A 57,671-nucleotide genomic window follows, 5' to 3' on the forward strand; every position below is an offset into this window, starting at 1 on the left:
CGGCTTCCACCTCTGCTTCGACCTGATGCACATCCCAGGCATGCTCGGCATGCCGCGCCGTATCTATACCTACGAAGCCGACCGCGGCTGGTTCCTGCTGAACTTCCTGGTCTCCACCGGTGCCGGCATTCAGACCATCGGAACGCTGATCTTCGTCTTCAACATGGTCTGGTCGTACTTCAAGGGCGAAGTCGCCGGGCCCGATCCATGGGACGCCTGGACGCTCGAATGGGCCACCGCATCGCCGCCACCAGCGTATAACTTCGCCACCACGCCCAGCGTCGCCAGCCGCCGCCCGCTGTGGGACCTGAAGCATCCTGAAGACACCGACGGCCAATACGAATAGAGAGGAGGTACCCCCGCATGAGCCAGAGCGAAGCTGCAGTCATCCCGCAAGCACAAGTCGAAGAGTGGAAGCTGCCCTCCAAAGGCGTCGTTGGCATGGCGTGCCTCATCATCGCCGAGGCGGCCATCTTCATCATCTTCGTGGTCGCGTATCTCTATTACGTGGGCAAGAGCCTCAGCGGACCGACGCCGAAAGAAGTCCTCGAGATCCCGATCCTCACCAGCATCTGCCTGCTTTCGAGCAGTATTACGGTGCATTATGCCGTCTCTTCGCTACATAAGAGCGCACGCGCGGCGACCTCGCTGTGGCTGGCGCTGACCGTACTGCTGGGCGGCATCTTCCTCGCGGGCACGGGCATGGAGTGGTACAAACTGATCGTCCATGATCATCTGACCATCCGCACGAACCTCTTCGGCACGACGTTTTACTCGCTGGTGGGCCTGCACGCGAGCCACGTCGTCATCGGTCTTATCATGCTGACGCTGGCGTTGATCTTCTCGCTCACGGGCAAGCTGAACAGTATGCACACCGAGAAACTCGAGGTCCTGTCGCTCTACTGGCACTTCGTCGATGCTGTGTGGATTATTGTCTTTCTCGTCGTTTATGTATTCGGTCGCTGAGGGCTCTGTCTTCGGCCGCTAGCTTCACCAGAAAGGAGGCGCCTCATGCAGCACGATCCTCACGCACCAGACACGAACGTGATCCAGCTTCCCGCGCCCACGGCCTACCCGATGGTGATGTCGCTCGGCATCACGCTGATCTGCGCCGGTCTTGTGACCAATATCGTCATCGGCATCCTCGGCCTGATCCTCACGGTCTGGAGCGCAGTCGGCTGGTTCCTGCAAGTCTTCCCGCACGAGGCCCACATCCCGGTCGCTGTCGAGATTGAGCCGATCGAGATCTCGACGACCCGCACCCTTGGCAGGCGTGCTCCGGCATCCGAGAAGCCACGACTGGTCATCCCGGTCGAGACCTTCCAGATCACCACCGGCATCAAGGGTGGCATCGCCGGGGGTATCGCGATGACTGTTCCGGCGGGCATCTTCAGCCTCATCAAGTACCACAGCTTCTGGTACGCCACGAATTTGCTGGCCGCCGGCGGCTTCGTGAGCTGGGCGGGCGCGAGCGACGCGTTCCTGAGCGAGTTCCACCTGCGCGGAGCACTCGCCGCTCTGGTCATTCACGGCCTGACGTCGCTGCTGGTGGGGCTGCTCTACGGAGCCATGCTGCCCATGTTCCCGCGCTGGCCCATCCTCACCGCTGGCGTGGCAGCGCCGGTGATGTTCACGGTCATCCTGCACTCCGGCATCAACGTCATCAGTCCCATCCTGAACCAGCGCATCGATTGGTTCTGGTTCTTCATCTCGCTGATCGCCTTCGGCCTCGTCTGTGGATACGTGGTGAACCTGCATACCAAGGTGCGGACGCCGCAGTTCCGCGCGCTTCCCTTCGCGGTGCGCGCCGGTCTGCACACCGACACGTTTCCTGTGATCCACGTCGCCGCACCAGAACACGAAGCCCAAGAGCAGAAAGACAAGGACGCCCAGCAATGACGCAACGCTCCATCCTGTGCCTGTTGCTTGCCGGCTCGCTGGCCGCTCTTGCTACCGGCTGCAACGCTCCCGGCAAGCCACGCCTCGGTGCCGAGGAACAGGTCCGCCCTGAGCAGCAGCTCGAGTTTGCCACTCTCTATAAACAGAACTGCGCCGCCTGCCATGGGGCGAACGGTCAGCTTGCCGCCGCCATCTCGCTGAACAACCCGACGTACCTAGCGATCGCGGGGGAAGCGAACATCACGCACGCAATCTCGGCTGGCATTCCTGGCACGCTAATGCCGGCCTTCGGCAAAGCTGCCGGAGGGATGCTGACCGATCAGCAGGTCGGAGTCATCGCTCACGGCATCGTCTCCGAGTGGGGCAAGCCGCTGCCGGCTGGATCGCCCGCGCCCCCGCCTTACGCCGCCACGCTGACCGGCGATGCAACCAAGGGAGAACAGGCGTTCAACACATTCTGTGCAAGCTGCCACGGAGCAGGCGGCATGGGCAAGGGACACACCGGCCCAATCGTCGATCCAGCCTATCTTGCGCTGGTGAACGACCAGTTCCTGCGCAGCAATATCCTCGCCGGCAAGCCGGAGAGCGGCATGCCTGACTGGAGTCAGCATACGGTCTCCGGAGCGAAGCAGATCATGACTGACGCCGAGGTCACCGACATCGTCGCCTGGATCGCCAGCCATCGCATCGCCACTCCCGGCCAGCCTTACCAGCAACACCAGTAGTCCACGGAGAGCCCCTTGTCTGAACAAAACCGGTTCGATCAAAATTCGTCCGAAAAAGACCCGCTTGAACAAAGCGTCTCAGAGATCCTCCCCCACCCCGGAGAATCTGAAAATAACGACCTGTCGCCCGAGGCAAAGGCCGCCGCGCACTCCCGCCGGACCTTTCTCTTCAAGCTATCCGTGCTGCTGAATGGCGCGGTAGGCGCGGCCCTGGCCGTGCCGATAGTTGGATACCTGCTCGGTCCGGCGAGCAAGAAGGCGGAGGCAGAAGGCGCGTGGGTTGGGCTTGGTCCGGCCGATAACTTCCCCGTCGGCGAGACTCGGCTAGTTGACTTCGAAAGCCCGGTGAAGGGCCTCGGCGATGGCCAGACCGGCAAGGTCGCCTGCTGGGTGCGCCGGATCTCCGCGTCGCAGTTCCAGGTCTTTGCTATCAACTGCGCGCATCTTGGCTGTCCGGTCCGCTGGTTCTCGGAGTCGAAGCTCTTCATGTGCCCCTGCCACGGCGGGGCCTACTACGAGAACGGCGATCGCGCCTCCGGGCCGCCCGAGCGCGGGCTCTTCGAGTACAAGTACAAGCTGACCAGCGATGGCTTGATGATCCACGCAGGCGACATGCCAACGCTTGCGACACAGGCATCGTGCGCCGGCAAAGACAAGCCGCTGATCCAGATTCAAGCCGCAGAGACAACCCAGCGCGAGGAGGTCTAAGCCATGGCAAGCATAAAGGACCGCGCAACCGAAGCCGGCCTCGGCGTCTTCAACTGGGTCGAGAGCCGGCTCGGTCTCTTCAAGACGGCGTGGGGTTTCGCCTCGCATCCCACGCCGGCGAACAACGCAAGCTGGTGGTACGTCTTCGGCAGTGCTGCGACCGTGCTGCTTATTCTGCAAGTGGTAACAGGCATCCTGCTCGCGCTGATCTACAGCCCCACGGCCGGGGATGCGTGGAGCTCGCTGAACGTCCTGAACCACAACATCGCGCTGGGCTGGTACGTGCGCGCGCTGCATGGCTGGGGATCGGACTTCATGATCGCCATCGTGCTCATCCACATGGTGCAGGTCTTCCTCTTCGGCGCGTTCAAGTTTCCACGCGAACTTACGTGGATCGTCGGTGTCCTGCTTCTGCTGCTGACGCTGGGCATGGCGTTCACTGGCCAGGTGATGCGCTTCGACCAGGACGCCTACTGGGGTCTCGGCATCGGTGCTTCGATCTCTTCGCGTGTGCCGTTCATTGGAGCACCGCTGGTGCACCTCGTCCTCGGCGGGCCTACTATCGGAGCGGCTACGCTCTCACGATTCTTCACGCTGCACGTCTTTGTCATCCCTGGCATTCTGCTGGCCTCTGTCGGGGTGCATATCTGGATGACACTCTTCCACGGCGTCAGCGACTGGCCTGTGCCCGGTCGCATCGTTCGCAAAGAGACCTACGTGAAGGAGTACCACGAACTGACGGCGAAGACCGGCATCCCCTTCGTTCCCGATGCCGCATGGAAGGATGCGGTCTTTGCTGCCGCGATCATCTTCGCCGTAATGGCTTGCGCCTTCTTCTTCGGCCCGTTCGGGCCTGGTGGCCCGCCTGATCCAACGATCATCCAGACCGCTCCCAAGCCTGACTACTTCTTCCTCTGGATCTACGCGGTGCTGGCCTTCCTTCCGCCGTCGATCGAGACGCCCGTCATGCTCGTCGCCCCGGTGATTGGCATCGCAGCGATGCTGCTTCTTCCCCTGGTCTCCGGCGAGGGCGAACGCCACTGGGCCAAGCGCCCGGTCGCTGTGCTGATGGTCTCGGTGATCGCGGTCTCGCTCGGCATCTTTACGCACCTTGGAACGTACACGCCTTGGAGTCCCATCATGAACGCGTGGTCGAGCGACCCGGTTCCGGCGAAGTTTCTCGCGCACCGCACGCCACTGGAGCGCCAGGGCGCGATCGTGCTGCAGAACAAGCAGTGCCGCAACTGCCACGCGCTCGATGGTGTTGGCGGGGAGCGTGGTCCGGCGCTCGATGACGTTGCCTCGCGCATGACGGAAGACCAGATCATTCGCCAGGTGTTGCAGGGCGGAGGTAACATGCCGGCCTACGGCAATGCGCTGAATCCATCGGAGACGAAGGCACTGACGCAGTTCCTTGAGAGCCTGCGCGGTAACGACCTCGCACCCGCGATCGACGCTTCGCGCGAACTCACCAAGACCAGCGAGATGAAGGCTCCCGCAGAACCGGCCAGGCACTAGAGGCATGTCCGATGCTGCACTTGCTGTCTTTCGCGCATGGGAGCTTCCGGTCTGGCTGACCGCCTCAATCGTGCTTACGGGCGTGATCTATGTGCGCGGCTGGATCGTCATTCGCAGGTCGCGACCGCAGCAGTTCGGGATTGATCAACTCGGGTTCTTTTTTGCCGGGCTGGTGGTGTTGTGGCTGTCTATCGCTTCGCCTATGGACGGCTTCGCCGACACCATGCTGACGGCACACATGATCGAACACCTGATGCTGATGTCAGTGATACCGCCGCTCCTGCTGCTAGGCCTTCCCGCAGTGCCGCTGCTGCGTGGCCTGCCTCGTACAGTGGTGAAGTTTGTGGCCGCGCCGCTGATCCGCGCCCGTCCTCTACGCCGGTTCAGCCACTGGCTGGTGACGCCGCTCGTCGGCTTCCTGGCGATGAACATCGCGTTCCTCGGCTGGCACGTTCCCGCCGCGTACGACTTCGCGCTGGAGCACGAGTTCTGGCACGATGTCGAACACATCTGCTTCCTGCTCACATCCATTCTCTTCTGGCACTGCATCATTCGACCGTGGCCGACGAAGTCTGGCCGTCGCGACTGGGACGTCATCGTGTACATCTTGATGGCGGAGTCGATCAATACCCTGCTCTGTGCCTTCCTCGCGTTCTGCGGGCGGCCGGTGTACCAGTTCTACTTCACCACGACGAACCCTTTCGGCATGGCTGCGGTCGAAGACCAGACTCTCGGCGCGGTCATCATGTGGGTGCTGGGATCGTTCGCGTTTATGATTCCCGCCATGGGCATCACGATCGAGTTACTGAGCGGCAACAGGCGGCCATTAACTCGTCATCGCTAATCTTCCTCATGCCGTCTTTACTCTTTGATTGAGCCTCTTGCAGAAGGCAAGCCGCCCGCGGCCGGCGGGAAATCCCCTGTCGAAATGGCACTTTCGTTGCATCTCGACTAACTATCGTTGATCGTTCGCCGTGCCATGCTGAAGCTATACTCGCGAAACTGACAGCGCATGCGAGCGCGTTGGTCATCTGCTGCCATGCAAGACTTCGCGGGATCTTCCGCATGAACCATTTGGAGGCGAGAGTGCTGCAACGGAACCTCAAGATTCGATCACTGCAACCTCATCTGATCGCCTGCATGCTCCTGATCGCCGCGCTTTCGCTCAGCGGCTGTGCCACAGGGCTCGCTCCCGGCTTTGCATCGTATATCGCTTCCCCGACGAATACTCTGCGCGTCAACCAGACCGTACAGCTTGCGAACAACGCGGCCTTTACGGGATCGCCCATGGTCTATTCAGTCAATGGCGTTGTCGGCGGTAACGACAAGCTCGGGACGGTGGATAGCAACGGGGTCTATACCGCTCCCGCGATCGTTCCAGTCCCCAGCAATACCGTGGTGATCACGGCGCAGGCGACGAACTATCCGAAGGACACGCCGGGCTCGGTCACGCTGAATGTATGGAATCCGATTCCGATTATCGGCTCGGCCACGCCCGCCAACTTTGCAGAGGGCACTCAGCTCGTCACGGTCACAGGCTCGCAGTTCGTCTACGGCTCGCAGATCTTCTGGAATGGCGTCGCGGTACCCACGACTTATGTTTCATCGACTGAGCTTGCCGCGACGCTGGCCGCGCCGACACCAGGCAACTACGGCATCCACGTCACCAACCCAGATCCCGGCTCCGCTCAATCGTACGACCTCTCGGAGTTGGTAAAGCCGGGCCAGGTAACGCTGGCCGTGCAGACCAACGAGACCACGGTCCGCGTGACCAACAGCCTCTACCTTGGCGTGTCGGTGAACGGAACGAGCAATACCGGGCTTACGTGGAAGATCAACGGCATGGCGCAGGGCAACGCGGTGATCGGCACGATCGCTCCGGGCCAGTCTGGCGGCGTGATGTACACCGCCCCCGCGGTGGTTCCTACGCCCAACAATATCGTCCAGTTGACGGCAACCAGTGTCGACGACCCAACTGTCTCGATCAGCCAGAATATCTCCGTGTTCAATCCGGTCCCGATCCTCAATTCGGCGACGCCGATGGCCTTCGACCCCGGCCCCGCCACGGTGGTGCTGCAAGGCAGCGCATTCATCACCGGAGCGACTGTGCTTGCAAATGGCGTGCCGGTGCCGACGACGTTCAACAGTGGCAACCAACTCACCGCAAGCCTAAACCTCACCGATCCCCGCAACCTCGACCTCCAGGTATTGAACCCCAGCCCCGGCCCGGCGACCTCTACCGACCTGATCGCGCAGATCAATGGCACACCCTCGACGCTCGCCGTCTCGTCTACCGACGCTTCACGCTTCCTCGAGCAGGCCACCTTCGGAGCGACCGATGGCGACATTCATCATCTCTCGAAGGTCGGCTACCTGGAGTGGTTCAGCGAACAGTTTCTGACCCAACCTACGCTGCACATGACCGACGTTGAAGAGAAGTTGATGATCAACAATCCCGCATGCGCGGCCAACGATGTGACGTGCAACGCCGCGCTCTTCACGCAGAACGGGAATGGCCAGAACTACGTCGCGGAATCGTTCTATCAGCAGGCGATGGCCGGTAACGACCAGCTTCGGCAGCGCGTGAAGTACTCGCTTTCGGAGATGTTCGTCATCTCCAGCACCAACGGCGCCGTGGGCAACATGCCGCGCGGCACCGCTGACTACTACGACATGCTGGGCCGGGACGCCTTCGGTAACTTCCGCCAGCTCCTCGAAGACGTGACCCTGCACCCGATGATGGGAGAGTTTCTCTCCATGCAGGGCAACGACAAGGGCGATGCGAATCGCGACCCCGACGAGAACTATGCGCGCGAGGTGATGCAGCTTCTGACGATCGGGCTGTATCAGTTGAATCCGGATGGGACGCAGAAGCTCGACGCAACGGGCAATACCATCCCCACCTACTCGAACGTGGATGTGATGGGGCTGGCCAAGGTATTTACCGGATGGAGTTGGAACGTGCCGGGTGATTCCAGCGACAAAGCCTGGTCCAACTGCTGCTACTACGTGGGTCCGGGCTTCGGTGAAGACATCCTGCCAATGCAGCCGTTCCCCGGCCACCACTCGACGGACTCCAAGAGCTTCCTTGGAGTGAGCATCGCGGCAAGCTCGAACCCCGATCCCGTGGGCGACCTGAAGATCGCGCTGGACACGCTCTTCAACCATCCGAACCTGCCGCCGTTCTTCGCCAAGCAGATGATCCAGCACCTGGTAACCAGCAACCCCAGCCCAGCATATGTGGGACGCGTGGCCGCTGTATTCATCGACAACGGGCAAGGCGTGCGGGGCGATATGAAGGCCGTCATCCAAGCGATCCTGCTGGACGATGAGGCGCGGAATGCCACTACTGCGGCGGACAATGTCGGCTACGGCAAGGTCCGCGAGCCGATGCTGAAGTACATCGAGTGGGCGCGCGCCTTCACGGCGCAGTCGCGCGACGGCGTCTACAACATGGGCGACGTGGAAGATCCCGTCTACGGCATCGGGCAGATGACGCTGCGTTCGCCGAGCGTCTTCAACTGGTTCGCTCCCGGATTCTCGCCTCCTGGCACCAGCATCGTGAATGCGGGGCTAGTAGCTCCGGAGATGGAGATCACGAACGTCTCCACGGTAGTTGGCTACATGAACTTCATGCAGTCGGCGATCAGCGCGGATGCGCACAATGGTGTCGATGTCTATTCGAGCTACTCGACCGAAGTTGGGCTCGCTGCTACACCCGATGCGCTGATGGACCGGCTCAACCTGCTGCTGATGGCCGGGCAGATGGACGGATCGCTGCGCAGCAAGATCATCGGCGCGATCTCGTCGATCGACATACCGAGCGGCGACCAGGAAGCGATCGATGCGGCGCTGCTTAATCGAGTGAAGCTGGCGGTGTATCTGACCATGGCGTCGCCGGCGTTCAATGCGCAGTTTTAGTGAAGCAGCAAGTTAGCTGATATCGAGTTAGCGGATAGCGGAGACAGGATATGAAGATGATGAATAAGCGGCAGCAATCAAGACGGCAGTTCCTCCGCACCGCCTCCATGGCGTCGATGGCCGGCCTCACCGTCAGCCCCTTCCTGCTTGAGCTGAACTCGGTCGCGGCGATGGCGCAGCAGTCGGGCACGCCGGACTATAAGGCACTGGTCTGCATCTTCCTGTCGGGCGGCAATGATGGCCATGGAACTGTCATCGCGACGGACGCTGAATCCTTTGCGTCGTTCACGCAGGCGCGCTCGGGAGCTCCGGGCCTTGCTTATCCGCAGAGCAGTCTTCTGCCGGTCACGTTGAAGACGCCGCAGAGCGGTCGTACCTTCGGACTGAACCCGAACCTTACCGGCGTGCAGAACCTCTTCAACGCTGGGCGCGCCGCCATTATCTCGAACACCGGCACGCTGATCGCTCCGGTCACCAAGGCGCAGATCCAGGCGAACTCCGTGCCTCTGCCCGCGTCGCTCTACTCGCACTTCGATCAATCGGCTGCATGGCAGGCGATCACGGCCACCAGCGGCAGCGCTGTGCATGAGGGCTGGGGCGGCGCTATCGCCGACATTCTCGGCAGCCAGAACGCCAACTCCAATGCTGCCTTCACCTGCATCTCCACCGCCGGCACCGCGCTTTTTCTCTCCGGCGAGAACACCTACCAGCTGAACGTCACCTCGGCAGGCCCGATCCCCATCTATGGTCTTTCGAACCCCATCTTCGGCACCTCGGCGGGAACGTCAGCGCTCTCGTCGATCCTGAGCGCGGACGAGACCAACCTCTTCGCCAAGGAGTACGAAGCGGTCGTGCAGCGGTCGATTGCGGCGCAGGCGACGCTTGCCACTTGCATGCTTCCCGCTGGACCGACGGGCGTGGCGAACCCGCCGCAGTATCTCGATCCCACCACGAACAAGCTCACCGACAATCCCCTTGCCAGCTCGCTCCAGACCGTTGCCCGCATCATTGGCGGACGAGCCGGTCTTGGCGTGACACGGCAGATCTTTTACGTGCAGCTTGGCGGCTTCGACATGCACGACAACCAAGCACCGCAGCATGCACGGTTGCTGACGCAGCTTGGGTCGGCGCTTGAGTACTTCGATTCCATAATGACGACGGCTGGTCTGGGAAACAACGTGACCGCCTTCACCGCATCGGACTTCGGTCGCACCCTGACCGCGAACAGCGACGGCACCGACCACGGCTGGGGCAGCCACCACTTCGTGACCGGCGGCGCGGTGAACGGGCAGGACATGTATGGCCAGTACCCAGTGGTCGGCTCGAACCAGGCGAACGATATGGGTGCGGGACGACTGATCCCGACGGTCTCGATCGAGCAGTACGCGGGAACACTGGCGAAGTGGTTTGGACTCTCCGACGGCCAGATACGATCCGTCTTTCCAAACTTCGGCAACTTCGGCTCGAACCCGTACATGAACTTCATGGCCTAGCGAGCAGGCTCGCACCTGGTGCGTCTGCCATTCGGCGGCAGCGTCGCTCTGCGCGGTTGCGCTCGAAGCAACAAAGCGTTCGCGATTTGAATACGACCTGCGGCCCGCTTTCAGCGGATCAACAAGGAGTGGAATTCAACGGCGAAAAGTGCCGAATTGCGCCCGAAAAGCGCGATTGTAACCACCATTTCACCTCCCGTTCACAACTCCGCAAGTAGACTCCACTCACTACGAAGCAAGCCTTTCTCCTTCAGACACTGGACCGATGGTCCACACGTGTGTCTCGTCTTCCACGATTCCGTGCCAGAGCCGTTCAAGACCCAAAACGACGCCACGCAGATCGAAGCACTTCCGAGAGGTCCATCATGCCAAGTCACATCGCCGCGCGCGCGAAATCAGTTTCCTTCCCCATCTACGCAGCTCTCGTACTCTTTGCCGCCTCGCTCTTCACGAGCGGGGTCTCGGTCGCCCAGTCGACCTTTGGCTCGATCATCGGCACGGTAACAGACTCAAAGGGTGCAGTCATCGTCGGCGCACAGGTAGAGGCGAAGGCGACCACCACCGGCGTCGTCCGCTCCTCGATGACGGACGGGCACGGCGACTTCTCGCTGGTCAACCTCGATGCCGGCGTCTACACGGTGACGGTCACGTCGCCGGGCTTTGAAGCGCGCCGCTTCGACGAAGTCCACCTGTTGGCTCGCGAGACGGTACGGGTCGATCCATCGCTGAAAGTTGGCACAGACACGCAGGCGGTCGAGGTGACCGCGGGCGCTCAGCCGATCGACGTCGACCTCACCCTGTCGGACTCGAAGTCCGGGCAGCAGATCAGCGAGCTGGCGCTGAACTTCCGCGCCTCCAACACACCAAGCCCGATCATCGTGGCGAACCTTGCGCCCCAGGTGCAGCCTGATCAGAGCGGCAACATCTCCATCGCTGGCGGATTGCCCAACGAGACCTCGTTCTCGCTCGATGGCATCTCGACGCAGAACGTCCGCAACGGCGGACCGAACAAGGACCTCTTCCCTTCGGTCGAATCCATCGCGGAGTTCAAGGTCAACTCCGGCAGCAATAATGCCGAGTTCGGCCAGGTCAGCGACCTTACCGTCATCTCCAAGCAGGGATCCAACCAGTACCACGGGGCGGCCTTCTACTTCACTCAGAATGCGGCCTTCAACGCGGCTGATCCCTATGTCCACCAGGTTCTGCCCGTCGTTGCGAACGACTTCGGCGGCGTCCTCGGCGGCCCGGTTTCCATTCCCCACTTCTACAACGGCAAGGACAAGACCTTCTTCTTCGTCGACTACGAAGGTGTTCGCCGTCCCCAGTCAGTCGCAAGCTTCGAGATTCTGCCCTCGCTCGCACAGCGGGCGGGTCACCTGGCCGGTCCGGTCTTGAACCCGTGCACGGGCGCTATCACCAACGACGTGAGCAACTGCATCAATCCCGCCTCGGCGAAAGCGCTTGCCGCTTACTTCCCGCTGCCCAACGCCAACGTTACGGGTAACGACGCTATCAGCCAGTTCACGTTGCCTGGCGACTATAACCAGAACGGCTTCGACGTCCGCGGCGATCAGGTGGTCAACTCCAGACAGAAGGTCTACGCCCGCTACACCTACAAGAAGATCACCAACTCGGGGAACAACGGCGACAGCAACTACAATCCGCAGCTCGGTCTCTTCACCAACACCGAGGATCTGAAGAACCTCGCCGGATCGTGGAACTACATCGTCACTCCGAAGATCGTCAACGAGTTCCGCGCCGGCTTCACCTTCGTCAACACCGCTGCCGTCTATCCCGCCGCCGCGCAGGGCGGAGCCACCGACGTCAGCATTGGCATCGGCAACCTGCCGCCAGTGCCTTCAAGCGGCGGAGCGTCCAACTTCCAGGTCGGCAACTATGTGGACCCCAACGGCGGAGTCGCCGGAAACGCCGGCACCAATGGCGTCGGACGCCCGCGCCACGTGCAGCAGCACATCTATGAGCTCGGCGACAACGTCACGCTGCTCGAAGGGACTCACAGTCTGAAGGCCGGCTTCAGCTACGTGCGCAACTCCTACATCGACCAGATCACCTTCACCAACGGCGACGAGTTCGGCGACTACTACTATGCCGGCCTGCTCGGGGACCCGCTTGCGGACTTTCTGACCGGCGTCGTTACCGAAGCCGACTACGCGCAGAACGGTCCTGACGGACAGCCCTTCGCCTCGCACTACGGCTTCTTCGCGCAGGACGACTGGAAGGCGACCAAGAAGCTCACCATCAGCTACGGATTCCGCTATGAGATCAATCCGCCCTTCAACGACAAGACCAACCAGCTTGGCCAGTTCGATCGCAACTACCCCGGCGGTCGCCTGATTACCCAGGGAGCGAAGGGGCTCGCCCTGGTCTCCCCAAGCTGGCGCGCACAGGTCGGCAATACGCCCTTTGTGACCAATGATGCGGTCGGCCTTCCCATCACGCTGCGCAACACCTACTACGGCAACTATCAGCCACGGCTCGGTCTAGCCTATGACGTCTACGGCGACGGCAAGACGGTAGCCAAGGCCCACGTCGGAAGCTACTCGGTTCCTGTTCTGGGTGCGGTGCTCTACTCTCTGCTCGGGGTGAACACCAGCAACTTTCCGGAGTTCATCACCTCGGCGGCAAATCCGCTGACCTTCCCGAACGTCTTCGGTGCATCCGGCACCTACCCGATCAACTGCAACAGTCCCTCGACGCTTCCCGCTGGAGCTACTGCCGGTTCCGCCAGCTGCCCCGGCTACCGCCGCGCCAACGCCGAGAACCTTAAAGACCCCCGCGTGATTCAGTGGAACGCCTCGGTCGAGCAGGAGTTTTCGCACAGCACTGTGCTTCGCTTGCAGTACACCGGCTCGCACACGACGCAGCTCATCTACAGCCCGGACCTCAACCAGGTCCAGCCCAACACGGCTACCTATACCGAGACCGACGGAACTGTTCTCCATGGCTATGCCGCGCTGACAGCGACACCTGCGCTGCGACAGCAGAACCTGAAGTATCCCAACTTCTCCGAGGTCCTCACCCGCGATAACGGCCCCAGCGCCAAGTACGACGCGCTTACCGTGGAAGCGGAGAGGAAGTTCGGACATGGCCTTACGTTCAACGCCTCCTACAACTGGGCGCACAACGCCTCGAACGCTCTTGGCTCCGCTCCTTCGAGCCTCATCGGAGACGGCGGCCAAGGCGACAACGGCCCCAACACGTTGGACTACTACGACATCCACCGCGACTACGGCAACGTCATCTTCACCCGGCGGAATCGCTTCGTGAACACCTTCAACTACGCGCTTCCCTTCGGTCGCGGCCAGATGTACGCCTCGAACATCAGCCGCACCGCAAACCTTCTTGTCGGCGGCTGGAACATGACCGGCATCACGGTATGGCAGTCGGGCGCATTCCTCACACCGACCTTCACCCCCACCGGCGACGACCCCTCCGGCACCAACCCCGGACAGCGCAGCGCCGGCAGCTATCAGCGTCCCGACTACGTCCAGGGCGTCAACCCGAATCCGAAGCCTGGCTTCAACCAGTTCTTCAACCCAGCCGCATTCTCCATACCGGGCCCGGACATCGGCCGCTTCGGCGACGCCTGGGTCGGTATGCTGCGCGGCCCTGGGCTAGCGGTCTTCTCCTCTTCGCTGGGCAAGAACTTCGACTTTACGGAGCGGTTCAAGCTCCGCTATGAGGCCGACTTCTCGAACCTGCTGAATGTGAAGAACCTCGCCAATCCCAACACCAAGATCAACAGTGGCAGCTTCGGTGTCGTCTCCGCCGTAGTAAGCCAGGAACAGGCTGGGCCGCGCACCATCCAGATGTCGCTTCGCCTCGCGTTCTAACCCCTATGAAGATAGCTGCGGAGAAGGCCAATCCCTTCTCCGCAGCTTTGTTTTAAGCGCACCGCAATGAAGCCGCTCTACACTCAGGCGATATGACCCACACAGACATAGCGATCGTCGGCGCAGGCATCCTCGGTCTGGCCCATGCGTACGCAGCGGCCAAGGCGGGCAAGTCCATTACCGTCTTCGAAAAGTCGCCAAAGTCCGCCGGTGCATCCATTCGCAACTTCGGGATGGTGTGGCCCATCGGCCAACCGCATGGCGAGATGCTCGGCCTCTCGCTGCGCAGCCGTGAACTATGGATCGAACTGCTAACCGCCGCTAAGCTGCCGTTCAGGAACACCGGCTCGCTGCACCTTGCCTATGCGGAGGATGAGGCAGCCGTGTGCGAAGAGTTTGCGGCCGTCGCGCCGGGCATGGGCTATAGCTGCTCGTGGCTCGATGCGGCACAGGTGCTCGCGAAGTCGGACGCAGTCGTCGAAGAGGGCTCGCTGGGTAGGCTGCGTGGTGGGCTTTGGAGCGACACAGAATTCACTGTCGACCCACGCCAGATCCTCGCCGATTTGCCCGCATTTCTCGCGGAGCGATATGGTGTGAAGTTCCACTTCTCCACGCAGGTTCGCACGATCGAGCCGACCTCGACAGGCAACGTCGTCTCAAGCGCTGCGGGACCCTTGCACGCCGAGACGGTCTTCGTCTGCAGCGGCGAGGACTTTGAGTCGCTCTACCCGGAGCACTTCGCCGCCAGCGGCCTGACACGCTGCAAGCTGCAGATGATGCGCACCTCGCCGCAGCCCGCGGTATGGCAGCTTGGCCCGTCGCTCGCCGCGGGGCTTACGCTGCGTTTCTATCCGGCCTTTCAAATCTGCAAGTCGCTACCGGCGCTTGCACAGCGCATTGCGACCGAGACACCGGAGTTCGATCGCTGGGGCATCCATGCACTGGTCTCACAGACAGCCGATGGTGCGCTGACACTCGGCGACTCGCACGAGTACGGCCTTGCCGTCGACATCTTCAACAAGCAGGAGATCGATGATCTCATTCTTGAGTACACACTCGGTTTCCTCAAAGCGCCCGACCCGAAGGTCGCCGAGCGCTGGTACGGTGTCTACGCCAAGCACCCGACGAAGCCGATCGTCACCCTGTGGCCAGAAAAACGCGTGCGCATCGTTGCGTCGCCGGGCGGCTCTGGCATGACGCTGTCGATGGGTGTCGGTGAACGCTCGCTCAAGGAGATGGGACTGCTATGAAGCTGGAGATGGTCGTCACAGACTGGGCGGGAACTGCTGTGGACTTTGGTAGTGTCGCTCCCATCGTCGCGCTGGAGACTGCCTTTGCGGCCAAGGGAATCGTTGTGACGCGCCCGCTTCTGCGCCTCTCCATGGGACTTGCGAAGAGGGACCATATCCGCGAAGTGCTTGCCATACCCGAGATTGCAGCTCAGTGGCTGTCGCGCTTCGGCCAGCCGCACACTGAAGCCGAAATCGAAGCGATCTACGCCGACTTTACGCCGCGCATGATGGACGAGATCGCTTCGTCCGCGACGTTGATCCCGGGCATCGCAGAGTTCGCTGAGGCGATCCGTGCGCGAGGTCTACGCCATGGCGCGACCACTGGCTACACAAGAGTGATGATGGAGCGCCTGATGATTGGCGCCGCAGCGCAGGGCTATGCGCCGGAGATCTCGCTCTGCCCCGAAGACGTTGGCGGAGGCCGGCCGTTGCCGTGGATGTGCTGCAAGCTCGCCATCGAGCTTCGCGTTACATCGATGGCCGCTGCAGTGAAGATCGGCGACACTCCCAGCGACATCGCCGAGGGCCTGAACGCTGGCATGTGGACGATTGGCGTAACGACTACGGGCAACGAGGTTGGCCTCCCGCATGCGGAGTGGCTTGCGCTGAATCCAGTGGCGCAGTCTGCGCTTCGTGAGGTCGCCGCCGCGAAACTGCTCGCCGCCGGTGCTCACTATATCGTCGATGCCACCGCTGATTCGCTGCCCCTCCTCGATGAGATTGAAGCTCGCATTGCAAACGGAGAACGGCCTTGAGCATCGCGGCAACACCGACGACAATGCCGCCTATCAAGCGTGCCACGACCGGCATCACGCGCTGGCACATAGCGACCGTGGCACTGCTCGGCCTGGGCTACACGGGGTACTACTTCTGCAGGTCGGATTACTCGGTCGCTCTTCCGCTGATCCTCGCCGAGCAGGTCGGTCGCGGAGTTCCTGCTTCCATCGCACAGATTCGCCTAGGGTCTATCGCATCGCTGGGTGTGCTCGCTTACGCCGTGGGCAAGTTTCCTTCGGGCGGACTCGCGGACCTCTTCGGAGGCAAGCGCAACTTCCTTGGCGGCATGGCGGGATCGATCCTCTTCACAGTGCTCTTCATGCTCGGCGGAGGCTTCCCGCTGTTCACGCTTGCGTGGATCGGAAACCGCTTCGTGCAGTCGCTGGGATGGGCAGGACTAGTGAAGGTGACCTCGCGGTGGTTCTCGTTCTCCAGCTACGGAACGGTGATGGCGATCCTGAGCCTCAGCTATCTCTTCGGCGACGCCGCTTCTCGCGAGTTGATGTCCATTCTGCTCGCCCACAGCATGGGATGGCGCGGCCTCTTCCTGGTTGGCGCGGGGCTGCTCGCGATCCTCTTCGTGGCCAACTTGATCTTTCTTCGCGAATCGCCTGAAGGCCTGGGGCTAGCAAGCGCCGAAGAGAATCCACTGAATGTCTATGCAGAGGAGACGAACATCTCACATGAGTCCGAGCCGAAAGGCATGCTCGCCATCCTGCGGCCCCTGCTCTCTTCCGCCAGCTTCTGGCTCGTCTGCATCCTTTCCCTCTGTACGACACTGCTTCGCGAGACCTTCAACCTGTGGACACCGACCTACTTCACGCAGGTGGTCGGTCTTTCGAACTCCGCCGCAGCCAGTAGCAGTGCACTCTTCCCTCTCGCCGGAGGCGTCGCTGTACTGCTAGCAGGCATCCTGAGCGACAAGCTCGGCCCGCTTGGCCGTGGACGAATTCTGTACATCGGTCTGCTGCTCACGGCGGCTGCGCTTGGATGCCTGGCACAGGTGAAGGCGCATGGGCCAGTCTTCATTCCCGTCGCCCTGGTCGCTCTGGTCGCGTTCCTGCTGATTGGGCCGTACTCGTATCTAGCGGGGGCGATGTCGCTGGACTTCGGCGGCAAGCAGGGCTGTGCGACCGCCTCCGGCATGATCGACGGGGTGGGCTATCTCGCTGGAGTGCTCTCCGGCAATAGCATGGCGCACATCGCGGTCAGCTTTGGCTGGCAGACGATGTGGGTCGTACTCGCCGCGGTCGCCGCGCTCTCGAGCGCCGTGGCCGCCGTCTCCGTGTGGGAGCAGCGCAAGCGCGCCCACGCTCTTCAACTGGCAACCGCATGAGGGCCACCATGGCAGCAGACGTTCAACTCCTCCTCGATCTTCTCGAGACGCGCGGTAATGAGTCTTACTTCGGCGAACGCGTCTCTGTGCTCGAACACAGTTTGCAGGCGGCGCACTTTGCCGAGAAGGCCAAGGCGCCGTGCGCTGAAGTGGCCGCTGCGCTGCTTCACGACATCGGCCACTTGCTGCACCATGAGAATGAAGACGTTGCGGATCGCGGCCTTGATACGAAGCACGAAGAGATTGGTTGTGAGTATCTTCGGCAGTGGTTTGATGACAGCGTGATCGAGCCTATCCGGCTGCATGTCGCGGCGAAACGTTATCTGTGTGCCATCGATGCAGCGTACCTCGCACAGCTCTCGGAGTCGTCCGTGAAGTCGCTCGCGATTCAGGGTGGCCCGATGTCGGAGCTAGAGACCGAAGCCTTCCTCACATCGCCCTTTGCAAAGGCGGCCATCCGGCTCAGGCGATGGGACGACGAAGCCAAGGTCGAAGATCTTCCTACACTCCCGCTGAAGCACTATCTGCATCACCTCAAGACAGCCATGCCGACGGAATGAAAGACACTCTATGCCCATTCATCGCGATGAGTGGGACTGCCACAAATCTATCAACATCACTTTAGGCAGTCATAAAGAAAGAGATCGCCCTATGCCTTTGAGACTCTCCCGCCTTATTGTAACCACTTTTGTCACATTCTCTATCGCAGCGGTCGCGCAGAAGCCCGCCGCGAACAAGAAGCCGCTCGTCATCCTGATCTCGATCGATGGCATGAAGCCGGAGGCGGTGCTCGACGCAACCGCGCACGGGCTGAAGCTGCCTAACCTGACGCAGATGATGCACGACGGTGTCTACGCGCAAGGCGTGACCGGGGTTCTGCCTACACTCACCTACCCTAGCCACACGACCATCATGACGGGCGTCTCGCCGGCGAAGCACGGCATCTACTCGAACACAACCTTCGATCCGTTGAACAAGAACGAGCAGGGATGGTACTGGTACGCGGAAGACGTCAAGGTACCCACGCTTTGGGACGCGGCTCATGCAGCGGGGCTGAAGACCGCGAACGTCTACTGGCCGGTCAGCGTGGGGGCGCACATCGACTACAACCTCGCGCAGATCTGGCGGGTGAACACTCCGGACGACCTGAAGCTGCAACGGGCTGTCTCCACGCCAGGGCTAATTGCGGAGCTTGAAACGAAGCTCGGCGTGCCCGGTGCGCCCGATGTTGCGGCGATGGATGCTGCCCCCGGCCACTACCCCAACGGCGAGGAAGAGACGGTCGCCGAAGACGAGACGCGCGCGAAGTATGCGGTCGAACTTCTTGCGCTGAAACATCCTGATTTCATGACGGTCTACTTCACGGGACTCGACACGGAACAGCACAAGAGTGGCCCGTTCAGCCCGTCGGCGAATGCGATACTCGAGCGCATCGATGCCCTAGTCGGGCAAGTTCGCGCGGCTGCCGAGAAGGAGAAGCCCGGCCACGCGTTTGTCTCCGTCATCTCGGACCACGGGTTTGCCAGTGTTCAGCATGACGTAAATCTCTACGGCACGTTCCTCGCCAACGGGCTCTTTACACTCGATGCGCAGCACAAGATCGCGAGTTGGAAGGCGATGCTGTGGCCTATGGGCGGATCGGCAGCTGTCATCCTCGCCGACCCCAACGATGCCACCACGAAGGCGCAGGTCGATTCCATACTGGCCAATCTTGCCGCTGATCCGGCCAATGGCATCGCCATGATTCTCACTCATGACGAGGTCGTCGCGGATAGAGGCTTACCGAATGCCCAATCGATGATCGCCTTCACCGTGGGTTACGAGCTTGGCTATCAGTTCGTCCCGCCGCTCGTAACTCGGGGGACCAGTGGCGGCATGCACGGATATCCGCCGACCTACCCGGAGATGAAGTCGTCGTTCTTCCTGGTCGGACCTTCAATTCCGCATGGCAGATCGGTCAATCAGATTGACATGCGAAACATCGCTCCGACTCTCGCCCGCATCCTCGGGACAACTTTGCCGAACGCGGAACTCCCCGGGCTCGACTTGAAGTAGCAACAAATCGGGTGCCCCACATCTCGAATCTGAGATGTGGGTTCCTCAACTCCTCCTGTAATCTCTCTGAGAGATGAAACCACTTGCCACCGACGCACTGCTCGTGATCGATATGCAGAGCGACTTCTGTCCTGGCGGCTCGCTCGCGGTAGACGAAGGCGACAGCATCGTTCCGCTGATTAACAAGCTCGGCCGCCGCTTCGAGCATGTGATCTTGACGCAGGACTGGCATCCCGAAGGACACATCTCCTTCGCCAGCGCGCACCCCGGCAGTCAGCCTTACACCGTGACCGAGGTAGCGTATGGGCCGCAGACGCTGTGGCCGGATCACTGTCTTAAGGGATCGTCCGGCGCAGCTTTTCATCCGGCGCTCGACCTTCCGCACGCCGAGCTGATTGTGCGCAAGGGCTTTCGTCGCGAGATCGACTCCTATTCGGCCTTCCTCGAGAACGACCATAGGACGCCGACTGGACTAGCGGGGTACGTTCGGGAACGCGGGTTGAAGCGCCTCTTTCTCTGTGGGCTGGCGTATGACTTCTGCGTGCGGTTCTCGGCTATCGACGGTACGGCGCTAGGATTTGAGTGCATCGTGATTGAGGACGCGAGCAAAGCTGTGGGACTGCCGGGATCTGTGGAGTCGACCAATGAGGCGTTTGCGGACGCCGGCATCAAGCGGGAGCGATCGGATGTTTGATCGTCGCCGCCTTCCTTTCTTTGTTGCGCTCTGCGTTTGTATCCTGCCGCAGGCGGGACTCTGCGCTACGCCTACGAAGCAGTTCGAATCGCTCGCACGCGCGGGGCAGATTCATAAGACAGCTCCGGTCACTGCCGTCGTTGAGGTTGTCGCCAATGCGCCTGTTGGACTCGTCTGGAAGCTGCTGGCAGATATCAATGGCTGGCCTCGGTGGCAATCCGATATCAGTCGCGTGAATGCTCCGACGCCGCTTGTCTTTGGAAGTGATTTTGACTGGGCCATCGATGGCAGCCCGGTTCACTCGCGGCTTGAACTCATCAAAGCCGGACGACGCCTCGCGTGGATCAGCTTTACCGGCTCACGGCAGACCATCCATGTCTGGACGCTTGAAGCGCTGTCCGGGAATAAGACGCGCATCACGTCGGCTGAGTCGATGGACGGCAAGCCGATGCCGCTCACGTCGAAGGAGCTTGCTGACTCTGATAAGGCGTGGCTGAACGCGCTTAAGGTTGCCGCTGAGAGGCAGGTCCGCTCAAGCTCCAAGTGAGTGCTGATCGGACGCTGAGTTGATGCCAGATGGGTTAGACATCGCATTCAGAAACTTGGTGAAAGCAACATCCAAAGACGGCGCGTTGAGAGTCTGAACATGCCGCAAAAACGTAATCTGACCGTCCGAGGTTCGAAGCACCTCAAGGTCGAACTGGCCCGTGACCCAGAAACTCACACGGCCCATGGTCTGGAAGCAATCAAGGTCCGCACAGCCACTTGGTACATGTTTGAAATTCTGTTTTAGTCCGGCCAAGGAGATACCCATCCCCTTCCACAGAGCCTCCTTGGAAGCGATCCAGGAAGCGATCGTCTCGACTTCGATCGGATAGTCGTTCATTTCAGCAATCCGCCCTTCTGCAAGATCATTAGACCGCGGGACTCCCCGCCAGTCCTAACTCGTCAGCCCGCTCCTGCATCGCTTGCAGGCAATTCCCAATGTGCTCTTCGACTGGTATTCCGAGAAGCGCAGCTCCGTCCGTCATGTCTTCCCGTTTCACGGCGCGAGCGAAGGCTTTGTCCTTCATCTTCTTCTTCACGCCAGCGACTTCCACCTCATGAATGGACTTCGAAGGCTTCACCAACGCGCACGCCGTTAAGAATCCCGCCAATTCGTCACAGGCAAAGAGCGCCTTGTCGAGATGCGTCTCGCGCGGGGTGCCGGAGTAGTCCGCATGGGCGAGGATGGCGTGCAGCACGACCTCCGGCCAGCCCTGTTCGCGCAGGAAGTTCACACCGACGAAGGGATGTTCTTCTAGCGACGGATGTTTGTCGTAGTCGAAGTCGTGCAGGAGGCCGGCGATTGCGTAGAGTTCGATAAACTCGTCTGCCTCAGCGATCGCAAGCTCAAGCCGCGCCGCCTCGCGCACACCGTAGGAGCGTGTGCAGGCCTCCACCGCAAGGCCGTGTTTGACCAACGAGGGCGACGCTGTCCACTCCTGCAACAGTTCCCAAGCCCGCTCCCGTGTAAATCCGTCTGCCATCGATCGCCTCCGCGCAAGTTACTATCTTGAGTCCACTTCGGTATTTATACCTGTTTTTTCGGTCTATCGACGGCTTTCCCCTTGACTCATCGGTTACCCGGTGTCACTCTAGGCTCATCGCATCTTAGAGTTATCGGACATCGAAACTCTAAAGGCGCTGAGGTTCCTTGCTCTGGGTCCTCCCGCAACTGACAACTATGGCAACTATGATGGCACCCGTCGAACAGCGTGAGGTCCTGCGTTGCGACCATTGCAATCTGGTGCAGTTCCGCACGACCAGCGCAATGTGCCGCCGCTGCCGGAAGTGCCTCGAAGTCGAGGAGCCAGTACCTGTCGCCGCTCCTCTGGCGCTGGTCGGCACTCCCTCAACCGTCGAGAGCGGTCTTCAGGTGGCTACTGCTGTCCGCGATCTACGGCATGTACGTAACCTCTCTCAGAGACAGCTTGCAGCTCGGATGAACGTCCCCCGTACCTATATCTCCAAGATCGAGAACGGCAAAGCGATGCCAACGCTCTCGTCGCTGGATCGGCTGGCGAAGGCGTTGCAAGTGGATATCTCGACCCTGCTGCGCGACGCTTCAAACCGTCACCGCGACGAGTCGAACGTCCTGATGGCCGACCCGTTCCTGGCGGAGATTGCACACCATACGGCCAACTGGGACTCACTGCAGCGCTCGATCTTCCTGAACCACGTTCGCGAAGTCGCTGCGGGCCGACGCCGCACGGCGTAGGTCCCGCAGCGGGCTTCGGGGCTGACGTGGAAAAGCGGGCGTGTGGGCGAGCGGATATGCTAGCGTAATCTCTGCGAGGTCTGATTGCGCGCACCACTAACTAGCCGCGTCCACGAACTGTCCCTGGAAGAGGCGGCGATCTATTGCCAGCTCGACCCGGCCCGGATTCCCCAACACGTCGCCATCATTATGGACGGCAATGGCCGCTGGGCGGGAAAGCGCATGCTGAAGCGCTTCCTTGGTCACCAGCAGGGCGCGGAGTCGGTGCAGTACGTGGTTGAGACTGCCTCGCGCATCAACCTTCCGTGGCTGACGCTGTATGCCTTCTCACTCGAAAACAACCTCCGCCGTCCCAAGGCCGAGGTGAACTTCCTGATGAAGCTGCTGAAGAGCTATCTGGTGGGTAACGTCAAGCGAATGAACGACAACAACGTTCGCATGGCGTACATTGGGCGGCTCACCGAGCTTCCTGCCGAAGTGCGGGACACGATGCAGTGGGCATCGGAGCAGACGGCCAAGAACACCGGCACCACGCTGACGCTGGCATTGAACTACGGTGCTCGGTCGGAGCTTGTCGACGCGATGCGTCAGACGCTGCGTGACGCGATTACGGAGTCTGCCGGGGACTTTGAACGGCTGCAATCGCTGATCGCGGAGATGGACGAGCACCACGTCTCGCGGCGGCTCTACACAGCGCAGATGCCCGACCCGGATCTTGTCATCCGCACCAGCGGAGAGCAGCGCATCTCAAACTTTCTGCTCTGGCAGATCGCCTACGCTGAGATCTTCGTGACCGACCGGCTGTGGCCGGACTTTCGCGGCATCCATCTGCTCGAGGCCATCGCGGACTTCCAGCGTCGCGAGCGACGTTACGGCGGACTGGGCGATAGCTTTACGGACGAGAAGATGGAAGACCACCACGCGGGCGACACGGCGGAGCTGGTTCGGCGTTAGGCTGGCCGGACTACCGGCTGAAGCTGCTCTTCCCTGTTCTTGATCCTGCTTCCTCGCCAATAGATCGCGCCGCCAACCGCATTCACCGCCAGCGCCGTGAGGCCCACCTTCAGCGCGAAGAGCCACGGGCTTTTCACGTCGACAACCGGCACCAGCGAGAACGCGATCGAGAGCAAGGTCACGCCGATCCCGCAGAAGCACGCGAGCTTCAAGAGCCATCCCGCTGGCTCACCAAAGCGCGAGCCAGCCACCAGTGGAACCGCAAACATCAGCAGGTAATAGATGCCGTAGCCGATGTTGGCGCTGGTGGCGATCAGTTGAAACGCCTCCTGCGCGCTGGTTCCGGCGGACGCAAAGAAACACATCAGGATGCTGAGCACCACGATGACGCAAAGCGAGTTGGTGGGCGTGCGGTACTTCGGGTGAAGCCGCGTGAACCAGGCGGGGATGAGGTAGTCCCAACCAGCGACAAGGGGAAGGCGGCTTGTCTCGGCAACGATGACCGCGAACTGCGCGACGAGAGCGATGGCGAGAACAAAGATTGCGGCGCGGCCAAGCATCAGCCCCCAATCGATCACTCCGGAAGCGGTACTACCACCGGCGAAGGCCGCGGCGAGGATCTGCGGGATGGGGCCGGTGAGGTCTACCTTGTCTGCGGGAATGTAGGTCAGGATCGAGCCGCTCATCAGGATGAAGATGACGGCGATGATGGGCGCGCCGATCCATGCGGAGCGCAGGATCGTCTTGGCTGCGTTGCGGGTCTCGCCAGCGAAGACGGCTACCTGTTCAAGGCCGGTAAGCGCGTTGAAGCTCAGCTTGCTAAAGAGGTTGATGGTGAGCAGCGTCACCGTCGGCAGAGCGAGTGAGAAAGGCCGCTGCGGCGAGATATGCGGGTGCGCCAGCGATGTGTGCGGATGGTAGAGGATGAGCACGCCAAGTAGCAGCGTCACTAGTACAGTCACAGCGGTGCCGAAGTGAGAAACCCAGCGGCCGATTCCAAATCCGGGGATGTTGACGATCAGGATGATCGCGAAGATGCCGACGCTGAAGCTATTGATGAGAAGGTGGCTGTCGGCGATCCACGCCGCCCTGGGGCCGAGAGCGTAGCTGAGACTGGTGGCAGTCTGGATGCCAACTTCGGAGACCGCTCCGAGCGCCCAGAAGCCGAAGTTCCAAGCACTGATGAATCCAGCGAAGGGGCCGATGGCATGCTTCGTCCACTGGTAGACGCCGCCCTCCAGCGGCCATAGCTTCACGCAGTAGCTGACCACGCCCGCGACAGGCAGAAAGAGCAGAAGGATCGCGAGCAGCCAGTAGACGACGTGGCCGGAGCCCTGGCGAGCGGCCAGTCCCGCCCAGGTAATGCCTACGACGAGGAGAATTTGCATCGGAACAAGGTCGCGGAGACCAAGTTCCTTTCGCAGGGAATGGTCTGTTGACTGGCCCGCTAACAAGTCGGGGGATTCCTTCAAGCTGAAGACTCCGCTCAGGGATTTCAGTGCTCATTCAGGGTGCGTACTGGTTGGTGATTTAGCAACAGGGTAGCATCTGCCGCCGCGGCCGGCGCTTGACTACCAGGCCGCGCTCTCGCCGCTTTCGACAGGGAGAAAGAGCGTGAACACAGTCCCGCCAGGCGTATCGCCAATACGCGGGCGGCTCCATACATCCAGCCTTCCCTTGTGCTTCTCCACAATGTCGCGGGAGATCCAAAGTCCGAGGCCTGTACCCGTGATGCCCTTGGTGGAGTAGAACGCTTCGAAGATGCGGGCCAGAACGGCGTGGTCCATGCCCGTGCCATTGTCGGCTACAGTGACACGGACCCCGGGAGCGCCATGCACCCAGTCATAGCCCGGAGAGGTGCGAAGCTCCAAAGTGCCACCCTCGGGCAGAGCGTCGATCGCGTTGCCGACGAGGTTCGCGAGCACCTGCCGGATCTCGCCCTCGTGCGCAAGCACCAGCGGGATGTCGCGGAAGCGTCGCTGAATTCTAATCTCCTGCTGCTTTAATCTGCGATCCAGAAGGTCGAGAACGGACTCGACCAGGTCGCGAAGATCGGTCTTCATCGGCCGGCTAGATCGCCGGTAGAAGCGCAGGGTCTGCATGGTGATCTTCGAGACCAGGTCTAGCTCCCGCTGCGCCATCTCCAGGTACTCGCGCGAATCCGGTTCCATCTGTCCCTGCTCGATCAGATAGAGGCAGTTCGTGATGGCCTCGAGTGGGTTGTTGATCTCGTGAGCGATGGAAGCCGCAAGGCGTCCGGCGATGGCCAGCTTCTCGGTCTGCCGCAGCACCTCTTCGCTCTTCTTCTGGAGAGTCAGGTCGGCGAGGAAGGCGGCCAGTTGCCGGTCTTCCGATGGGTCTCCGGGATTGAGGACGGCGACGCCCACCAGGACGTCAACCTTCTCTCCAGCGGCGGTGACGCATACGGCCTCAAAAGGTGCTGCAGGAGCGGAGCCATCGACAACTTCGGGGGTGGATGGGAGAGTGGGACAGATCGCATCGAGAGTCAGGCCCCCGTCCGGCGTTGGCGAGGACGATGGGACCACCGCCTTGTAGCCGAGGAGACGCTCTACGGCCCGATTGGCATAGACGACGCGGCCCGCGGCGTCGCTGATGAGCAGCCCAAGAGGCATAGCCTCCACCAGTCTGTGGAAACGCGCCTCGGCCGCCCGAAGCGCGAGTTCAGCGGCGACGCGGTTGCGGCGCGCGTCGGCTTCCTTCAGTTCGCGCTCAATGGCGGGAACGAGCCGGGTAAGGTTCTGCTTGGTCACGTAGTCCTGGGCGCCCGCGCGCATGGATTCCACCGCCGCCTCTTCGGAGACCGCGCCCGAGAGCATGATAAAGGGAAGATCGAGGCCGCTGGATCGAAGGATCTTCAACGCCTCGGGACCGCTGAAGGTGGGCAGGTTATAGTCCGCCAGGACGATCGAGGAGAGGTCACCGGCGGTCCGCTCCGCCAGGGCGCGCTTCATCTCTGGCGCGGTCTCTACACGGACGATATGCGGATCTAGTCCATGGCGACGAAGATGACGCTCCAGCAAAAGGGCGTCGTCGGCGTTGTCCTCAATCAGCAACACGTCGAGTTTTTTTAGCGGCAGATCTCCGGGCAATGCAATCCTCCGGCCCGAAGCCAATTGGTTGGCTGACCCTGACATCACTTCGTAGGCCGGGTCCTCGGTCGTCACGGACTCGATTCTAGCTTAGGGGAGGAGCTTCGTTGAGTACGAGCCAGTACATCCCCAACTGACGCGTGGCTTCAGCGAAGTCCGTGAAGTTTACCGGCTTGCGAATATAGCTGTTCACACCGAGCTGGTAGCTACGGACGAGGTCGCGCTCTTCGTCGGACGAGGTAAGCACGACCACGGGCAGCATCCGCGTGAGGTCGCTCTCGCGGATCCTTCGCAGCACCTCGAGGCCTTCAACCTTGGGCAGCTTGAGGTCGAGGAGGATCACCTGAGGCTTGATGGCGTCCGCCCCAAAGAGCATGTTGATCGCCTCTTCGCCATCGCGCGCGACTCGGATGTCGTTGGCAATGTTCGACTTCTTCAAGGCCCGTATTGTCAGCAACTCGTGATCGGGGTCATCTTCCACGAGCAGAATTAAGCGTCCCGCGTCTGCCATAGACATCATCCTAACGTAAACCAGAAGGTCGCACCGCTGCCGATGACACTGTCGGCCCAAATTCGACCGTGGTGCCGCCCAATCACTCTGGCGACGGTAGCCAGGCCGATGCCGGATCCTTTGAAGTCTTTGTCGCCATGCAGGCGGTTGAAGGCGGTAAAGAGCCGGTCTGCATAGAACATGTCGAAGCCCGCACCGTTATCGCGCACAAACCAGGCCGACGCCGCATCGTCCCAGCCGAATTGCACGACCGGATCGGCAACCTTCGACGAGAACTTCACCGCATTGCCCAGAAGGTTCTCCAGCGCAACCCGGATCAGCCTGGGATCGCCGTTTGTAAGAGGACCGTCGGTCACGACGAAGTTGACGGAAGTCGCCAGGGCCCCCATCTCTCCGCTGCCGGCCTTGCTGGTCCCTATCTGCATGTCAGCGATGACAGATCGCGCGAGGGCGGCCATATCGAACTCCTCACGGACAAGGTCGGCGCGAGTGATGCGGGAGAGCTGCAGCAGGGCATCGATCAACTGCCCCATCCGCTGCACCCCGGCACGCACCCGGCGAATATAGTCCCTTCCGGTCGCGTCGACGGCTTCGGTGTAGTCCTCTTCGAGGGCCAGGCTGAAGCCGTCGATGGTCCTCAAGGGAGCGCGCAGGTCATGCGAGACGGAATAGCTGAAGGCCTCCAGCTCGCGGTTGGTCGTCTCGAGCTCCGCTGTCCTGATCCGGACGCGCTCTTCAAGCTCACGATTGAGCGACTGAAGTTCGCTCGACTTCGCCTCCAGCGCTTCGCGGCTGATCGCTAGTTCAGCGGCGACATGCTCGGTCTCCAGACGCAAGGTGCGCTCCCTCCCCAGGTGACGGAAGATCATGATGAGCAACACTAGATCCAGCGCACTCGCCAGTCCGATGGTGGCGCGAGCCCTCAAGCTGCTGCGGCGGGCCGCATCCTCGCGGAGCGTGAGAAGCCTCTTCTCTTCGGCCTCCATCTCGTCCGCGATTCGGCGGACGTGATCCATCTCCGCCTTTCCCGTGCCAGTGAGCACCATGAGGCGAACCTCGTCCTCCGGACTGCCCTCTCTGCGTCTCTGGATACCCTGAGCCAGCAGGCTCAGGCGCTGCTCCAGGACAGCGCGCATCTCCACAATGCGCGCCTCTTGGGAGGCATTGTCGGCGGTCAGGGCCTGAAAGGTGTTTAGATCGCCTGGAAGCTCCTTGATAGCATCCGAATAGGGGGCGAGGTAGGCGTCATCGCCCGTGATCAAAAATCCACGGCTGCCAGTCTCGGCATCTTTGGCCGCGCTCATGATGAGCTCTACCTGGTTGATCACCTGCAGGGTGTGCTGGACCCACTTCTCGTTCTCCACCAGAACGCTCACGGAGCGGAAGGCCACCCAGGTGTTTACAATCACGACCAGGATCGCTACCAGCAATAAGCCCGTAAGGGTGTTGCGCCTCGCATCCTGTATCTTGCTCTTTCCTGAGCTGGCTGGCATGGTCATCGCATCTGATTCTAAAGCCGTTTCTCTTTACCTGCGCAGCGTTCGAACACCACAGAGCTATCGTCGTTCCCATTTATGCCTATCGCCGCCATTACCGTCGAACTTGAGATTCCCGGAGCTCATTCTCTGAAAGAGCGCCGCCACGCGGTGCGGTCGATCAAGGACAAGCTGCGGCACAGCTTCAATATCTCGGTGGCAGAGCTCGATGAAGGACTGGTTTGGAACCGGGCGACGCTTGGGATTGCGGCGATCTCCGCCTCCACCAGCTACCTTACCGGACAGTGCGAGGAGGTCGAACGAGCTGTCTACAGCTACTCCACCAACCTGGGCGCCGTGGTCTTAGAGATCTACGCCGAGATCCTCGATTAGGCGAGTTAACCTGCGGCCAACGACTTCTCGGGGCGGAGCGGAGCGTTATCCTCACCCCGAATGCGGCCAATAGACTACATGGCTCACTGATAGCCCTCGTAACGCCAGAGACAAACATTTACCATCGATAAAGACACATGCCTGAGCAACGCGCACGAACCTACCACCGAAACCGAGTTACAAGCACCTTCTCCGACGAGATTGGAGCTATGCTGGAGGGCGAACTCTCCGACCCTCGCATTGCGCCATGCCATGTCACCGACGTCGTCCTCGCCCCCGGCGGCAAGTCTGCCAGGGTCTTCATCGCGGTACAAGGCACGGAGGCTGAGGAAGAAGAGACGCTGGCCGCGCTGATGACCGCGCGCATGTTTATTCGCTCTTCTCTGCGCGAGCGAATGGGCGTGCGTCATGTACCCGACATAACATTCGCCATCGACCGGTCTGAAAAGATGACCGGCCGGATGGACGAGCTGCTGGGCCGGATGAGAAAGCGTGACAAGAAGCGCGAGGCAACCGCACCTGCTTCGGAGCCGGCGATTCCCTCATGATTGAGACTTCAAGCCTGCATCCGCTCTCAGATCCGCTGGAGCTCTCCGACGCCCTCCTCAAAGAGGTTGTTGCCGCAATCCCTGTTCCTGATGCTTCCATTCGAGAGCTTCTGACTTTTTTCCGCGAACATCCTCACTTCATCGTCGTTTCGCACGCGCGGCCCGACGGAGACGCCATCGGTTCAGTACTGGCGATGGGCGAGATTCTTGGACAGCTGGGATGCACCACTAACCTGGTGCTGGCCGACTCCGCGCCAGCGATCTACCGGTCGCTTCCTGGGCTCGACCGAATCAAGTTCACCGGCGTGGTCACCGGCGCTCCCGGTGCTCCAGCCATTTTGCTGGAGTGCGACGGGATCGAGCGGACAGGCCTCAAGGGCCTCGAAGGGCGGACGCTGATCAACATCGACCACCACGTCAGCGGACGAGAGTTCGGCGCGATCAACTGGATCGATCCGCTGGCGAGCGCGGTCGCAGTCATGGTCTATCGCATCGCGGTCGCAGCGGGGGTCGAGATCACGCCCTCCATGGCAACCTGCCTCTACGCCGCGCTGCTCTCCGATACCGGCGCCTTCACGTATCCGAACACCACACCGGAGAGCTTCGCCATCGCCCATGACCTCTCGCTTCGCGGCGCGAACCCGGGGAAGATCGCTCGCGATCTCTACTTCGCTAGCCCGCTGAGTAAGGTGCGTTTACTGGGTAGGGCGCTCGACCGGCTGGAGATTCGAGGCGGCCTGGCATGGAGTTGGGTCACGCTCGCGGATCTGGATTCCGTCGGAGCGACTCCAGAGGAGTGCGAGGGGATCGTCGGGAACCTCATTGCCATCGAGGGCATCGAGGCCGCTTTCTTTCTGCGTGAGCAGGTCGACGGCCTGATCCGGGCGAGCATCCGCAGCAAAGGGGAGTTCAACGTCGCGCTCGTCGCGGAGGCGTTCCATGGCGGCGGTCATAGGAACGCAAGCGGATGCACGTTGCCGGGACCGATGCCGTCGGCGATTGATGCGCTCCTGGGTCAGCTTATGGAGAGCTTCGCAGGATACCTGTCCGAATCAGTCCACGAGCAGGGTTCGTTACTTGCCAGAACATTAAAGACTTGAACGGGGCGCGTTACCTGTCGTCGCGATCCTGCAAAGGCCGTGCCCGGGCCTCGATTGTGATAGCGTCAAGTTGTTTGGCCTCCCGTAGGCCTTGCATCGCTTGCGCAGTCACGAATAAGGCCAACACCGGAGCGGGGCGTTTGCTTGAGGAACACAAGGAACAATCGAAACACCTGTACCACTGGAACTTGCGCTTAGCCCCTGCCGTCTCAGAAATCGAACCGTGAGCGAAACCCAACAATCCGTACCCGGCAATCCGAACAGCCCGGCCGCTCCCATGATCGAACACGGGGTGTTCGATCGACTCTCGTTGACGTCGCTGTGGGAGGCGGCCATCCTGCTGGCGGTCACGGCGTTCATGCTGCTCTATGGCCTGGTGCCGTTCTTCGGGGGCGACCAGTTGGGGCTGGTAGGCGCAGACGAGCCGCGCTATGCGCAGGTAGCGAGGGAGATGCTGCAGGCCCACTCCGACGCCTGCCACGAGGTCCACGCCCGCATCATCCCGCACAGCCTCAAACTTGATGACCTGGCCAATTCCCTGCACTGTCTGCAGGGCGGAAGCGTCACTCCCTTGCTGTATGGTCAGCCCTGGCTGGAGAAGCCCGCGCTCTATTACTGGCGGGCGATGAGCTTCTTCAAGGAGTTTGGCGTCTCAGACTGGTCGGCGCGGCTGCCGTCTTCGTCCGGCGCGGCGTTCCTGATTGCGTTAGTCTTTCTGCATCTCCGGCGCTTCCGGCCTGGCGGCCATCTCGATGCCGCGTTGATCACCGCTTCCTGCCTCGGCATCGCTGCCTTTGCGCGGGGAGCGTCTACCGACATGCAGCTTGCAGCTCCCTTCTGCATCGGGATGCTGGGGTGGTATGCCTGGTATGAGACCGGGAAAAAGTTCTGGCTCTTCGACCTCTACTTTTTTGGCGCCGCGGCGACGCTGGCGAAAGGTCCGGTCGCTCCTTTTCTCGCGCTCGTCATCATCTGCCTCTTCCTGGGCCTGCGAAAAGAGTGGGCGGTGCTGCGGCGAACCATCTGGTGGCCGGGCATCGTGCTCTACCTGGTGATGGTTCTGCCCTGGTACATCGCCGTGCAACACAGTAACCCGACGTTCTACCGGCAGTTCTTCCTGGAACACAATCTGGAACGGTTTGCCACCAACCGGTACATGCATCACCAGCCATTCTGGTACTACCTTGCCGTCCTCTTCATCGCGCTGATGCCGTGGACGATCCTTGGAATTCGCGCCCTGTTCGATGGCATCGAGGTCTCGGTCGCCGAGTGGGCAGCGCGCCGCAAGCCGATGCGTTATCTGGGCCACGGGCGCGCCGGCGACGCCTTCCCGGAGTTCCTCGTGCTCTGGGCCATCTTCCCGATCCTGTTCTTCTCATTTTCCGGATCGAAGCTGCCCGGCTATATCCTGCCTTCGATTCCGCCGCTGACAATCCTTACCGGTGATTACCTCTACCGCATCCGCCAGCGCGGCATGAGCGCGTGGCTGCTGTGGTCGCACGCCATCTGCTGCGCGGTGCTGGTCTTCGTTTTGCTGCTCGCTCCGCAGCACATGAAGTACGACACGCTGGTGCCGCCGAAGTTCTGGCTCGCGGTCGCAGGAGTCAGCGCTGCGTTCACGATCGCGATGGTGGTCTTCGTCGCCCGCCGCTGGGGAACGCAGCAACTCTGCAAGGTCTCTCTTGTGCCGGTGCTGGCGATGATGATCTTCCTGCTGGGCTTCCATGGACGCGAGCTTGACCTGAACTACTCCGCCCGTCCGCTGGCCCAGGAGATCGCGGCGCAGGCACCCACTGAGAAGACTGTCGCCGTGCTTGGCATCAAACGAGACATGGACTACGGTCTCGCCTTCTACCGCAACGAGCGGCTGGTCCACTACGACCACGATGGCGTTCCTGATGGCGAGCATCTGCTGGTAGTCCGCGCGAATGATACGGACGATCTGGCCCGATGGCTTACCGGGCGCGTGTACACGCCGCTCTTCCTCTACGACGCACAGGGTTTCGAGGTCTACAAGGTGCTCGCCCGGCAATGATGACGCCACGCCACTGCTTTGTGGATCGCTCCACGCTACCGTCTCTCTCGGGTGGCGGGAAGCAGTGCGGGTTGATGGAGGCGCAGCGCTAGATGCTTACCGTTCCGCAGCTTGAGGTCCTCGACATCCGCCACTTCACGGGCAAGCAGTTGCGTCCGCTTCTGGAGCACGAGGCGGTGACCTGGGAACACCGGCTGCGCTGGGACTATCGCAGTTCCACGGAACTGCTGCTGCAGTATCTGGACTCGCGCGTGCTGCCCGGGTTCGTGGCGCTCGATCGCGGCAAGATCTGCGGCTTCACCTTCTGCGTGTACGAAGGGCAAAAGGCGGTCGTCGGCGACGCTTATGCTGTTGGCTCGGCGGGTAACTCCGCTCTCGAGATGACACGGATGCTGCTGATGCATCTGCTCGAGGTGCTGATGCACGCGCCGAACATCTCGCGCATCGAGTCGCAACTGTTGCTCTATGACGAAGGCGCGACTTCGACTGTCTTCAGGGCTCAAGGATTCTCGATCTATCAGCGGCTGTTTATGGAGTGCGATCTGAGGTATCCCTCACCTGCCCTGATCTCGCTACGGTCTGGTTCGCCGGCGCGGCCTCTGCCCGGAGGGCTGCTCTTCCGGCAGTGGACGGGGACGTATTACCAGGCGGCGGCAGAGCTGATCCACCTCTGTTACACCTACGCTCCGCACGTTGATTCGATCATCAACGACCAGTACCGTTCGCTGCATGGCTCGCTTCGCTTCCTGCACAACATCGTCCGCTTCCCGGGCTGCGGCGTCTTCGACCCGGCTGCCTCGTGGATGCTGATCGACCCAGCAAACGGGCAGCTGCTTGGGCTGGTGCTGGCCTCGCGCGTCGCTCCCAGGGTGGCGCACATCACGCAGCTTTGCATCTCGCCGACGCTTCGCGGCCAGGGGCTTGCGCGCGCTCTTCTTATCCACGCGATGCAGCACCTGACGCATGCTGGATTCGAGGCCATGACCCTCACCGTGACCACCAAGAACGAGCCGGCTGTTCGCCTGTACGAGGGACTTGGCTTCGTCACCACGCATCGGTTCGATGCCATGGTGCTGGAGAAGACGGGTCAGCCAGGCCTTTAGAGCATCAAACTGCTACAACAACCGAAACGCGCGACCGGCGGATCCACCAGCCGATGCCCATCACGACTGCGCTAAGAACCAGTCCTCCGCTGGTATCCAGTAAAACGTCGGAGAACAGGCCCGTTCGCGACGGCAGGAAGCTCTGGTGTAGCTCATCGGCGCTGGCTACGAGAAACACCGAGAGCATTCCCGCCGCCCACGATCTCCAGCGCCACGCCGTCGTTCGCAGCGAAGAATCGCGCGCGAAGGTAAGCAGCCAGCCGCGCACGAAGAGCACGCACAACAGGCCATAGAAGCTGAAGTGCCCGGTCTTACGCATCAGGTGATGGAACTCTTCCCACGTGGGCGTGCTTATGTGGCCGACCAAACTCTCGACGATGGGCCGCAGCCAGTGGCTGGTGTTCGCCGAAGAGAAGGTCGGGGTGGACTCGGTTGCGATGATGGCTACGCCGACGAGCGCCGGGGTCCATATCTTGAGGAAGCGCCGCACGGCCCCGATGCGCTCGAGTGACTCCGCCGTGGGACGCTGCACAAAAACTGTCGGCATCTGCTCCTTATCGCTGGGATAGCCAGATCATCTTTCGGACGGGCAGGTCGATGCGCTACAGCTCTCGACCTGTCCGTCACCGTGGCTACTCAACGTGATAGTTCGGCGCTTCGCGGGTGATGATGACGTCGTGGACGTGGCTTTCGCGCAGGCCCGCGCCGGAGATGCGGATGAACTTCGCATTCTTCTGCAGCTCTTCGATGGTGGCGCAGCCGAGATAGCCCATGCCCGAACGCAAGCCGCCCACGAGTTGATAGACCATCGCTTCGAGCGGTCCGCGATGGGGCACGCGGCCTTCGATGCCTTCGGGAACGAACTTCGCGAGGCGATTCTGGGTGCTTCCCTCGCGCGCTGTAAGAGATGGACGCTCGCCGCTGGAGATTTCGTTCATGTCTTCCTTGCCCTGGAAGTAGCGCTCGCCCGAGCCCTGCGCCATGGCGCTGAGACTACCCATGCCGCGATACGCCTTGAACGACCGGCCCTGGTAGAGGATCGTCTCGCCCGGGCTTTCGTCGACACCGGCGAAGAGTGAGCCCATCATGCAGACGCTCGCGCCGGCGGCGATGGCCTTGGTGACGTCGCCGGAGTACTTGATGCCGCCGTCGGCGATGACGGCGATTCCGCGCTGGCTGGCCGCGCGATAGGCCTCGGAGATGGCAGTGATCTGCGGCATGCCAGCGCCGGTGACCATGCGCGTGGTGCAGATCGATCCTGGGCCGATACCGACCTTGATGGCGTCGGCTCCAGCGTCGATCAACGCCATGGCACCTTCATACGTCGCTACGTTGCCAGCCAGGAGATCGACATCCGGGAAGGCCTTCTTCACTTCGGCGACGGCTTCGAGCACGCGCGAGGAGTGGCCGTGGGCGGAGTCGATGGCCAGCGCATCGACGCGGGCGGCGACGAGCTCGGCGGCACGCTCAAGATAGTCGCCAGTTGCTCCGATGGCTCCGGCTACGCGGAGGCGGCCCTGCGCATCTTTCGCAGCGTTCGGATACTTCAGCTTCTTCTGGATGTCTTTTACGGTGATCAGGCCCTTAAGCTCGTACTCGTCGTTCACTACCAGCAGCTTTTCGACGCGATGCTGGTGGAGGATGTGCTCGGCCTCTTCGAGCGTAGTGCCGACCGGCACCGTGATGAGGTTCTTCTTCGTCATCACGGAGTCGATGGTGAGGTCAGTACGCGAGACGAAGCGCAGGTCACGGTTGGTGAGGATGCCAACGAGCTTTCTGTCCTTGGTGACGGGCACGCCGGAGATCTTAAACCGGCGCATCATCTCGAGCGCGGCGGCGATGGTCTCATCCGGGGAGATGGTCACAGGGTCGACGATCATCCCGCTCTCCGAGCGCTTCACCTTGTCGATCTCGCCGGCCTGCTGCTCGATCGAGAGATTGCGATGGACGACGCCGAGGCCACCCTGCTGCGCCATGGCGATGGCGAGGCGCGACTCGGTGACGGTGTCCATTGCTGCCGACATCAGCGGCGTATAGAGGGTGATCTTCTTGGTGAGCTGGGTGCTGGTGCTGACCTGCGTCGGAACGATATCGCTATAGGCAGGGACGAGGAGGACGTCATCGAAGGTTAGAGCTTCGGGAATGGGCGAACTGATCATGCTCTCTATTGTTGCATCGCTCACGCCACGATGAAACCACCGGAAGGTTACAGAACGCGAATGACGGCCAGATCGCCGCGTCCAGATCCAGCAAACCCACCCCGCGATCGTATCTTCGAGTCCCCCGCCGGGTGCGCGGGCGAGAAACATCAAGGAATAGGATTTCCGTTGCTCGGGTCGCAAGAAGTGAATACTATTCACCCATTCCAACGGAGACTCCGTCATGCTGAGCTTCAAGACCTTGTTTGCCGTTCTTTGCCTTTTGGGCCTATCTGCCACACCCGCTCTTATCCGCGCCGATACCATGCACCCAGTCCCGGAGATCAAGCCGATCGCAGGGGCACGACCTGCAAACTCCTCGCCGAACTACCAGACGCTGCGCTCGATCTCCGCCGACGGCGATGCGTTCAACGTAGAGGGTGTAACCCTGAAGCGCGATGCAGGAGAATTGACGCTACGCAAGGGCACTGTCTACCTCTACCCGCCGGTGAATGGGCACATTACCGGGGCCGTCTTCCTCGGCGAAGGGTCATTCCATCTGCTGCCACCCACCGCGGCGGAACAGAAGAGCCTGTCGCGGCTTACCAAGTCGAATGACATGAACCAGGACTTTTATAGCCTCGTTCTCCGCTTCACCGACAGCACCGCGGAAGAGCTGCGCAAGGCCGCTACGGGTGCCGCCGCCGGGCGCAACTCCACGGCCGATGGCGCGGCCGCTGGGCTGGTGAAGGCATTTCGCAAGAAGATCAACCTCAATCTCGACGCACGCATTCTCCAGGACGTCCTCTCAGACAAGCCTGGCGGCCTCTTCCTTGCGTCGTTCAAAGGCTCAGGTCTCTTCGGCCGCAGCATTCTTTACATGGTCGATCCGCAGGGAGCTCCCGCCGCTTCACCGGAGCAGGTCGAACTCGCGACCTACACCAACACCGACTTCGAGGTGTGGGCCGCGTTCGACCCCGCTACGCCCCCCGAACCCAGGCTTTACGGTAACCAGATCCATGTAACCGACCAGACGCTGGATGTCACCATCGATAAAACGGGCAAACTCTCCGCCTCCGCAATCACGACCTTCACCGCGCAGCATGAAAAGGTGCTTCTAGTTCCGCTGAACCTGCATCGTAAGCTGCGTGTCAGCGGAGTCTATGGGCCGACCGGCGTTCCGCTCGACTTCATCCAGGAAGGGCCGGAGGACGACCCGCAGTTCTCCATCCAGCTTGCGGAGCCGCTGGCACAGGGGAAGTCCATCTCTATCCGTACTGACTACAGCGGGAAAGACGTGGTTTACTCCGAAGGCGAGGGAAACTACTATCCTGCCGGAGATGCGCGGGAGAGCTGGTATCCGAACGGCTCCGAAGGTCTCGGAGGCTACTCCAACTTTCATATGACCTTTCACGTCCCGAAGGGCGTCGTGGCCGTCGCCACCGGGGAGCGCGTCTCTGCGGACGACAAGGGAGCATCGGCAGTCTCGGTCTGGCAGACGGATGCTCCCATCGCCGTGGCGGGATTCAATCTCGGCGAATTCAAGGAAGTCGATTCGAAGAGCGCTACCGGAGTAGGGATTGAAGCTTATGCGAACAATTCGATTCCCGAATGGGCAAAACGCTTTGAAAAGTCGGGAATTCTTGGGTCGATGAGCACCACGGTGGCACTCAAACAGACGGTCCAGCAGGCCGACACTGCCGTTGACATCTACACAAACTTCTTCGGGCCCCTTCCTTACAACCATGTGGCGCTGACCCAGCAGACCGCCTGCAACTACGGACAGAGTTGGCCGATGCTGGTCTATCTTCCAACCTGCGCCTTCTGGGACACGACGATCCTCGAGGACCTCGGCCTGCTACAAAGCGACCGCACTTACTGGACTACGGTGCTGCCGCACGAAGTCGCCCACCAGTGGTGGGGACAAACAGTCGGCTTTTCCAGTTACCGCGACCAGTGGATGAGCGAGGGTTTTGCAAACTTCTCCGCCTCCCTCTACCTGCTGTATACCGAACCGGACATGAAGAGTTACCGCGAGTACTGGTCGCTTCAGCGGCACCGCATCCTTGACAAGAATGCGAACGGCGTTCGTCCCATCGACGCTGGTGCCATCACCATGGGATATCGGCTCAACAATGAAAAGTCCGGCGAAAACATCTACTCGATGCTTGTCTACTCCAAGGGTGCCTACGTCCTGCACATGCTCGAAATGCTTTATTGGACCCCGGAGGCGAAAGAAGAGCCGTTAAAGAAGTCGCTCCACGAATTCGTGAGTACATATAAGAACCGCGCCGCCACAACGGAAGACTTCAAGGCGACGCTGGAACGGAGCATGCCGCGCCAGATGGACATTGATGGAAACAAGCGCCTCGACTGGTTCTTCAATGCTTATGTCTATGGAACAGCGCTTCCGCACTACGACATCTCGTCGGAGTTCACGAAAAATGGCGATGCGGATGCAGTCCACCTGAAACTGACGCAGAGCAACGTGACGGACGACTTTCACATGCTGGTTCCGGTCTACATCGACCTCGGGAACGGCAAGATCAGCCGCCTCTTCAATGTCTCCATGAAGGGGAACAAGACGCTCGACACGACGGTCAAATTAGGAAAGCTGCCTTCGCCCGCAAAACGACTGTTGGTGAACTACAACTACGATGTCCTGAGCGATAACTGATACTCGGGGCGGCGGCAGATCTTCCGTTGCCACCTGCCCGTCTCAGCAGACTCGGTACGCCCGCTTGAACCCTGGGTGCAGATGGATGTACACTCGTGGTTGCAGACGAATTTGTTCCGTCGTAGTACGACTCGTGAGCGCACCGGGAAAATGACGGAGGGGATGAGTGGGCCAAAGCCCACTTTTTATTTGCTCCAAAAAGCGTTTCCAATCTCCAGCGACGCGCAGCATAAGTGCAACAAAATCAACACCGAGAGACTATGGCAGTACAGGTAGACCAAATCCGGGCACTTGCCGAGCGCATCGCGGCCTCGCACCACCTGGAGGTGGTTGAGGTCGAGTTTTCGGGCGGAACGAAGTTCCGCACCCTCCGCATCTTTATCGAGAAAGATGCGGAAGCCCGGGCAAAGCTGGCGGAGATCGCAGCGTCCGGGGAAGCTCCGGAAGAGCTCGCTTCCCTGCCCAGCGGAGTTCCGGTGGAGAGGCTTTCGGGCGTGACGCATGAAGATTGCGAGGTGTTTGCTCGCGACTTTGGCACCGTGCTCGACGTGGAAGACCTGATTCCCGGGGCGGAGTACACGCTTGAGGTCTCCTCGCCTGGTTTGGAGCGGAAGCTCTCGAAGCCTGAGGAGTTTGCCAGATTCTGCGGGAGTCTGATCAAGCTGCAGACGTTTACGGCAGTCAACAGCAATCGGCACTGGCTGGGCAGGCTGACGAGTTTCAAGGATGGAGAGCTGACGATTGATCTGTCGGCGGTGAAGCAGAAGGGTAAGGCCAAGAAGGCGGCCGCATCGAAGGCCGCTGAGGAGCAGACGGTGACGATCGCGTTTGCCAATGTTGAGAAGGCGAATTTAGTCGCTGAGATTTAGTAAGGCGTGCTGGCTGCCTATGGGCCGCGTGAGATTTCTTACCGGGTCCCATGCATCGCGATGAAGCTGCGATGCATGGGGCACAAAGTATTGACACAGAGTGAGAAGAGTTCGCACAGGCAAGTTGGTGCGGAAAGACAATTGAATAGCACCGCTGCAACAGCAATGCTGCAGCCGAGAAGGACGAAAAGAAAATGGCAAGTGTTCTCTACCAATCGATCGAGACGTTGAGCCGCGATAAGGGCATCGAGCCTGCAGTCGTGGTTGGAGCTGTTGAAGACGCCATCGCCCTGGCCACGCGCAAGTACTACAAGACGCAGGAGAACATGCGCGGCGAGATGGACAAGGAGACGGGCGAAATCCGCGCCTATGTCTTCAAGACGGTCGTCGAGACGCCCGAACAGGTCGAGGACGAGGTCAATCAGATTCCCCTCGAACAGGCCCGCGAACTCGCACCCGAGGTTGAGGTAGGCGGCGAACTCCGCTTCTACAAGGACACCACGCCGCTCGGCCGCATTGCCGCGCAGATGGCGAAGCAGGTCATCTTCCAGAAGGTGCGCGAGGCTGAGCGCGACACCGTGTTCCTCGAGTACAACCACCGCGCGGGCGAGGTCCTGAACGCGACCGTGAAGCGCCTAGAGCCGATGGACGTGATCTTCGACCTCGGTAAGGCCGAGGCCCGCATGCCGAAGCGCGAGCAGTCGCGGCTGGAGCAATTCTCTGTGGGCGAGCGCGTTCGCGTGGTTCTGCTGCGCGTTGATCGCGCAGCCAAGGGACCGCAGGTGATCGTCTCCCGCGCCGCTCCCGCACTGGTGCAGAACCTCTTCCAGAGCGAAGTTCCCGAGATCTACGACGGGACTGTCACCATTCGTGCGATTGCGCGCGAGGCGGGTGAGCGCACCAAGATCGCTGTGATGTCGCGCGATAAGGACGTCGACCCGGTCGGCGCCTGCGTCGGCATGAAGGGCATGCGCGTGCAGTCGATCATTCGCGAGCTGCGCGGCGAGAAGATCGACATCATCGAGTTCTCGGAAGAGATCACCACGTTCGCGGAGAAGGCGCTGCAACCGGCGAAGGTCGCCCGCGTCTCCATCGTCGATCTCGCGGACAAGCAGATCGAAGTGATCGTGGACGACACCCAGCTTTCGCTGGCGATCGGCAAGAAGGGCCAGAACGTTCGTCTCGCCGCCAAGCTGCTGCAGTGGAAGATCGACATCAAGAGCGAGGAAGAGAAGCGCCAGGAGGTCGAGCAGCAGATGCACGCCATGGGCGGTGGCCCGACCACGCCGGTCGAGCAGATCACCGAGCTGGGCGAGACCATCCTCGAGAAGCTTATTGCCGCTGGAATTACGACGGTCGAAGAGCTGGCCGACATGACTCCGGAGCAGTTGGAAGAGGTTCCGGGCATCGGCGAAAAGACGGTCGAGAAGATTTCTGTCGCTGTTCGCCACTACTTCGGCCAGTACGAAGAGGGCGAGGCACGCCCGGTCGTCGCTCCGGTGGAAGGCGAGCAGGTAGCCGTTATCGAGGCTGCAGCATCAGAAGTTGAAGCTGTAGAGGAGGACACTTTGGCAAGCGATACCGAGACGAAGACGCCCGAAGAAGTTTTGGCTGAACGAGTAGGCACCGGCGACGTGGAAGAGGTAGCAAACCTCTCCGCTGAGGAATTGGCCGAGATTGAAGATCTCAACTCCGCGAACGACGGCTACTCTGACGCCGACAATCGCGAGGCACGGATTGAGCTGGAGAACGATGCCACCGACGAGCTGGTGAACGAAAGCCAGGAAGTCTCGGATGAGGGCATCGACGGGAACGACCGTGGTTAGCAGTTTTCGCCACGCACACATGGATTGCCTGGTTCGCGATGCCGCGATTTCAGGGATAATAGAGAATGCACCATATTCTTTCCACGACGGGGCTGATATGAGCAGCTAAGCGGCGCAGGGGAGCGAAAAGGGACGGATGACGAAGGTTCGAATTAACGATCTTGCAAGAGAACTAGAAGTAAAGAGCAAGCCGATTCTGGACGCGCTTGAAGCAATCGGCGTGTCCGGAAAGACGCACTCCAGTTCCATCGATCCTGGTCAGGCAGAGCGGGTTCGCGAATACTTCAAAAACGGCGGCCGTAGCAGCTCGCCGAAGTCTGCCCCGCCGGCGAAGCCTGCGTTTGACTTACGCGGCGTCTCGAAGCCCGGTGACGCTCTGAAGGCGATCCTAGAGCGCCGCAACGCCGAGGCCGCAGCCAAGGCTGCTCCACCAGCTCGCGGCCCTGTCGTCGTAGCCGGACCTGCCGCAAGTGCCGCAACAACGGCACCGGCACCCGTTCGCCCTGCAGTCGTGGTTCAACCTCCCGCGCCCGTCGCTTCGCGTCCGCCCGCACCGCCTGCTCCGGAAGCGCCCGCCCCGCGCCGCATCGTCCCTCTGCCTAACCAGGGAGCGCGCATCATCTCTCCGGCACCTTCTGCCGCTCCAGCGATCGCCAGCCGCCCGCCTGCCGGAACGGTTGTCGTCGCCCGGCCACCTGTTACAGGAGCCGCGCCGGCAGCAACTGCTGCACCAGTTCGCCCGGTAGTCGTTGCCGCGCCGCCTGTCGCACCTCCGGCCGCGCCGACCGTAACTGCACCTGTCTCCGAGACTCCCGCGGTGGCAAAGCCGGCCGCTCCTGTGGCTCCTGTCGCGGTAGCGCCCCCGGTGGTTGCGCCGGTTGCTGCTACTCCTGCCGCCCCGGAAGCAAGCGCGGCTCCGGTCGAAGCTGCGCCCGCGCCCGAAGCGGCAGCGCCCGCGCCAACCACACCTCCGCCGCCTCCCGGCCCTGCTCCGCGTCGCGTCATCATGCCGCAGACCGGACCCCGGCCCATTTACACGGCGCCGCCGCCGGTTCCAGGCGCTCCCCCGCGTAACCGTCCGATCTTCGAGCGTCCTCGTCCCGGCAGCGGCCCTGGCAACTTCTCCGGACCGCGTCCTAGCAGCGGCCCCATGGGCGGTCCTGGTGGACCGGGCATCGCCCCCGGCGCTCGCCGCCCCATGCACCCTACCCGCCCAGGCTTTGCCGGCCCTGGCGGAGCCCCACGCCCCGGCTTCACCCCTGGCGGTGCTCCTGGTGGACGTCCCGGCTTCCCCCCGCGTCCCGGAATGGGTGCGCGTCCTGGCGGAGCTCCTGGCTCCCCGATGCCCGGTCCAGGCGAGGGCATGCGCCCTGCCGCGCGTCCTGGCCAGCGTCGTGGAGGCCAGCGCTACGAGAAGGTGAAGGAAGGCCCGATGAAGGGCTTCCAGCCGCCACCGCGTTACGGCGGCCAGAGCTTCTCCCGCGAGCCTCTGCCGATCACCAAGACCATCACCGTCACCGAAGGCATCTCGGTCAAGGACCTCGCCGAAAAGCTCGACGTTCGCGGTAAGGATCTCATCGCTGTCCTGTTGATGAAGGGCGTCTTCGTCACCGTCAACCAGTCGCTCGATGGTGAACTCGTCAAGGAAGTGGCGCGTCAGTTCGGTGCCGATGCGACCGTCATCTCGGTCGAAGAACAGCTTGAGAACGAGGCCATCGAAGGTCTGCTCGAAGACACGACCGGCATGGTCGAGGTCGTCCGCTCGCCTGTCGTCACCGTCATGGGTCACGTCGACCACGGTAAGACCTCGCTGCTCGACGCCATCCGCTCCACCGACGTAGCCGCCGGCGAAGCTGGAGGCATCACCCAGCACATCGGTGCCTACAAGGTGAAGATCACCAAGCCGGACAGCCCAGCGTTCGGTCGCGAGATCGTCTTCCTCGACACCCCTGGTCACGAGGCCTTCACCCGCATGCGTGCTCGCGGAGCCAAGGTTACGGACATCGTTGTGGTCGTCGTCGCAGCTGATGACGGAGTCATGCCGCAGACCCTTGAAGCCATCGACCACGCGAAGGCGGCGAACGTGCCGATCATCGTGGCCATCAACAAGATCGACAAGCCCGAAGCGCAGCCCGACAAGATCAAGCAGCAGCTTGGCGAGCGCGGCCTCCAGCTTACAGGCTGGGGTGGCGATGTCGAGTACGTGGAAGTCTCCGCGAAGAAGCGCCTTAACCTCGACGCTCTCGAAGAGATGATCTGCTACGTCGCCGACACCAACGAGCAGAAGGCACAGCCTGAGCGTCCCGCAGTCGGTACGGTCATCGAAGCCAAGCTTGATCGCGGTCGCGGTGCAGTCGCATCGATCCTCGTACAGAACGGAACCCTGAAGCTTGGCGACAGCTACATCGTCGGCAACACCTTCGGTAAGATCCGCGCCATGTTCGACGATCGCGGTCGTCCTGTCACCGAAGCTGGTCCGTCAACGCCGGTCGAGATCCTCGGTCTCGAAGGCATGCCAGACGCGGGCGATACCTTCCTCGTTATGGCGGACCGCGACAAGGCCAAGGGCATTGCGCAGTACCGCAAGATGAAGGAACGCGAAGCCCAGCTTGCGAAGTCCTCGCGCGTCTCGCTCGAAGGCCTCGCCGAACAGATCAAGCAGGCCGGCATGAAGGACCTGAACCTGATCCTCAAGGGCGACGTGCAGGGCTCGGTCGAAGTTCTGGCCGATTCGCTCCAGCGCATGTCCACCGAGAAGGTTCGCGTTCGCGTCCTCCACTCCGGTGTCGGCGCTATCACCGAGTCCGACGTGCTGCTCGCGTCTGCCTCGAACGCTGTCATCATCGGCTTCAACGTCCGGCCCGACCGCAAGTCCGCGGAAGTGGCTGAGCGCGAGAACGTCGAGATTCGTCTCCACTCGATCATCTACGAGCTGCAGGATGAGATCACCAAGGCGATGTACGGCCTGCTCGAACCGGTCTTCAAGGAGAATTACGCTGGCCGCGCCGAGGTGCTCAACGTCTTCAAGATCACGAAGGTCGGCCAGATCGCCGGCTGCCGCGTGACCGACGGCATCATCAAGCGCAGCTCTCAGGCACGCCTGATGCGCGATGGCGTAGAGATCTGGAAGGGCAAGATCTCCTCGCTCAAGCGCTTCAAGGATGACGTCTCGGAAGTCCGCGACGGCGTGGAGTGCGGTATCGATCTGGCTGGCCACAAGGACATCCGCGTGGGCGACATCATCGAGACCTTCACCACGGAGAAGATGGCAGACGAACTGGGACAAAACACCGCCATCTTGAAGAAGCAGCAGCTTGCTGAACTGGCTGCCGCCAAGGCATCGGAGAAGACGGTGGAAGCGGCTGAGGCTTCGATCGCTAACTAGCTCCTTCAACTCTCGCATCGAGAAACAGGAATGGCCAGAGGATCACTCCTCTGGCCGTTGGCTTTGGCGCTAGACTATTTTCCAGATGGCCCACTTGCAAAAAACGACGAAGCGCCGTGACCACTATCTGCCACAAGGCTACCTGCGCGGGTTCATTGATCCTGTCCGTAAGGATAGGAACAAACCTCTTTGGCATTTTGATATGCACGCAGGATCATGGACCGAAAAAAGCACTCGGCAAGTTGGCTACGCTTAGGGATTCTACGACTATGCAAATGAATCGACTGAGTTGATATCTCCTGACAAGACCTTTGCTAGCCTTGAAAGGAATTTTCTGCTGGTCAGAGATAAGCTCATCGCCGATGAATTCAAGAACTGGCGAGAGGACCTCGATTTCCTTCTCTCTTTTATGGATATGATCCGGGCGCGGTCGCCGCTGTTCTTGGCCCAGAAGGAAGTCGATAACAGGGCCTTGAGAGGTTGGACAGTAAAGTCGGTTGGCCCCGGGCCAAATAAGATCACGCTGGAATCGATGGAAGCAGCACCCATGTCCGAAACATGGATTCGCAATCGGGCGATCGTCCAGATGAGGGAAGAAATTCTTAAAGGGCCTGCTTGGACGTTAAATTTTCACTGGTGCCTCAGATATACGAGGTCTACGACAGATCCGGTCATTACTTGCGATCATCCTGTGAGTAGCGCTGGCCCTCGCAACAGTCGTGAAACTTTTCTGAGTGATCCGGATACGTTCGTCTACCTTCCAATCTGCTGGCAGGCATGTCTGATTGGAAACCTCTGCAAGTTCGACGTAGACACAGACGAATTTGTCCCATCTACACTCAAATTCATTCGAGATTTATACCGCACCAATGCGTCGGAGTATCTGATTTCACCCCAGCCCATTTCTTTTTAGCGAAATATGTCCCTTTCGGGTTTGTGACCTCCGCAGATACAAACTTGACCTACGCAAGGTCTAAAATGACATTGAGGACTTGAAACATGCCGAACATGGACTGGTCACAATGCTCCGCTGTAGAAAGCATTCCCGGCAAGGTCAGCGGGGCGTGGGTCTTTCGCGGAACGCGTATGCCTGTCCAGACCGTCTTCGAAAACCTCGAGGCCGGAATGTCCGTCGATGAGATCACCGAAGTCTTCGATGTGACGGCTGAAGAAGTCCGATCTGTGCTGCGCTTTGCCGCCCAAAGCCTCACGAAAGCGCCAGCACACGGCTGATGAAGGTGCCCTTCGACAACGGCACGCCGAAGCCAATCGCCCGCAGTCTCATCGGCCACGAGATCGCTTTTGCCCGCCAGATCGGCTGGCACGAGTTGGAAAACGGCCAGCTCATTCAACAGGCCGAAGATGCCGGTTACGACGTGCTCCTCAGCACCGACAAGAACATCCGATACCAGCAGAACCTCTCACAGCGCAAGATCGCTCTAGTCGTGCTCGGCAATTCGCAATGGCCACAGGTTCGCCTGTGTCTTACCGAGATCGCCGCCGCAGTGAACGCAAGCCTGCCGGGCGGCTATGTCGAAGTTCCTATCCCATTCAAGTAGCCACTCGCTACCATCGCACCAGGCGAAGCAGGCTTGAGGCATCGTCCGTCCACGCCTTCAATCCTTTGACATCCTTCAGTGGAACCGCGGGTGCCAACTCCGGCTTGGCGAAGAGAGACGGGCTCTCGGTCAGCAGAATCCAGCTGGCCTGAAATTCGCCGCGCGGCTCAACGGCCATTGAAGTGATCCGCCTACCCTGCATACCGGACGCGTTTGCGAGTACGGCCAGCTCCGGTTCCAGATCGACATACTGGTTCGAGATGTGGAAGGCGAGTACGCCTCCGGGCGCGAGGTGGCGACGATAGATCGTCATCGCCTCGACCGTTAGGAGGTGAAGCGGGATGGCGTCGCCGGAGAAGGCGTCGATGGCGAGGACATCGAAGCCCTGCGGAGGTTCGTGCGCCAGGGATGCTCGCGCGTCGCCTTCGGTAAAGGCGAGCTTCGCCTTCGACTGCCGCAGGTAGGTGAACCAGTTCTCTGCGATGGGCCGGACGGCGGGGTTGATCTCGTAGAAGCGGATGCTGTCGCCGGGGCGGCCATAAGCGGCGATCGTTCCAATGCCTAAGCCGATAACGCCGATCTTTTGTGCGCGGTCGCCGCAACACGAGGCAAGGGCGAGGCCGATGCCTGAGTCCGGTGCATAGTAGGTGGTTGGCACCTGCATCAGGTTGTCCGAAAAGATCTGCGTGCCATGCACGATGCTGCCGTGCATCAGCGTGCGCATGGTGTCACCCATTTCGCTTGCGTCGCTCTTCACACGCAGGCTGCCATAGAAGTTGCGCTCACTGGTCAGAACGCTCTGCGAGTACCTCGTTGTAAGCGTCACGCAGAACCAGGCGAGGGCCACAGAGACCGCGCCCCACAGCAGCCGCTGCTTCCAGCCATCCTGCCAGCGCACGGCAAGCACTACTGCCGCAGTTGCGGCGAACGTCAAAGAGAGGTCGTAGTTGCCAGCAAAGACCATCGGCGCGACGACAGCGACCAGGAACGATCCGGCAGCTCCACCAGCGGCCATCGTGAGATAGAAGCGGGTGGCCTCGGCTGCGCCGGCTGGACGCAGGCGGTAGAGCTCCGTGTGACAGACCAGGCAGGCTGCGAGCAACTCTGCGAGAAACAGCCCGATGCTTAAGGCAATGGGGACGCGAAACTCCGGTCGCGTAAGGAAGTTGCCGAGCGCGTAGAGCAACACTGCGAGCACGCCCAGCAAACGAGTTCGCGGCAGCCAGCGTGAGCCTTGAAACGCGATCACGAAGGTCAGCAGATACGTCGCCAGCGGAAGAATCCAGAGCAGAGGGATGGCCGCGACGTTCGCCGTCATGTGTTCGGTCACGGCGCTTAGCTGCATCGCTCCAGCCATCGGCAGCAGGAGCCAGAGCAGCTTTGCACGAGCGGTCGATGCAGGTGCAGAAGGGCCGGAGTGGCCGACGGATACCCACTCATCGCGTGAGGCTAAGGCGCGATCAATGGGGAACGGGGTTGCGGCGGTTCGCCATGCAAGCCATGCGGAGATTGAACCGAATGCTGCAAAGCCTGCGACCCACGTGATGCGTTGAAGCCGTAGCGAGAGATTCGGTTCGATCACGCTGGGATACAAGGCAAGCGCGAGCAGCGATCCTATGTTCGATAGGCCGTAAAGTCGATAGGGGACGGTGCCGGTCTCGATTCGCAGCAGCCATACCTGGAGCAGAGGACTCGTCGAGGCCAGCGCCACAAACGGCAGGCCGATGGAGAGCGTGAGCCGAGCACAGAGGCTCGCCGCAGGATGTGACGCACTGACCGCCCATGGCTCCCGACCACTCGCCCACAGTCCCGCGCAGGCTACCGCTAGAGCAAGCAGCACCCAGTGGGCTCGCGGCCAACGTCTTCCGGCGACATCGCGAGCCAGCAGGTGAGCGTACAGATATCCAGCCAATAGAGCCGTTTGGAAGAAGACAAGGCAGGTCATCCAGACGGCGGATGAGCCGCCGAAGACGGGCAGCAACTCTTTGGCGGCCATCGGCTCGACGAGGAAGAGCAGGAACGCTCCAAGAAAGACCGTGCCCTGGAACATCGCTTTGAGGCTGCGGTTAATCGCCGAACCTGCCGCGATACGCCCACAGTCCTAGGCCGGGGTTGGAAATAAAGAAGATCTCTTCGTCTCCGACTGTGTTCCACCCATCTTTCAAGATCGCGGGATCATACTTCGCGGTCGTCTCCGCGAGATCGCCGTACTCGAAGTGGACGCTCTCGACCTCTTCGCGCGTCAGGCCGCCAGGGCAGTAGCGAATCGTGAATCGGCCTTCGCTTGAGCCGTGAATCAGGTGGGCGGCGGCGCTCAGATTTGCGGCGAGCTGCGGGTCGCTCTTCACATACTCGAGCGTTGCGGGTGTTCCGCAGTAGCCGTACTTGCGGATCAGAACGTCGATCGCCTTGTCTTCGCCGAACTCATGCACTCCCGGCGCGAGAACAATCAGCTCAGCTCCATCGGCCAGCGCCATGCGCGTGCGATAGACGCTCTTGTTGCCTAGCCACGTGCTCTTGAACTCGTGTGGATCGAGAAAGACCACCGCCTTGTGAATCTCGCGGTCAAGCATCAGGAAGTTGCATTCCAGGCTAAGCTCCGCAGCGCGTTCGAAGCACTCCGCGTCGTCGCCGACGAACATGCCTCGCAGGACCAACTCGCCCTTGGCATTCTTCGCCACGACGGTCTGCACGTAGACGATGGGAAGCTGCTTCGCGAAGTGCTCGCTGGCGTAGTTCAACACGCGCCGCACGGGCGTCTCCGCGCGGCCCATCATGCGCTCCATGCCGTAGACCGCTCCGAGAAAGTGCGAACGATGGATCCCAACGGAGCCGCCCGTGCCGACGAAGATATTTTTATTGCCATTGGCCATGCCGACGACCTCGTGCGGGACAACCTGTCCGATGGAGAGAATGAGGTCGTGGCCGCCGTCTCGGATCAGCTTGTTCACCTGAGCCGGCCAGGTGTAGTCGAGCTTGCCCTCGCTCACCTCAAGCATGAACTCGCTCGGCACCTCACCGAGGGTGACGACATCATTGCGCCAGTCGTGGACGCGGAAGAGATCGCGCGGCGTCGCTCCAAACATAGTGGCAATCTCGTGGTCGCTCATCGCCTTGTGGGTGCCGAGAGCTGGTAGCACGTCGGTCAACGCGTCGCCGTAAAACTGCCAGGCATACTCGGTGAATTCGCCAGCTTTTGAGTGGAAGCGGGTAAAGTCCGGCGGTACGGCAAGCACCCTCTTGCGCTCGCCCAGCTTCTTCAGAGCTTCGAAGAGATTTGCCTTGGCCTCGGCGGGCGAGATCTCCATCTCCGGTGATCCGATTGCGAAAAATAAACTCATTCGGAGATCCTACTCCGCCAAAAAGGCAGGTTGTAGCTCTTAGGGGATAGAGTTCAAGAAAAGCTGGCTACACCCTATTCCCTACACCCTGTACCCTGTACTTTGTGCGCTTCGACATCCTTACTATCTTCCCCGCGTTTTTCAACGGCCCGCTCGACCACGGCGTGCTGAAGCGCGCTATCGCCACCGGGATTGTTGATGTTCGCACCCACGATCTCCGCGCCTTCACGCATGACCGCCATCGCACGGTCGACGACCGGCCCTTCGGCGGCGGCGAAGGCATGGTGCTGAAGCCCGAACCCATCCACGACTGCTTCCAGACGCTCGGCATCGCACCCAAGCCCACGCGCGACACCGCGAGAGAGACGGTCATTCTGCTATCCGCGCAGGGCCAACCCTTCACGCAGACGATCGCTCATGAACTCGCCGCCACCGAGCGCGTCGTCTTCCTCTGCGGCCGCTACGAGGGCATCGACGAGCGCATCAACACCCTGCTCTGTGACCGCGAACTCTCCATCGGCGACTACATCTTGTCAGGCGGCGAACTTGCTGCCGCCGTCATTCTCGACTCCGTCGTGCGGCTCTTGCCCGGCGTGCTCGGCAACCCCGACTCCGCTCGAAACGAAAGCTTCGGGACAGAGGCTGCGCCGGAGAAAGGCGCACTCACCGCTGACGGCGTGCCCGACTCGACCCATCTCTCCGGAGGCCTCCTCGACTACCCGCACTACACCCGGCCAGCGGAGTTCCTGGGCCTCGGAGTGCCCGAGGTCCTGCAGCAAGGCGACCACTCCGCCATCCGCAAGTGGCGGCGCGAAATGGCGCTTTCCAAAACCCTTCGCAACCGCCCCGACCTGCTCGCGAAGGCCGATCTGACGCGCAAAGATCAGGAGTTTCTGAGTCGCCTGGAATTGACCGAAGACGATCCCTCGACCTAGCCCATATGGCGAACCAGCATCTGCGGAATTCGCACATTCGCTGGCTGGATGCAGGCGAAGACAATCGCCTCGGCGACCTCCTCCGGCTCCATCATGTGCGAGTTGCGAATGAACTCCTCTGTGCGCCCGCGCCCAAGCCCAAACTCGCTCTTCACTCCACCCGGGCAGATCACACCTACCTTGATCTTGTGCTTGCGCAGCTCCGCATCAAGCGCCTGACTGAAGCCTACTTGCGCGAACTTCGTCGCAGAATAGACCGACTCGCCACCAACGCCCGTGAGGCCAGCGACCGATGAGATGAACAGAATCGTCCCGCTCTGCTGCTCGATCATCAGCGGCGCAGCGTGGCGCGAGAAGACGAAGCCCGAGCGCACATTGGCCGCCATCATCGCGTCGAACTCCTCAACGGGCGTATCGATGAGATTTTTGTAGCTGCCTACACCAGCGTTGTTGATGAGGATATCGAGGCCGCCAAAGGTCTCCACCGCGAGCTTGATCGAGGCAAGCGCAGTGGCCTCATCACCGGCGTCACCAGCATGAAACACCATCCTGCCACCCGCTGCATCGATCTCCGCGCAGAGCTCTGCCAGCCGCTCTTCGCGTCGGGCCGTTATGACCACGTTCGCGCCCTCGTGGGCCAGCAGCAGCGCCGTTGCACGACCGATCCCTGCGCTTGCTCCTGTCACAAGCGCGGTCTTCCCTTGCAGTCTCTGTAAGCTCATTCATCCTCTTGCGATGCTAGTATCCGGCTATGTCCGATTCTTTGCCCGTAGAGCTGATTTGCGCCACCGGGCTGACCAAAGAATACCCTCGTCCCGGCGGCGCTGCTCGCGTGGTCGACGATGTCTCGTTCAGCATCCGCCGCGGTGAGACCCTCGGCCTCGTCGGCGAGTCAGGCTCGGGCAAGAGCACCGTCGCCCGCATGATCCTTCGCCTTATCGAGCCGACCTCGGGCTCGGTTCGCTTCGCGGGGCAGGATGTGCTCGCCGCCAGCCGTCACGATCTACGCCTCCTGCGGCGCCGCATGCAGATCGTCTTCCAGGATCCTTACGCCGCGCTCAATCCCCGCATGTCTGTCCGCCAGATCCTCGCCGAGCCGTTTGCGATCCACAAGCAGCGGCCTGAAGGCGGTCTCGAAGCGCGGCTGAACGAGATGCTGACCACGGTGGGCCTCGATGCCGCTGCGCTCACCCGCTATCCGCACCAGTTCAGCGGAGGTCAGCGGCAGCGCATCAACATCGCCCGAGCGCTCGCGCTGCGGCCGGAGTTCCTGGTGCTCGACGAGCCGGTGAGCGCGCTCGACGTGCTTGTCGGAGCCCAGGTCGTCAACCTGCTTCGTGACCTGCAGCGCGATCACGGCCTGACTTACCTCTTCATCTCCCACTCCATGCCCCTGGTGCGCTATCTCTGCGACCGCGTCGCGGTGATGCAAAAGGGCAGGCTGGTGGAGATCGGCGATGTGCTGGACATCTGCGAGCATCCGAGCGAGAGCTATACGCAGGAGCTGATCGCTGCGACACCGCAGCTGCCCTGATGTGGCCACGTTCGCGCGACTACAATAGGAGATGAATGTTTTCTGACCTTACAGTTCATCTCCACTACGCGTGGCTGGTCGTCGCTTCGTTCCTCGCGGGTGTGATGAATGCCATGGCGGGCGGCGGATCGTTCGTCTCCTTCCCCGCGATGCTGGCGATGGGAGTAGCTCCGATCCAGGCCAACGCCACGAACACGGTCGCGCTGTGGCCGGGGCAGTTGACCTCTGTCGCTGCGCTGCGTGAGGATCTTCGCAAGGACCTACTACCGGTAGTGATCGTGTCTTCGATCCTCGGTGGAGTCAGCGGCGCAGTCGTGCTGCTCAAGACCGAGCAGGTCACCTTCCTGCACATGGTGCCGTGGCTGCTGCTGGTCGCTTCCCTGCTCTTCGGCATCAGCGGACCCGTCTCGAAGTGGCTGCGGGTCCGCGCAGAGTCAAAGGCCCTCGCCGCTAGGACCGAGCATGATCGCGACGCTACGCCGGCCCTGCTGCCTCTCTTCTGTGTGCTGCTGCCGGTCTGCTTCTACATCGGATACTTCGGAGCCGGCGCGGGCTTTCTCATCATGAGCGCGCTTGCGCTCTTCGGCATTGAAGATATGCGTTCGCTGAACTCGATGAAGGTGCTAGCGGCGTGCCTGTCGAACCTTTGCGCGGTCATTACCTTCATCGTCAGCGGAGCGGTGATCTGGAAGTACTGCCTGATCTCGATGGTCACCTGCGGCGTTGGCGGCTATCTTGGAGCACAGTACGCGCGCAAGTTGAACCCCGATGTACTTCGGCTCATCGTTGTCGCCACCGGCGTGCTGATGGCAGGATACTTCTTCTGGAGGCAGGCATGAGTCACGAAGGAATTCGCATCCTCAACGCAACCGAGGTTGAGCGCGAGGCCGCGCAGGAGCAGGTAAAGCTTGCGCCCGACGCGGTTACGCCGGTGAAGGTTCGCGTCAAGAAGTCCGAAGGCACGGGCATGGAGATTGATTGGCGTGATGGCCACACCAGCACCTGGAGCTTCTTCTGGCTGCGCCATGGCTGTCCCTGCGCAACGTGCCACGAGGAGCGCGACGCCTCTGGCCGTGCGCCCGGGATTCCCAAGCCGAAACCACAGACTTTGCTGCCGATGTATGAGGCCCCGATAAAACCACTGGAGGTTTCTCCAGTAGGTAAATATGCCTTGCGATTCAAGTGGAGCGACGGGCACGAGAGCGGTATCTATTCATGGGAGTACTTGCGGCGGCAGTGCCAGTGCGCCGTCTGTACGGCTAAATAAAAGGGTCCTGGTCACATGCAGATTCTCGAACAATCCGAAGAGTTACAGACACTCGCCGAGCGGCTGCGCCCGCTCTACACGCGGCTTGCGAACCATCCGCTCTATGCAAGCTTCGAGAGCGTCGAAGACCTGCACCTCTTCATGGAGTCACACGTCTTTGCGGTGTGGGACTTTATGTCGCTGTTGAAGACACTTCAGCGCGGGCTGACCTGCATCGATGTTCCCTGGGTTCCGAGCCGCTTCCCTACCAGCCGGCGGCTGGTGAACGAGATCGTGCTTGGCGAAGAGAGCGACATCTACGGCACGCGGCCCATCAGCCACTTCGAGCTTTACATCCAAGCGATGAAGGAGTGCGGTGCCTGCACGCTCGCCATCGAGAGCCTGCTCCTTCACCTCCGTGAGGGTGCGGACTGGGCTACCGCACTCGCGCGCAGTTCCGCTCCCGATGCGGCTCAGCGCTTCGTTCAGACTACTTTTGGCATCATCGAGCGCGGCAGGCTACATGAGATCGCCGCGGCTTTTACCTTCGGCCGCGAAGACCTCATCCCGGATATGTTTCGCGGCTTCATCCGCGATCAGGACGAACGGCTCTCCGGCAAGCTGGCGACACTGCGCTGGTATCTCGATCGGCACATCGAAGTGGACGGCGAAGACCACGGGCCTATGGCGCTGCAGATGGTCAGCGAGTTGTGCGGCAGCGACAGCAAGAAGTGGAAGGAAGCCACCGAGGCAGCGGAGATCGCCCTGCTTGCGCGCATCGCACTGTGGGACAGCATCGCGGCGAGTTTGCGCGAAGCTCCGGTGAAGGTTCTGGTGAATTAATCACCCGTTGGCGAAGCTTCATCCTGCAAGAGCGCTAAGAAACTGTCGTATCGCAGGATGAAGCTTCACATCAAAATCTGTCTGTGTTTAGTGGATGCTGAGCGTCGCTCCATCGAGGTATGCAGCAACCTCGGTGACTATGCTGCCGGCAGTGAGCTTCGGCGTCGCTGTGTTGGCGAGCACCTTGGTGCCTTCGGGCAGTTTCAACGAGAGCGTAGCGCCAGTCTGAATCTTCATGATGTTGTCGCCCACCTTGAGTTCAAGCTGCGATCCCGAGTCGTTGCGGAAGCTGATCTTGACCATCTTGCCGTTGGTGAATACAGCGTGGACGGGCGAAGAGATGCTGGTGGGGGCCGCATAGACGGCAGTGGTGGAGACGAGCGCAAGCGCAGTGACGGACGTGGCGAGGATCTGGCGAAGGTGCATAGTGGCTCCGGTCCCTATAGGGACATTTCGTTCAAGTTCGGCGGGCCACTCTGCCATGGTTCAGAGGGCGGGTCGTGAGGTGAACTACGCAGATAGACTCCGATAGGTTCCGCTCGTTTCAGTAAAAAAGTGATATTCAATTCTTCTTAATCGAAGTGATGAAGGATTCGCAAAAATGGACACTTTGGACACTGCGATTTCTGTAAATGGACACGCGACAAGGCACCAACTATGTCGCATGTTTACTATCGTGAGTCGTGCGTGAATCATTGCATCGCGCCGCCAGCGACGACACTCTACCGCGGCCCGGGCGCGGCAAGCACAGGCGCCGGTGGAACGGCCAATGAGGTCTCCAGATAAAATAGGTATTGGAGTTCCACACTTGTCTCACCTTCTCGAAAATATGAACCCGCAGCAGCAGGATGGCATCCGCTCGGTCGATGGCCCCGTGCTCCTGCTCGCTGGTGCCGGCAGCGGCAAGACCCGCGTCGTCACGCATCGCATCGCCTACCTTATTGAAGAGCGCGGCGTGCCTGCCGACGCGATCCTCGCCGTCACCTTCACGAACAAGGCGGCGAAGGAGATGTCCGAGCGCGTCGACAAGATCCTCGGACACAGTTCGCTGGCGAAGCCTACCCTTGCGACATTCCACAGCTTCTGCGTGCGTGTGCTGCGTCGCGATATCGAGGCGCTACGGACGAATGGAGTCGGCCTCACCCGCACCTTCGCTATCTACGACGAGACCGATCAGCAGGCCGTGGTGAAGCAGGCGTTGAAGCGGCTGGGCATCGACGACAAGCAGTTGAAGCCGCGTGTCGCGCTGGGCCGAATCTCCTGGGCGAAGAACCATATGATCGACCCGCAGGAGTACTTCCTCGCCAGCACCAACCCGATGGAAGAGAAGATCGCGCACATCTTCGAGATCTACAAGAAGGAGCTGTTCAAGGCGAACGCGCTGGACTTCGACGATCTTCTGCTCGAGACGGTGCGACTGCTGAAGTCCTCCAGCGAGGTTCGTGAGCGTTACAACCGCAAGTACCGTTACGTGATGATCGATGAGTACCAGGACACGAATCGTCCGCAGTACGAACTGATGAAGCTGCTGGCCGGATCGCACCATAACATCTGCGTCGTCGGCGATGAAGACCAGTCGATCTATAGCTGGCGCGGTGCGGACATCAAGAACATCCTCGACTTCGAGAAGGACTTCCCTGGCGCGAAGACGATCCGGCTCGAACAGAACTATCGTTCCACGCAGATCATCCTCGAAGGCGCATCGGCAGTCGTCGCCCAGAACACGCAACGCAAGGGTAAGAACCTGTGGACAGCACGCGAGGGCGGCTCGCTCATCGGGTATTACGAAGCTCCCGATGGTGAGAACGAAGCGCTCTTCATCGCGGACCGTATCAATACCTATCTGAAAGCATCCGGCAACATTGAAGAGCCGCCGCGCTGCGCTGTGCTGTACCGCACCAACTCGCAGTCGCGGCTAGTGGAAGAGGCGCTTCGCCGCTATCAGATCCAGTACCACATGGTCGGCGGCTTCAGCTTCTACGACCGCGCCGAGGTCAAAGACATCCTCAGCTACATGAAGCTGGTGCAGAACACGAACGACTCCATCGCTCTGAACCGGGTCGTCAACTCGCCACCGCGCGGCATCGGCAAGACGACCATGGAGACGCTCGAACGCATGGCGTTGACAACTGGCATCAGCACGTGGGACGCGATTGGCCGCGCCATTGAAGATCGCCTGTTGCCTGCCCGCGCGCTCACTGCGCTCTCCGGCTTCAAGCGCCTCATCGAAGATGCTCGCGCGATGCTCGGCACTGAGTTCGCGGAGAAGCTGACGCAGGATGTGAGCGAGGAAGGTGCGGGCAATACAAATTTCGATCCGGCCGCGTTTGGTGCAGTCGAAGCCGAATCCGAAGACACTTCCTTCCCTCCCGTCGAAGGCAACGGTGCGGACACGTCGTTCGATACCAGCTTTAATTTCGGCTTCGACTTTGGTCCTAGCGAAGAGGTCTCGACCATCGCTGCCGAAAATGCAACTCTACCGGTTACAGATGCGGAAGCCGTATCCTTCAATCCCTTTGCTCCGGTCGTGCTTAAGTCGAACAAGCCACAGTTGAAGCGCAGCGCAGCGGACTCCAAGCCCGCCTCCGCGCAGGACCGCGCCGCTGAGCGCATTATGGCGGACGAGAAGCCTGCTTTCCGTGCTCCGGGCGATCCCGCCACGCTGCCCGAGTTGATCAAGTTCCTCAATGATCGCAGCGGCTACATTCGCGCGCTTGAAGAAGAGGCCACGCCCGAGAGCTTCTCCCGCATCGAGAACCTGAAGGAACTCGCCAACGCCGCGCAGGACGCCCAGGAGCGCGGCGAGACGCTGCATGAGTTCCTCGACCACGCCGCGCTCATCTCGGACGCCGATGGCTACTCCGCCGAAGCTCGCGTGACGCTGATGACGCTGCACGCGGCGAAGGGTCTGGAGTTTCCGCTCGTCTTTCTGACTGGAATGGAGGAAGGGCTCTTCCCGCACTCGCGTACCTTTACCGACCCCGTCGGTCTTGAAGAAGAGCGCCGGCTCTGCTATGTCGGCATGACCCGCGCCATGGATACGCTCGTGATGACCCGTGCCCGCTATCGCCGCCGTTACGGCAGCGACATGCCGGAGGCCAGCGTTCCCTCGCGCTTCCTTGAGGAAGTTCCACAACGGCTGGTAGAAGACCTCGGCAGTCCCGGTCAGAGGCCTAGTTTCAACTCTGGTTACGGAAACTCCTACGGAAATCGTCCCGGCAGCGGCTCAGGCAGCCACGAAGACGGCGAACGCCACTACAGCTACGAGGACGAAGACCAGAGCGGCAGCCGCAATCGGCCTGCTGCCGCGGGTAGTCGCCCGAGCGGCAGTTCCATGGACAATATTGCGAACTTCTTCGCCGCGCGCGGCCAGTCTGTCCCCAGTTTCAAGGCTGGGCAGAAGTTCTCCCGCCCCAAGCTCGACGTCCCCGCACCCACTGGAAAGACCGGCCTGCAGCAGGGAGTGCGCGTTCGTCACCCCAAATACGGCGAAGGAATGGTCTTTCGCCGCGAAGGGGATGGGGATGACGCCAAGATTACAGTACAATTTCAACAGC

At 61.0% G+C, this 57,671-nt stretch carries 49 protein-coding genes (2 of these 49 cut by a window edge); 37 read left to right on the top strand and 12 right to left on the bottom strand.

Features of this window, described 5'->3' with window-relative positions:
• The 17 genes from ctaD to OHL18_RS18460 all read left to right on the top strand — a co-directional run.
• Positions 1-346 carry the final stretch of a cytochrome c oxidase subunit I gene (gene ctaD / locus OHL18_RS18380; protein WP_263376330.1) on the top strand. The gene continues 1,343 nt to the left of window position 1, outside the view, so the window shows 346 of its 1,689 coding nt (coding positions 1,344-1,689); its start codon lies off the left edge, out of view; the stop codon is at positions 344-346.
• 17 nt (positions 347-363) lie between these two features.
• Positions 364-966: a cytochrome c oxidase subunit 3 gene (locus OHL18_RS18385; RefSeq protein ID WP_263376331.1), complete on the top strand. Its 603-nt coding sequence runs from the start codon at positions 364-366 to the stop codon at positions 964-966.
• 45 nt (positions 967-1,011) lie between these two features.
• Positions 1,012-1,899, top strand: coding sequence for a hypothetical protein (locus OHL18_RS18390; RefSeq protein ID WP_263376332.1), 888 nt, complete (start codon positions 1,012-1,014; stop codon positions 1,897-1,899).
• On the top strand, positions 1,896-2,624 hold the full coding sequence (locus OHL18_RS18395) for a c-type cytochrome (RefSeq protein ID WP_263376333.1): 729 nt from the start codon (positions 1,896-1,898) through the stop codon (positions 2,622-2,624). Before OHL18_RS18390 ends, OHL18_RS18395 begins: the two co-directional genes overlap by 4 nt.
• A gap of 15 nt (positions 2,625-2,639) precedes the next feature.
• Positions 2,640-3,332, top strand: coding sequence for a QcrA and Rieske domain-containing protein (locus tag OHL18_RS18400; RefSeq protein ID WP_263376334.1), 693 nt, complete (start codon positions 2,640-2,642; stop codon positions 3,330-3,332).
• 3 nt (positions 3,333-3,335) lie between these two features.
• Positions 3,336-4,850, top strand: coding sequence for a cytochrome b N-terminal domain-containing protein (locus tag OHL18_RS18405; RefSeq protein WP_263376335.1), 1,515 nt, complete (start codon positions 3,336-3,338; stop codon positions 4,848-4,850).
• Between the two features lie 4 nt (positions 4,851-4,854).
• A complete protein-coding gene (locus tag OHL18_RS18410; RefSeq protein WP_263376336.1) occupies positions 4,855-5,694 on the top strand; it encodes a cytochrome c oxidase assembly protein in 840 nt (279 codons plus the stop codon).
• Between the two features lie 221 nt (positions 5,695-5,915).
• Entirely contained in the window at positions 5,916-8,771 is a 2,856-nt protein-coding gene (locus tag OHL18_RS18415) for a DUF1800 family protein (protein ID WP_263376337.1), read from the top strand.
• Positions 8,772-8,821: 50 nt separating this feature from the next.
• A complete protein-coding gene (locus tag OHL18_RS18420) occupies positions 8,822-10,264 on the top strand; it encodes a DUF1501 domain-containing protein (RefSeq protein ID WP_263376338.1) in 1,443 nt (480 codons plus the stop codon).
• A gap of 365 nt (positions 10,265-10,629) precedes the next feature.
• On the top strand, positions 10,630-14,118 hold the full coding sequence (locus OHL18_RS18425; RefSeq protein WP_263376339.1) for a TonB-dependent receptor: 3,489 nt from the start codon (positions 10,630-10,632) through the stop codon (positions 14,116-14,118).
• A 92-nt stretch (positions 14,119-14,210) separates the two neighbouring features.
• A complete protein-coding gene (locus tag OHL18_RS18430; RefSeq protein WP_263376340.1) occupies positions 14,211-15,368 on the top strand; it encodes a TIGR03364 family FAD-dependent oxidoreductase in 1,158 nt (385 codons plus the stop codon).
• On the top strand, positions 15,365-16,165 hold the full coding sequence (gene phnX, locus OHL18_RS18435; protein WP_263376341.1) for a phosphonoacetaldehyde hydrolase: 801 nt from the start codon (positions 15,365-15,367) through the stop codon (positions 16,163-16,165). The genes OHL18_RS18430 and phnX overlap by 4 nt, the downstream gene beginning before the upstream one ends.
• The gene (locus OHL18_RS18440) at positions 16,162-17,523 is read left to right on the top strand and encodes an MFS transporter (RefSeq protein ID WP_263376342.1); all 1,362 of its coding nucleotides are present in this window, start codon (positions 16,162-16,164) and stop codon (positions 17,521-17,523) included. Before phnX ends, OHL18_RS18440 begins: the two co-directional genes overlap by 4 nt.
• An 8-nt stretch (positions 17,524-17,531) precedes the next feature.
• Positions 17,532-18,083, top strand: coding sequence for a phosphonate degradation HD-domain oxygenase (locus OHL18_RS18445; RefSeq protein ID WP_263376343.1), 552 nt, complete (start codon positions 17,532-17,534; stop codon positions 18,081-18,083).
• A gap of 91 nt (positions 18,084-18,174) precedes the next feature.
• Positions 18,175-19,578, top strand: coding sequence for an alkaline phosphatase family protein (locus OHL18_RS18450; protein ID WP_263376344.1), 1,404 nt, complete (start codon positions 18,175-18,177; stop codon positions 19,576-19,578).
• A 73-nt stretch (positions 19,579-19,651) separates the two neighbouring features.
• On the top strand, positions 19,652-20,272 hold the full coding sequence (gene pncA, locus OHL18_RS18455) for a bifunctional nicotinamidase/pyrazinamidase (protein WP_263376345.1): 621 nt from the start codon (positions 19,652-19,654) through the stop codon (positions 20,270-20,272).
• Positions 20,265-20,819: an SRPBCC family protein gene (locus tag OHL18_RS18460; protein WP_263376346.1), complete on the top strand. Its 555-nt coding sequence runs from the start codon at positions 20,265-20,267 to the stop codon at positions 20,817-20,819. The genes pncA and OHL18_RS18460 overlap by 8 nt, the downstream gene beginning before the upstream one ends.
• On the opposite strand, the gene OHL18_RS18465 is transcribed toward OHL18_RS18460, so the two are convergent.
• Both OHL18_RS18465 and OHL18_RS18470 read right to left on the bottom strand, forming a co-directional pair.
• A complete protein-coding gene (locus OHL18_RS18465; protein WP_263376347.1) occupies positions 20,805-21,158 on the bottom strand; it encodes an immunity protein TriTu family protein in 354 nt (117 codons plus the stop codon). The two genes, OHL18_RS18460 and OHL18_RS18465, sit on opposite strands and share 15 nt — an antisense overlap.
• A gap of 28 nt (positions 21,159-21,186) precedes the next feature.
• Positions 21,187-21,801: an HD domain-containing protein gene (locus OHL18_RS18470; RefSeq protein ID WP_263376348.1), complete on the bottom strand. Its 615-nt coding sequence runs from the start codon at positions 21,799-21,801 to the stop codon at positions 21,187-21,189.
• Between the two features lie 197 nt (positions 21,802-21,998).
• On the opposite strand from OHL18_RS18470, the gene OHL18_RS18475 reads away from it, so the two are divergent.
• Both OHL18_RS18475 and OHL18_RS18480 read left to right on the top strand, forming a co-directional pair.
• Positions 21,999-22,532 carry a helix-turn-helix domain-containing protein gene (locus OHL18_RS18475; protein ID WP_263376349.1) on the top strand — a complete coding sequence of 178 codons (534 nt, stop codon included), beginning with the start codon at positions 21,999-22,001 and terminating at the stop codon, positions 22,530-22,532.
• Between the two features lie 84 nt (positions 22,533-22,616).
• Positions 22,617-23,486: an isoprenyl transferase gene (locus OHL18_RS18480; RefSeq protein ID WP_263376350.1), complete on the top strand. Its 870-nt coding sequence runs from the start codon at positions 22,617-22,619 to the stop codon at positions 23,484-23,486.
• Here the strand turns inward: OHL18_RS18480 and OHL18_RS18485 are convergent.
• From OHL18_RS18485 to OHL18_RS18500, 4 genes are all read right to left on the bottom strand, one after another.
• Complete coding sequence (locus OHL18_RS18485) at positions 23,483-24,874, bottom strand: APC family permease (protein ID WP_263376351.1); 1,392 nt, start codon at positions 24,872-24,874, stop codon at positions 23,483-23,485. The genes OHL18_RS18480 and OHL18_RS18485 overlap by 4 nt on opposite strands.
• Before the next feature lie 183 nt (positions 24,875-25,057).
• On the bottom strand, positions 25,058-26,671 hold the full coding sequence (locus OHL18_RS18490; protein ID WP_263376352.1) for a hybrid sensor histidine kinase/response regulator: 1,614 nt from the start codon (positions 26,669-26,671) through the stop codon (positions 25,058-25,060).
• Between the two features lie 10 nt (positions 26,672-26,681).
• Positions 26,682-27,107, bottom strand: coding sequence for a response regulator (locus tag OHL18_RS18495; protein ID WP_263376353.1), 426 nt, complete (start codon positions 27,105-27,107; stop codon positions 26,682-26,684).
• A gap of 5 nt (positions 27,108-27,112) precedes the next feature.
• Complete coding sequence (locus tag OHL18_RS18500; RefSeq protein ID WP_263376354.1) at positions 27,113-28,600, bottom strand: sensor histidine kinase; 1,488 nt, start codon at positions 28,598-28,600, stop codon at positions 27,113-27,115.
• 81 nt (positions 28,601-28,681) lie between these two features.
• On the opposite strand from OHL18_RS18500, the gene OHL18_RS18505 reads away from it, so the two are divergent.
• The 5 genes from OHL18_RS18505 (at position 28,682) to OHL18_RS18525 (ending at position 33,761) form a co-directional block, all read left to right on the top strand.
• On the top strand, positions 28,682-28,975 hold the full coding sequence (locus tag OHL18_RS18505; protein ID WP_263376355.1) for a DUF503 domain-containing protein: 294 nt from the start codon (positions 28,682-28,684) through the stop codon (positions 28,973-28,975).
• A 137-nt stretch (positions 28,976-29,112) separates the two neighbouring features.
• Entirely contained in the window at positions 29,113-29,523 is a 411-nt protein-coding gene (gene rbfA, locus OHL18_RS18510; protein ID WP_263376356.1) for a 30S ribosome-binding factor RbfA, read from the top strand.
• Entirely contained in the window at positions 29,520-30,623 is a 1,104-nt protein-coding gene (locus OHL18_RS18515; RefSeq protein ID WP_263376357.1) for a DHH family phosphoesterase, read from the top strand. The genes rbfA and OHL18_RS18515 overlap by 4 nt, the downstream gene beginning before the upstream one ends.
• 358 nt (positions 30,624-30,981) lie before the next feature.
• The gene (locus OHL18_RS18520) at positions 30,982-32,658 is read left to right on the top strand and encodes an ArnT family glycosyltransferase (protein WP_396274899.1); all 1,677 of its coding nucleotides are present in this window, start codon (positions 30,982-30,984) and stop codon (positions 32,656-32,658) included.
• A 92-nt stretch (positions 32,659-32,750) separates the two neighbouring features.
• Positions 32,751-33,761: a GNAT family N-acetyltransferase gene (locus OHL18_RS18525; protein ID WP_184213572.1), complete on the top strand. Its 1,011-nt coding sequence runs from the start codon at positions 32,751-32,753 to the stop codon at positions 33,759-33,761.
• Positions 33,762-33,765: 4 nt separating this feature from the next.
• Here OHL18_RS18525 and OHL18_RS18530 read toward each other — a convergent pair whose 3' ends face one another.
• On the bottom strand, positions 33,766-34,308 hold the full coding sequence (locus OHL18_RS18530; RefSeq protein ID WP_263376359.1) for a VanZ family protein: 543 nt from the start codon (positions 34,306-34,308) through the stop codon (positions 33,766-33,768).
• An 85-nt stretch (positions 34,309-34,393) separates the two neighbouring features.
• On the bottom strand, positions 34,394-35,920 hold the full coding sequence (gene guaB, locus OHL18_RS18535; RefSeq protein ID WP_263376360.1) for an IMP dehydrogenase: 1,527 nt from the start codon (positions 35,918-35,920) through the stop codon (positions 34,394-34,396).
• 223 nt (positions 35,921-36,143) lie between these two features.
• Here guaB and OHL18_RS18540 point away from each other — a divergent pair, with 223 nt between their 5' ends.
• From OHL18_RS18540 to OHL18_RS18570, 7 genes are all read left to right on the top strand, one after another.
• Complete coding sequence (locus OHL18_RS18540) at positions 36,144-38,576, top strand: M1 family metallopeptidase (RefSeq protein WP_263376361.1); 2,433 nt, start codon at positions 36,144-36,146, stop codon at positions 38,574-38,576.
• 260 nt (positions 38,577-38,836) lie between these two features.
• The gene (locus OHL18_RS18545) at positions 38,837-39,445 is read left to right on the top strand and encodes a ribosome maturation factor RimP (protein WP_263376362.1); all 609 of its coding nucleotides are present in this window, start codon (positions 38,837-38,839) and stop codon (positions 39,443-39,445) included.
• Between the two features lie 194 nt (positions 39,446-39,639).
• A complete protein-coding gene (gene nusA, locus OHL18_RS18550; protein ID WP_263376363.1) occupies positions 39,640-41,271 on the top strand; it encodes a transcription termination factor NusA in 1,632 nt (543 codons plus the stop codon).
• 136 nt (positions 41,272-41,407) lie between these two features.
• The gene (infB, locus tag OHL18_RS18555; protein WP_263376364.1) at positions 41,408-44,656 is read left to right on the top strand and encodes a translation initiation factor IF-2; all 3,249 of its coding nucleotides are present in this window, start codon (positions 41,408-41,410) and stop codon (positions 44,654-44,656) included.
• A 289-nt stretch (positions 44,657-44,945) separates the two neighbouring features.
• The gene (locus tag OHL18_RS18560; protein WP_263376365.1) at positions 44,946-45,569 is read left to right on the top strand and encodes a DUF4238 domain-containing protein; all 624 of its coding nucleotides are present in this window, start codon (positions 44,946-44,948) and stop codon (positions 45,567-45,569) included.
• 86 nt (positions 45,570-45,655) lie between these two features.
• A complete protein-coding gene (locus OHL18_RS18565; RefSeq protein WP_263376366.1) occupies positions 45,656-45,889 on the top strand; it encodes a DUF433 domain-containing protein in 234 nt (77 codons plus the stop codon).
• A complete protein-coding gene (locus OHL18_RS18570; RefSeq protein ID WP_263376367.1) occupies positions 45,889-46,215 on the top strand; it encodes a hypothetical protein in 327 nt (108 codons plus the stop codon). The genes OHL18_RS18565 and OHL18_RS18570 overlap by 1 nt, the downstream gene beginning before the upstream one ends.
• A 7-nt stretch (positions 46,216-46,222) precedes the next feature.
• On the opposite strand, the gene OHL18_RS18575 is transcribed toward OHL18_RS18570, so the two are convergent.
• Positions 46,223-48,265, bottom strand: coding sequence for a fused MFS/spermidine synthase (locus tag OHL18_RS18575; protein ID WP_263376368.1), 2,043 nt, complete (start codon positions 48,263-48,265; stop codon positions 46,223-46,225).
• 16 nt (positions 48,266-48,281) lie between these two features.
• Positions 48,282-49,556 carry a lactate racemase domain-containing protein gene (locus OHL18_RS18580; RefSeq protein ID WP_263376369.1) on the bottom strand — a complete coding sequence of 425 codons (1,275 nt, stop codon included), beginning with the start codon at positions 49,554-49,556 and terminating at the stop codon, positions 48,282-48,284.
• A 104-nt stretch (positions 49,557-49,660) separates the two neighbouring features.
• On the opposite strand from OHL18_RS18580, the gene trmD reads away from it, so the two are divergent.
• Positions 49,661-50,491, top strand: coding sequence for a tRNA (guanosine(37)-N1)-methyltransferase TrmD (trmD, locus tag OHL18_RS18585; RefSeq protein WP_263376370.1), 831 nt, complete (start codon positions 49,661-49,663; stop codon positions 50,489-50,491).
• Here trmD and OHL18_RS18590 read toward each other — a convergent pair.
• A complete protein-coding gene (locus OHL18_RS18590) occupies positions 50,488-51,213 on the bottom strand; it encodes an SDR family oxidoreductase (protein WP_263376371.1) in 726 nt (241 codons plus the stop codon). The genes trmD and OHL18_RS18590 overlap by 4 nt on opposite strands.
• A 29-nt stretch (positions 51,214-51,242) precedes the next feature.
• On the opposite strand from OHL18_RS18590, the gene OHL18_RS18595 reads away from it, so the two are divergent.
• Genes OHL18_RS18595 through OHL18_RS18610 form a run of 4 tightly spaced genes read left to right on the top strand, consistent with a single transcriptional unit; the run spans position 51,243 to position 54,114 of the window.
• A complete protein-coding gene (locus OHL18_RS18595; RefSeq protein WP_263376372.1) occupies positions 51,243-52,025 on the top strand; it encodes an ATP-binding cassette domain-containing protein in 783 nt (260 codons plus the stop codon).
• A 35-nt stretch (positions 52,026-52,060) separates the two neighbouring features.
• Positions 52,061-52,864: a sulfite exporter TauE/SafE family protein gene (locus OHL18_RS18600; RefSeq protein ID WP_263376373.1), complete on the top strand. Its 804-nt coding sequence runs from the start codon at positions 52,061-52,063 to the stop codon at positions 52,862-52,864.
• Positions 52,861-53,292, top strand: a complete 432-nt coding sequence (locus tag OHL18_RS18605) for a DUF971 domain-containing protein (protein WP_263376374.1) — start codon at positions 52,861-52,863, stop codon at positions 53,290-53,292. Before OHL18_RS18600 ends, OHL18_RS18605 begins: the two co-directional genes overlap by 4 nt.
• A gap of 15 nt (positions 53,293-53,307) precedes the next feature.
• Entirely contained in the window at positions 53,308-54,114 is an 807-nt protein-coding gene (locus OHL18_RS18610) for a DUF3050 domain-containing protein (protein ID WP_263376375.1), read from the top strand.
• An 87-nt stretch (positions 54,115-54,201) separates the two neighbouring features.
• Here the strand turns inward: OHL18_RS18610 and OHL18_RS18615 are convergent, their stop codons facing one another.
• Positions 54,202-54,540 carry a hypothetical protein gene (locus OHL18_RS18615; RefSeq protein WP_263376376.1) on the bottom strand — a complete coding sequence of 113 codons (339 nt, stop codon included), beginning with the start codon at positions 54,538-54,540 and terminating at the stop codon, positions 54,202-54,204.
• A gap of 382 nt (positions 54,541-54,922) precedes the next feature.
• Between OHL18_RS18615 and OHL18_RS18620 the strand changes: the two genes are divergently transcribed.
• Positions 54,923-57,671: the 5' portion of an ATP-dependent helicase gene (locus OHL18_RS18620; protein ID WP_263376377.1), read on the top strand. It continues 50 nt past the right edge of the window; 2,749 of the gene's 2,799 nt are visible here — the first part of the coding sequence; it begins with the start codon at positions 54,923-54,925; its stop codon lies beyond the right edge, outside the window.

It is taken from the genome of Granulicella aggregans (genome assembly GCF_025685565.1).
Taxonomy (GTDB): Bacteria; Acidobacteriota; Terriglobia; order Terriglobales; family Acidobacteriaceae; genus Edaphobacter; species Edaphobacter aggregans_B.

Excerpts from the sequence above, each read along its gene's own strand:
- OHL18_RS18595 (WP_263376372.1), top strand. The coding sequence starts at position 51,243 with ATGTCCGATTCTTTGCCCGTAGAGCTGATTTGCGCCACCGGGCTGACC.
- OHL18_RS18530 (WP_263376359.1), bottom strand. The coding sequence starts at position 34,308 with ATGCCGACAGTTTTTGTGCAGCGTCCCACGGCGGAGTCACTCGAGCGC.
- OHL18_RS18500 (WP_263376354.1), bottom strand. The coding sequence starts at position 28,600 with ATGCCAGCCAGCTCAGGAAAGAGCAAGATACAGGATGCGAGGCGCAAC.
- OHL18_RS18450 (WP_263376344.1), top strand. The coding sequence starts at position 18,175 with ATGCCTTTGAGACTCTCCCGCCTTATTGTAACCACTTTTGTCACATTC.
- OHL18_RS18460 (WP_263376346.1), top strand. The coding sequence starts at position 20,265 with ATGTTTGATCGTCGCCGCCTTCCTTTCTTTGTTGCGCTCTGCGTTTGT.
- OHL18_RS18545 (WP_263376362.1), top strand. The coding sequence starts at position 38,837 with ATGGCAGTACAGGTAGACCAAATCCGGGCACTTGCCGAGCGCATCGCG.
- OHL18_RS18565 (WP_263376366.1), top strand. The coding sequence starts at position 45,656 with ATGCCGAACATGGACTGGTCACAATGCTCCGCTGTAGAAAGCATTCCC.
- OHL18_RS18390 (WP_263376332.1), top strand. The coding sequence starts at position 1,012 with ATGCAGCACGATCCTCACGCACCAGACACGAACGTGATCCAGCTTCCC.
- OHL18_RS18615 (WP_263376376.1), bottom strand. The coding sequence starts at position 54,540 with ATGCACCTTCGCCAGATCCTCGCCACGTCCGTCACTGCGCTTGCGCTC.
- phnX (WP_263376341.1), top strand. The coding sequence starts at position 15,365 with ATGAAGCTGGAGATGGTCGTCACAGACTGGGCGGGAACTGCTGTGGAC.
- pncA (WP_263376345.1), top strand. The coding sequence starts at position 19,652 with ATGAAACCACTTGCCACCGACGCACTGCTCGTGATCGATATGCAGAGC.
- OHL18_RS18445 (WP_263376343.1), top strand. The coding sequence starts at position 17,532 with ATGGCAGCAGACGTTCAACTCCTCCTCGATCTTCTCGAGACGCGCGGT.
- OHL18_RS18570 (WP_263376367.1), top strand. The coding sequence starts at position 45,889 with ATGAAGGTGCCCTTCGACAACGGCACGCCGAAGCCAATCGCCCGCAGT.
- OHL18_RS18425 (WP_263376339.1), top strand. The coding sequence starts at position 10,630 with ATGCCAAGTCACATCGCCGCGCGCGCGAAATCAGTTTCCTTCCCCATC.
- OHL18_RS18405 (WP_263376335.1), top strand. The coding sequence starts at position 3,336 with ATGGCAAGCATAAAGGACCGCGCAACCGAAGCCGGCCTCGGCGTCTTC.
- nusA (WP_263376363.1), top strand. The coding sequence starts at position 39,640 with ATGGCAAGTGTTCTCTACCAATCGATCGAGACGTTGAGCCGCGATAAG.
- rbfA (WP_263376356.1), top strand. The coding sequence starts at position 29,113 with ATGCCTGAGCAACGCGCACGAACCTACCACCGAAACCGAGTTACAAGC.
- OHL18_RS18590 (WP_263376371.1), bottom strand. The coding sequence starts at position 51,213 with ATGAGCTTACAGAGACTGCAAGGGAAGACCGCGCTTGTGACAGGAGCA.
- OHL18_RS18415 (WP_263376337.1), top strand. The coding sequence starts at position 5,916 with ATGAACCATTTGGAGGCGAGAGTGCTGCAACGGAACCTCAAGATTCGA.
- OHL18_RS18505 (WP_263376355.1), top strand. The coding sequence starts at position 28,682 with ATGCCTATCGCCGCCATTACCGTCGAACTTGAGATTCCCGGAGCTCAT.
- OHL18_RS18540 (WP_263376361.1), top strand. The coding sequence starts at position 36,144 with ATGCTGAGCTTCAAGACCTTGTTTGCCGTTCTTTGCCTTTTGGGCCTA.
- OHL18_RS18395 (WP_263376333.1), top strand. The coding sequence starts at position 1,896 with ATGACGCAACGCTCCATCCTGTGCCTGTTGCTTGCCGGCTCGCTGGCC.
- OHL18_RS18465 (WP_263376347.1), bottom strand. The coding sequence starts at position 21,158 with ATGAACGACTATCCGATCGAAGTCGAGACGATCGCTTCCTGGATCGCT.
- OHL18_RS18410 (WP_263376336.1), top strand. The coding sequence starts at position 4,855 with ATGTCCGATGCTGCACTTGCTGTCTTTCGCGCATGGGAGCTTCCGGTC.
- OHL18_RS18520 (WP_396274899.1), top strand. The coding sequence starts at position 30,982 with ATGCTGCTCTATGGCCTGGTGCCGTTCTTCGGGGGCGACCAGTTGGGG.
- OHL18_RS18610 (WP_263376375.1), top strand. The coding sequence starts at position 53,308 with ATGCAGATTCTCGAACAATCCGAAGAGTTACAGACACTCGCCGAGCGG.
- OHL18_RS18605 (WP_263376374.1), top strand. The coding sequence starts at position 52,861 with ATGAGTCACGAAGGAATTCGCATCCTCAACGCAACCGAGGTTGAGCGC.
- OHL18_RS18525 (WP_184213572.1), top strand. The coding sequence starts at position 32,751 with ATGCTTACCGTTCCGCAGCTTGAGGTCCTCGACATCCGCCACTTCACG.
- infB (WP_263376364.1), top strand. The coding sequence starts at position 41,408 with ATGACGAAGGTTCGAATTAACGATCTTGCAAGAGAACTAGAAGTAAAG.
- OHL18_RS18580 (WP_263376369.1), bottom strand. The coding sequence starts at position 49,556 with ATGAGTTTATTTTTCGCAATCGGATCACCGGAGATGGAGATCTCGCCC.
- OHL18_RS18485 (WP_263376351.1), bottom strand. The coding sequence starts at position 24,874 with ATGCAAATTCTCCTCGTCGTAGGCATTACCTGGGCGGGACTGGCCGCT.
- OHL18_RS18420 (WP_263376338.1), top strand. The coding sequence starts at position 8,822 with ATGAAGATGATGAATAAGCGGCAGCAATCAAGACGGCAGTTCCTCCGC.
- guaB (WP_263376360.1), bottom strand. The coding sequence starts at position 35,920 with ATGATCAGTTCGCCCATTCCCGAAGCTCTAACCTTCGATGACGTCCTC.
- OHL18_RS18430 (WP_263376340.1), top strand. The coding sequence starts at position 14,211 with ATGACCCACACAGACATAGCGATCGTCGGCGCAGGCATCCTCGGTCTG.
- OHL18_RS18495 (WP_263376353.1), bottom strand. The coding sequence starts at position 27,107 with ATGGCAGACGCGGGACGCTTAATTCTGCTCGTGGAAGATGACCCCGAT.
- OHL18_RS18600 (WP_263376373.1), top strand. The coding sequence starts at position 52,061 with ATGTTTTCTGACCTTACAGTTCATCTCCACTACGCGTGGCTGGTCGTC.
- OHL18_RS18475 (WP_263376349.1), top strand. The coding sequence starts at position 21,999 with ATGGCAACTATGATGGCACCCGTCGAACAGCGTGAGGTCCTGCGTTGC.
- OHL18_RS18385 (WP_263376331.1), top strand. The coding sequence starts at position 364 with ATGAGCCAGAGCGAAGCTGCAGTCATCCCGCAAGCACAAGTCGAAGAG.
- OHL18_RS18470 (WP_263376348.1), bottom strand. The coding sequence starts at position 21,801 with ATGGCAGACGGATTTACACGGGAGCGGGCTTGGGAACTGTTGCAGGAG.
- OHL18_RS18575 (WP_263376368.1), bottom strand. The coding sequence starts at position 48,265 with ATGTTCCAGGGCACGGTCTTTCTTGGAGCGTTCCTGCTCTTCCTCGTC.
- OHL18_RS18515 (WP_263376357.1), top strand. The coding sequence starts at position 29,520 with ATGATTGAGACTTCAAGCCTGCATCCGCTCTCAGATCCGCTGGAGCTC.